Genomic DNA, 57,270 nt, shown 5'->3' on the forward strand with positions numbered 1-57,270 from the left:
GGCGTGCCCTCAGCGGTCTCCTGCCCATTTACCCGGTCCATCAGACCGCGGACATACTCTTCTGCAAAGGCAACCTCGTTCCAGTCGGGAAAGACAACCTCCCACACGTCGAAATGACCCGTGTCATCGCGCGACGCTTCAACGACCGCTACGGCCAGGTCTTCCCCGAACCTCAAGCGCTGCTTACCTCGAGCCCCGAAGTACCTGAACTCGACGGCAGAAAGATATCCAAGAGCTACGGAAACGCCATCACACTGTCGATGACCGCCGACGACACCGCAGCGGCAATCCGCAAGGCACCGACCGACTCACAACGCCGCATCACCTTCGACCCGATCAACCGCCCCGGGGTATCCGCACTGCTGACCACAGCAGCATTGTGCTCAGGTCGCGACGAGAATGACCTCGCCGACCAGATCGGCGACGCCGGCGCAGGCGCACTCAAAAAGCTCACCACCACGCTCGGGAACGACTTCCTCGCCCCTCACCGGCAACGCAGAAACGACCTCGCCCAAGACCCCCACCATGTCGCCGACGTCCTGCGCATCGGAAACCAGCGCGCGAACGAAATCGCCCAACAGACCCTCGAGGAAGTCCGAACCGCAATGGGCACCATCTACTGATCGACTCCTACCCATAGCGCACTCCAGTAGTTTGGACATTCACCGGGTTGCGACGATCCCTGGAATCCGCCATCGGGAGTGTCTGATCAACGGTGGATCCGACCTCGGTATCGGTTAATTACTGTTGAGGGTGATGCGTGCTTCGAAGGTGATAGCGAACGCGTTCAGCGCTGGCTTCCACCTCATCGCCCATCGCGCCTTACCTTTCCCAGTCGGGTCCAGAGCCCGAGTCGCCAGATACAAGCATTCGAGCGCCGCCTGCTCCGTCGGGAAGTGCCCACGAGCACGCACAGCACGCCGGTAACGAGCGTTGACGGACTCGATCGCATTGGTCGAGCAGATCACCCGCAGGATCTCTTTCGTCGTAATCCAAGAACGGAACGAACTCGGTCCAGGCGTTCTCCCACATCCGCACGATCGCTGGGTATCGCTCACCCCAAATTCCGCAGAATTCGATGAACCGTTCCTTCGCCGCGGACTCCGACGGAGCGGTGTAGACAGGTTTGAGATCACGGGCCATCTTGTCCCAGTACTGCCGTGCCGCGAACCGAAAGGTGTTGCGTATCAAATGAATGATGCAGGTCTGCACCACCGCGAGTTCCCAGACGGTGTTGATCGCATCCGGCAACCCTTTCAGGCCGTCGCACACCACGATGCACACGTCGGCGACCCCGCGGTTCTTGATTTCGGTGAGCACCGACAGCGAAGAACTTGGCGCCTTCGCCTCCGTCCCCGGCCCAAATCCCGAGGATGTCGCGTTCACCGTTCACGGTGACCCCGATCGCGACAAACATCGGCCGGTTGGTGACCTGACCGTCGCGGACTTTGACGTGCACCGCATCGATGAACATCACCGGATACACAAGATCGAGCGGCCGGTTCTGCCATTCGGTCATCTCGCCGACAACCTTGTCGGTGATGCGGGAGATGGTGTCCTTCGAGACCGTCGCACCATAGACGTCCTGAAAGTGCGCGGACACATCGCCGGTCGTCAACCCCTTTGCAGTAAGCGATAATACAATCTCGTCGATCCCCGTCAGGCGTCGTTGCCGCTTCTTGACGATCTGCGGCATGAACGAGGAATCGACATCCCGCGGGACATCGATCTCGACCGGCCCGATCTCGGTGAGCACGGTCTTCGATCGCGTGCCGTTGCGGGAACTGCCGCTACCTCGGCCGGCAGCATCGTGCCGTTCGTAGCCGAGGTGCTCGGTCATCTCCGCGTCTAGCGCGATTTCGAAAACGTTCTTGGTGAGCTGATTGAGCAGCCCGTTCGGGCTCATCAGCTCCACGCCCTGCTCCTTGGCTTGTGCCAAAAGTTGCTCGGCCAGCTGTTTCTGATCCTCCTCGTCCGCCATGGGATCCAGTTTTTCGGTCATGATCGATCCTTCCCACCAAGCTCAGCTCGGCGTGTCGAACCAAGACCGGATCAACCGTTTATCTGACAGTCCCCTCACTAGCGAGTAAGTCGTCAGAGCGATTCTTCGGGTTTGGGTGTGCGTTTTTGACCATCGCCATACCGGACAGCACGGAACGGGCTTCTGGGCGTGACTGACGTGGAGAAACTTAGCGAAAAGTTTCCAATTGGGTGTCCCGTCGGCGAACGTGGGTGTGAAGATCGGGTGTCGAGATGCAACACCGCCGGCAGAACACGGGATCCAGGTTGATCTTCTGGTGAAGGCGGGTGTGGATCGCGACCAGGCTTATGTCGATCATCGTGTCAGCGGCGGGCAGGCTCGTCGGCCAGGTTTGGATGATGCGATCAACGCGGCTCGGGCCGGCGACGTCCTTTGTGTGACGATGCCTCATTAACTGTCGCGCTCGGCGAAGGATCTGCATGAGCCGGTAGAACGGATCGCGGAGAAGGTGTATCGCTGTCAATTGACGGTCAGTTGTACGACCCGCGCGATCCGATGGGGAAGATGTTCATCGGCTTGCTGGGGATTGATGACGGAGTTTCGAGTCGGATCTGATTCGTGGCCGCACTCGTGACGCCCTGGCCGCCGCGACAGCTGCTGAGAAGAGAAAGGTGCGTCGGACAAGCTCACCGGCTGGAGAAAAAAGTCAGTCACGATCGGGTCTTTTCTTCCAGAGGCTCCCGGTCTGGAGCCTCACCGGTTGCCGCGGGTCGGGCTCCTTCGATGTGTGGGTCAGCTCGTTACGCCGCGTTAAGAATCTGAAAACTTGGTGAGCAAACCTTCCTTTCCCAGGTGAAGCGGCGGATTATCGAAGTGGCCGCGCATCTGGTTACCGCGCGGCATGTCGAGCGCGCCTGAAGGCACAACGGGCCGGGAGGTCACATGCTGCTACACCAATCGATAGGGTTGGAGCGCTTCAACGAACTACCGCGACAGAAGGCGGTTCACGCACTGTTCGAGTGCTGCTGCTCGCTGACGTGGGCCGGGTGGGTCAGCGAAGGACGTCCGTTTGCCGATCACGCGGAGATCCTCTCGCGAGCCGAGGACGCGATTCTCAACCTCTCGGACGAGGACGTCGAGCGCGCATTGCAGTGCCATCCACCCGTCGGCGTCCGCAAGAACAGCGTGCCGTCCCACCTCGAGCAATGCTCGATCTGGGTTCCGGACGACGCCGTCATGGCAACCATCTATCGCGCCGGCGAGGAGTACGAGCGCAACTTCGGCTTCCGGTATCTGTGGTGTTCGCACGGCCATGACGCCGACGACCTCCTCGAGAACATCAGCCAGCGCATGTCCAACGAACGGTCCGTCGAGCGCAAGGTCTGCATCGACGAGCTCGCCAAGATCACGCGGACGAGGATCGAGCGGATGCTGGGACCCGAAGACGGATATCCCGAGTACTGAAAAGAAAAGCGGGTGCGGCGCTTTCGCGCCGCACCCGCTTTCATGCTCTGAATCGATCAGAGGTCGAACTCGGCCGGAGAGATTCCGACTGCAAAACACATGTCGCGTACGACGCCGCGCTCGTGCTCGTCGAAGTTGCCGTCGGCGCCGCCGATGATGATGCCGATCTGGATGACCGCGCGAGCCTGATCCTGCTTCGACTTGAGCTTCGCGATGGTCGCGGTTGCCTCGACCTTGCCGAACTCGTAGTCCGAGGACAGCTTGCTGCAGTACCAGTCGAACTGCTCACGAAGCTCGTCCGGCGGGAAGACCGCGAGCGACTCGTTGCTCATGATCAACGCGGCGGTCTTCTGACGCTCCGACGGATCGATCGAACCGTCTGCGGCGGCGATCAACGCGCACATTGCCATGCTCGCGTTCTTGAATTCCTTGTTCTGGAACTGGCTGGTCTTTGTCTTGAGCTGGCCGTTCATCTCCTGAGCCTTAGCCTTCAACTGATCCCAGAATGCCATGAGTCTCCTCGAGTATTGCCGCCACACACCGCGCGTGGTCGTACCACCACTCTGCCTGTGCGCTCGGCAATTCGCCATCGGCCGCTAGGTGCGGTCGAACACTGCCAGGATTCGCGACTCGGAGATCGGGTCGAGCACGTCCGGAGTGAAGTGCCATTGCGTGCGGGTCCACGGGTCGTGAACCTCCGTCTGCCCTGCTGCCGAAAGATGTTGACACCCCTCGGACAGCGCGGCGACGGATTCTTCCGCGAAATTCGACTCGTCCTCTCCGACAATCAGTATCGACAAACCGATTGCCGGTCCGCGTTCGGCGAGGAACATGATGGTCTGTGCGTCTTCGGCGGAGTATCCGTGCGGGAAATCGCTCAGGATCAACAGGCGCAGGGAACTCGGGCCATCTGCGACGCCACTCATTCGCGCGAGTTCGCCCATGTCGACGGCCTCGGCCAGTGCCCGCAAGCGCGCCGAGATCTCGGTGTGAGCGGTGATGACCGGGCCCGCGAGCATCGGTGCCAGTCTGTCGGTCAGTGGCGTGAGCGAGCCGGTCAGATCTACGACGTCGAGTAGCGGCATCGGGCCGGCGGCCATGACGCGCACGGTGACGGCACTGATCAGACCGAGCGCTGCTTTGCTCGACGTACTGTCCACCCAGATGGGCCGACGCAACGGGAGCGGCACGCAGTACGGAACGGTGAGCGTGCCGCGGTCCGGAGCCGAAAGCTCGCCCAGACGCATTCCGTCGCTGACGGCCGTGATCTGAGCCGGATCAGTTGTACCCGCCCACGACACCGACTTCCATGACGCCATCGACCGTGGGAGCACGCCGTCGATCACGCCGAGTTCGTGTGCAAGCTGGGCGCTGTCACGGGCGTGGTTGTCCCGCGCGAGTGAGACGAGGTCGTCGTGACGCTTCTGTGCGGCGTCGCGCGCCGCCACTCCCGCTGCCGAGTTCCGCAACGACGGATCTGCGACGGCAGCGGTCAGATCTTCGTCCAACCGAGCAAGCGCGTACTCGCTGCTGGAGACGAAGGAAGCGGCAGATCGTGAGGCGTCCTCGAAGATCATCCACGCGCGCTCGAGACCTCGCCCTACCTCCAACGGCTCCACCGCGGAGTCCCACGCGGGTGCGGCTGTCGGAGCTTGTTGTGCCGGCTCGTCGTCCACCTCGACGCCGTGCACCGAGATCAGTTCCGCCAGACCACCCGCATAGCCCTGCCCGACGGCCCGGATCTTCCAGGCACCGGACTTTCGGTACAGCTCCCAGCAGATGACCGCTGTCTCGGTACCTGCGGTGGGGATCGCGAATTCGGCCAGGACCGAACCGGATTGATCGCTCAGGGTGGCGGAGAGCCCGGCCGTGCGAAAGGCTCCCGCGGCCGTCGCTGCCGGATCCACGCTGACGATGCACAACACTGCTGCGGCATCGGGGTGAAGTCGATCGAGTTCCACCCGGATGCCGCTCTGGTCGAGTTGCACTCCAGCGGTGGACGGTTGGTTGTAGAACACGAAGTCCGCGGACGTCAATGCCCGCAGGTTCGCGTCCGCTACCAGCGCCGACACGTCGAACGGCGTCTGGCTCTCGGCTCGAAACGTCACCACGGGCGCCTGCAGCGGCGCGTTCTGTCCGGGAACAAAAGTCATACCCACAGCAGCGAACTATGCCATGACCGGGCTCTCTCGGTCAGCCTTGCAGGTCCGCCACCACTAGATCGGCCACCGCGGTCATCCCGGCGTCCGTGAAGTGCAAGCGCTGCGCCGTCGACTCCGAGAACAGGCCTTCGAACCAACGCTGATCTGCACTCGCACACGCGTCGTGCCCGCCGGCGATGCTCGCCGCCGCAATGTCGACAGTGCGCACACCGTGGGCGTGGGCGACCTCGTCGAACTTCGTGTTGTAGCGAGCGAAGTAGTCCATGAACCAGGATGCGTCGGCGTCTGAGAACGGGATGTTCGGCCAGCATCCGCGAGAGGAGATCATGCCGCCCTCTCCGATCAGGTAGATGCGAGCGTTAGGCGCGCGCTGCGTGACCGCGGTCAGGATGCGATCCAATTCTCCGGCAGCCCGGTCGATTCCGGACTGGGCGACGGAATTCGCGAGCGGGTCGTACCGGCATCCACGATCAGTTCCCGGTCCCGGAGCGACGCACAGGGGGCCGAGGAAGATGCTGTTGGAGTCGTTGCCGCCGATCGAGATGGTGATCAGGTCGGTGTCCGGGTGAACAGCATCGAGCTGGACGGGCCAGTAGTTCGGAATCAGCTGTGGGGTGTCGATGATGTTCTCGGCGCGTGCCGCGCTGCAAGAGACATCAGCGAACTCGGTCACGTCGAGCGCCCGCGAGATCTTGCCCGCGAAGTTCTCGTACGAACGCGAGCAGGCGTCGGGGTACATCGGTTCCAGCCTTGGACCGGAGGCGCGGGAGTCACCGAGGGCGACGTACTTGATCCCGGTCTCGGAAAAACCTGCCGGCGGTGCCGACTGGGGCACCGAAGCCTGCGCAATTCCGGTGCTCACGAGCGCCAGTACAACGCCTGCAACGGCCGCCGCCCGACCGAGAAGTTTCCCTCGAGTGATCATCTACTGTGCCAAGTCCTCTCGCGCACGGCCGCTCGACTGACGGCTCGACATGCCGCATGAGGTTAACGCACGGAGGGGACAACGATGTCCGGTTCGGCGGACGGCGATCGAAACCACCTACCGCCGAACCGGATTCATCTCGACTATGCAGTCTCGACTCAAGCAGTGAGGAAACGGCCCAGCTGCGGCGCAGCTTCTCCTGCGTGTTTGGCCTGGATACCTTCACCGATGGCCTGCAGCTTCCATTCGCCGTTCGCGCGGTACACCTTTGCCATCACCATTCCGGTGAAAGCCATGCCGCCCTGGAGCGTGTATCGAGCGAGCTCGGAGTTGGTGGTGCTGTCCACGAGACGGCAGAAAGCGTTGGAGACCTGCTCGAACGTGTGTCCGCGGTACGAGGTCACCGTGAAGATCACGGTGGTCACGTGAGCCGGGACCCGCTGCAGATCGACGAGCATGACCTCGTCGTCGCCGTCTCCGTCGCCGGTGAGGTTGTCACCCATGTGACGGACCGAGCCGTCCTTGGACGTCAGCTGACCGTAGTAGCAGACGTCGACGAGGTTGCCGTCGGCGTACAGGAGTGCCGAAGCGTCGAGGTCGACGTCGGCGGTACGGCTTCCGAACAGACCGCTCTTCTTGATCGGATCCCAACCCAGACCCATCTGGATCATGGTGAGCGCGACGCCGCCCTCCTTGCGGAGCGTGACCTTCTGGCCCTTGGTCAGGCTGACGGGGCGCCCCTTGACCAGGCTCACCTCGGGCTGCTGCGCCGGCGGCTGGTTCTGCACGGGAGGCGCCGGGGGTGCCTGGTTGTACGTCGGCTGCTGGTTGTACGCAGGCTGCTGCGCCGGCGGGTAGGCCGGCGGCGTCGGTCCCTGGTTGTAGGCGGGCGGCTGGTTGTATGCGGGCGGGGCCGGCGGAACCGGCGGCGCGTTGTACGAAGGCTGCTGCTGCGGCGGCTGGTTGTACGCCGGCGGAGTAGGAGCGACGGACGAGGGCGGCGTGATCGGAGCCGGAGCCGCGACCGGAGTGGGCGGCGGCGGCGCGGGCGCATCGTCGACGGACACACCGTGATCGGTGACCAGCGCGGCAAATCCACCCGCGTACCCCTGGCCGACGGCGCGCACCTTCCACGCACCCTGGCGTCGGTACACCTCGAGCGCGATGACGATGGACTCGGTGGTGAGACCGTCGATCACGTACTCGTACAACACGTTCCCGGCCGCGTCGGAGACCCGAGCGGTGGGTGCAGCGCTGCGCCCGAAGTTCGACGAAGCGTCGTCGAGCGTGATGACGGCGCGAACCTGCTCGATATCGGCAGGGACGCCGGCGAGCGAGACTCGGAGTGAGGCAATGCCACCCGGGTTGGGCACCAATTGCACGCCGGGTCCGGTCGGCTGGTTGAAGAAGACGAAGTCGGCGTCGGAACGAACTTTTCCGTTGCTCGTCACGAGGAGTGCAGACAGGTCAGCGGCTGCAGCCAGCTGAACCGACACAACTACATCCGAGACGTCCAGCGGGCCGTTCTGCCCTTTGGCAAGCGATACAGACAACTAAATCCCCTTCATAGAGAGCGTGTATTACCCGAGCGCGGAAGAGAACCACCGCAATATCTCCGCGCTCGCTGCGATACCGGACCTTTCTGTCACAGTAACGGTCGGCCGTTGCCAATTCAGTTCTTCCAGCTCACCGTGCCTCGGCCGGATCGCGAAATCGGAGTATTCGAGCATGTCCGCATCCAATGCGCCGTCACCTGCCGAGATCACGACTGCGGATTGATCCAGATCACCCGACTCGACCAGTCTGCGGCGCACCTCTGCCAGTGCGCGTGACTTCGACACGGCGTCGGGCATCGTGTAGATCTTCCGGCCTTGACGCGAAACGTTCCAGCCCCGCGTCACGCACCAGTGATTCCATTCGGTTTCGAATTCACTCGGCATCACGGCCAGATCGACGACCAGGTACGGAAACAGGTCGTCGGCAACACGAATGGAACTGACCCAGCTCGAGTCGATCCGCGATTCCAGTTCCGCCTGAACCTGCGGCAACTCGGCGCCGGACTTGCTGGTCGAACGGTCGATCTCGTTTCGCCACTCGCGATCGGCTTCGCCGTCCACCAGGATGTTTCCGCCGTTGCTCGTGATCGCGTACTTCCACGGTCCGCCGGGAAGATCGATCCGCTGGAACTGCGCAATGGTCCTGGTGGTTGTCGGAATCACCGGAACCCGCGAGCTCAGCGCAATCAGCAGTTCGATCGATTCGACGCTCATGTGTGAGAGCGGACCGCCGTTGTAGTACTCGACGCACAACGGGCTCGGCGCCGAATCCAGGTCGGAGCCACTGGGATCGCCGCCGATCGCGGCCTGCGAATAGATCATCGTGCGGTCCAGATCCGTGGCGATCAGGACCTGGGACGCAGCGGTGTCCGCACGGCTCACGTGATGTCCTTGATCAGCCCGACACACGAGTAGGCGAGGTCGGGTACCACCTCGACCGGAACCCCGCGGGCCTGCGCCAACAACCGGATGTGTGCATGCTCCGGGGCGTCGAGTTCACGCACCAGAACCTTCCAGGGGAGCCGGCGCAGCAACACCCTGGTTGTTTCTCCGACACCTGGTTTGACGAAGTTGACCGTCGAGATCCCGTACTCGGCTTGCACCTTCTCCACCGACTCCCAGCCGGCCCAGGTCGGCGTCCGATCGGAATCGAGCACTGCAGCAAGAGAATCCGCTGCGTCGCCGCGAACGGAGTCGAACTCGGCCGAGACCACGTCGAGCAACCTGTTGGAGACGTCGACGTCGGCGAGGTCGGCGTAGAACTTGGCGCCGTGGAAATCGCCGGGCCCGATAAGGGTGTCGTTGAGGACTGTTCGTGAGACCAAGCCGGACACCGTCGAATTGAGGCATGCCGACGCGATCAGGAAGTCGTCGCGGGTTCCGTACGTTCGCACGCAGTGCCCGGGGTCGGCGAGAACAGCCAGATCGGAGTCGAACTTGGCTCCACCCGCCTCGTGGTACTCCGTCAACGCTGTGTCGAGTTCGCGGGCGATAGCGCCCTTACCTGTCCAGCCGTCGACGAAGACGACGTTCTCCGAGTCGTGATGGTGCGCAAGATAATCGAGTGCGACGGAATCGATACCCTTGCCGCGGACGATAGACACTGCATAGTGCGGCAACGTGAGCCCGCGGGTCTGCTGGGCCCAGCGCCGCATCAGAATCCCGATCGGTGTTCCGGCCCGGGCGAGTGAGACCAGCGTGATGTCACTCCCCCGCTCGGCCAAGACCAAGTCCATCACGGTCCCGACAGCGCGCGCCAACCGTGGAGCGCTCTCGGCGAGCACCGTCTCGAAAAGATCCCGGTATGCCTGATCGGGTTGGTACTCGATGGGAAGAGACTCGGCATAGTGCGCCTCACCCGATTGAATACGCTTCTCGCGCACGGATACATCCGCTTCGAGATCCACGTGCGAAAGATCCTTGAGCAGCCACTTCACTTCGCCCGGCGCGTACGAACCGAATTCGGGCCCGACCAATGGTTCGTTCATGACGAGCCTCCTGCTCTGGATTCTCGCAGCGCCGACGGATCGGCCCCGCGAACGGTGGCGACCAGGACGTCGGTGCCGGAGTTCCGTAACACCTCGATCACCCCGTCCATCGCCGTCAACCGATCGGTATCGGCGGGCTCGTCCACCACGAGCAAGGCAAGGGCGTCGACCGCCGCGTCAGGCCACTGCGCGTTGTAGACGTATCGAGGTTCGTTCTCGCCCAGTTCCGGTGCCGGAAAGGTGAACCCGCGACGCAGCGGGTATCCCGGCACGTCGACGACGTAGGCGGGTGAACGCGTCGTGGTCTGGTAACGAACTGCTCGCCCAGAGCTTTCCAAGCCCGCAGCGATGCGCAGTGGCAGGTACATCAACTCCTCGTGACCGATCACGATCACAGCACGCGACGCGTCGATCGACGATCCGAGAATGGACACCGCTGCCTCGACGGCGGACTCGAATGCCGCGGTGTCGCCATCGAGAAAACCGTGCCGGCCTCCGTCGGGGACTTGCGCAGGCCATGGCAGATCCATCCGAGACAGCGTGCCGCGGCGATCACCGATCGGGTTGAGATCCGGAGCATTCAGCGCCGTGACGCGCTCGGTCAGGCCGTCGGGCAGAACCGTCGAACCCGAAGCAAGAGAGACGTAATCGATCCGCACACCCAGTTCCGTGGCCGCGGCTTCGCTGGCGGCTCGGTGTTCCTCGGTTCTCATGTCCACCAGCGAGGCCACGACATAGCGGCTGCGCGGGCATTGCCCGTGCAGTGCCCGGATGGCATCGATCGCGGTGGCGCCGGTGGAGATCTCGTCGTCGACGAGGACCAGTGGCAGGTCGTTCTCGAACAGTTCGGCGGACGTCGGCTGCATCAGATGGCTCGTGGCGTGCGAGTGCCCCTCCTCGAATCCGGCGAGCGTCGCGGCACCTGGTACGTCGCGACGAGTCGAGTGCAGGTAGCAGTGAGCGCGCAGACGGGCCGCAACGCAATGACCCAAACCTGTTGCGGTTTCGGCAAACCCGAGCACGACGACGTCGACACCCTCACCGAGGGTTGTCCGCACCAGATCGCCGAGGTCGTCGGCAGCACCGATGACCACGGACGGCTCGGTGGGCACGTGCTTTCCCAGCACAGTGGACACCAGCAGGTGAGCGCGACGCGGATTCCGCCGAAGACCCGGGATCACCAGATCGGGCACCGAATGCCCGAGCGACGAATCACCGTGAACGAGGTCCAAGCCGAATTCTGCTGTAGCCCAGGGAACGTCCCGGGACTGGACAACCTCTGTCATCGATCGACCAACGCCGTCAGCAACTCGACGAACGTGATGCCCTTGTTGGTCACACCGAACACGTGAGCGCGGAGCGCAGTCTGATGGGCCCAATTGCGGTGCGGCTTCATCTCGTTCATCTTGTTCCGGTAGCCGGAGGCCTGCACTCCCCCGGCGTCGGCACCGAGAATGTCGAGGGCATCGTGGTACTCCTCGTGCGTGACCGCGGAGAGAGCATTGACCGCCGCGACGTGCGACGGGTGGATGACCGTCTTGCCCTGGATTCCATTGGCTCGGTCCAGCGCGATCTCACGGAGCAGGCCGTCGAGGTCGCGGCTGACGAGATGCTGACGGAACCGGACGGCGTCGTGTTCCTCGAACGGGGTGGCGCGCAGCATCGGCCGGAACATGCGTTCGTGATCGGCGAAGTACTCCCACACCGGCCCGGTGATGACAAAACCCGAACCGTCGGCGCGGCCGAGGTAGTTGACGATGTCGGCGATGACGTCGACCACCACGCGCACGTCGTAGATGGTCAGATCGCGGTCACGACGGATGCCGAAGGTGCTGCACATGTCGGTGGCGCCGATGCGGACGGCAAGGATGCGCTCGCGGTGTTGCGCGAGAATCCCACTGATGGTGCGCAATTCGAGATCACGTGTATCGCGGTGAACCAGCGCGGGTGATTCGAGTACCGGCATCGCGTAGAGATGCTTACCCAGCAGCTCGGATGCGTCCGCGACGGCGTCGAGAAACACGGGGCCGGACTCGCTGCCGAACTTCGGGATGACGAACCCGGTGAGCGCGGCGCGCCCCTCGGTCAACGACGCGGCGACCTTGTGGATGTCCGCGACTTCACGAACCCGCACGAACAGCAGCATGCCGACGGCGTCGGTGGACGCGATCTTGTCGAGAGCGTCAACCGCGTTCGCTCGCGCTGACTCCACCTCGTGATCCGCGACGGCGTCCTCGAGATCGAGCACCATCGAGCTGACGCCCTCGGACGCACGCTTGACCACGATGTCGGCCAACCCAGCTCGGGTGGCAGGAACGTAGAGAGTTGCACCCAGAGCAATCGCGAGCAGATCCCTCTCGTCGGAATCCGCGAACGATCGAGGCGCATGCAGGAACAGTTGCTCCCGCACGTCGTCCTCGAGATGTTGAAAGTGCTGCATTTCTCTTCTCTCTGTAACCGCAATCAAGTCCATGAAACGACCCCCTGTGACAACGCGTCGAGCAACTCCGATCCCCCGATCGGCCCGACCATTCAGTTTTTGCCGGCTCGCGCCCGCATCTTCTCGACAACTTCGGTGATGAACGTCGATACCGAGTCCAGCTGTAATACATACGACCAGTAGTCCGGATGAGTTCCCGACAGTGACGCACTCGCTCGCTCGATCCTTGCTAGTTGAGCATCGAGTACGGAGCCCCACTCCGCCACCAACCCTTGGTTAACAGCGAACATCTGGGCGTCTTTCAGCCGGAAACGAACCTCACGTTCCTTTTGACTCGGATCTGCCCGAACTGCACGCAGAGTAGCGAGACGGTCCGTCACGGCGTCGGCACACGCTTCGGCGTCGGCGAGGTGCACGCGGGCTTCGGCCATCAAAGCGAGTGCATGTTCGGGGTTTCCCGCAGCCAGCGACTGCTTCGCTTCCTTGAGATCGATGTCGGCCTGATCGATATGCGCTCGACTGCGACTGCTGTTGTCGACGAGGTCAGCGGAACTCGCGGCGTTGAACTCGCGCAGCAGTGCGGAGTACGCCGGGTCGAGGCGGTCCACTCGAGTGCGCACTGCCGACAACCTGGTCGAGACCGAGGAGATCGTCATCTCGGCACGGTGCTGGGTCGACGGGGCTTCTGCCAATGCTTCCTCGAGCGCCGATACCGCTTCGCGGACACTCTCGGCCCGCGTGCGGACTGCGTCGGCGCGACCGGATGAGCGCGCGTTGTCGAGCGCTGCAACCGCGTCGTCGAGGTGTTCGGAGGCCGTCACCACCGACGGGTACTCGCGATAGCGCTGATCGGTGGCAGCCAGTTTTTCCCGGACGGCGTTTGCCAGGGTTCGGGCCTGTTGGCCGAGGACGGGAATGGCGGACATCGTGACCGTCGCCTGCTCGAGGTGCGCACGATGCCCGTTGTAGAAGGCGTCGACGCCCTTTGCCGCCTCGACGAGTTCGGCTACCGACTTTTCGAACGCCGCCCGAGCACCGTTCGGGTTCTGGTGGAGTACCTGATCGTTGCCATAGCGCTCGGATGTGTCGAGGTAATCCGACGCAGCCTGGAAGCACCGATCCCGAACGGGTTCCCACGCAGCGCGCAGCCCTCGCTCGGGGTACAGCTCGGCGGAAGCGTCGACTGCTGCCGACGCGATGGTCTGCCGCTTGTCCATGTCGAGGAACGCCGAAACCATGGCCGTCTGCGCCTCCCGCGCACGACTGACCGACTCCCCCACTCTTGCCCCCCGATTGAAGCGCTCCGACCATCTTCCCACCACGATTGAATCCTACGGGTCCAGCACTTCGCTTCTCGGTTCGTAATTCTGCTGTTACGGCGAACACACCGGAACTGCGGTTAGGGTGGTGGAGGTAAACACACTCCCAAGACGACTTCGCGTCGTAGTGGGCCTTGTCTCTCCTCTTGAAAGGACCCCTGAATGGGCGTCAGCTTGACCAAAGGCGGCAATGTCTCTCTCACGAAGGAGGCCCCGAACCTGACTGCAGTGGTCGTCGGCCTGGGCTGGGACGCACGTTCCACCACCGGAGCTGCTTTCGACCTCGACGCCAGCGCAATCGGCGCAGGCTCGAACAAGAAGGTCCTCTCCGACCAGCACTTCATCTTCTTCAACAACCTCCGTTCGCCCGACGGCTCGATCGAGCACAAGGGTGACAACACGGACGGCGAAGGCGAAGGCGACGACGAGCAGATCGACGTGAACCTCGCAGCGGTTCCCGCCGAGGTCGAGAGCGTTGTCTTCCCCGTCTCGATCTACGACGCAGAAGCTCGCTCGCAGTCCTTCGGCCAGGTCCGCAACGCGTACATCCGCGTCGTCGACAAGTCGAACGGCAACGAGCTCGCTCGTTACGACCTCTCCGAGGACGCTTCCACCGAGACCGCCATGGTCTTCGGTGAGCTGTACCGCAACGGTGCAGAGTGGAAGTTCCGCGCAATCGGCCAGGGCTACGCGTCCGGCCTCGCGGGCATCGCGCGCGATTACGGCGTCAACGTCTGATCTTCGCTCTCGACGAGCTGACTCGGGGAAGGTTCCGCAGTAGTCTGTGGAACCCTCCCCGTTTTCACGTTCGGATGCGGTGAGAGACCGCTTGCAGTAACCACTCTGCATTGACCAACTAGAAAGGGCCACGCTCCGTGGTACTGCGAATATTCGGTTTATCCATCGCAATTTCGATCCTCGCGATGATCGTTGCGTTCATCTACGGCGGACCCGAGGCACTGTTCCTCGTCATCATCTTGTCGATTCTGGAAATCTCGCTTTCCTTCGACAACGCCGTCATCAACGCCACTGTTCTGCAAAGAATGAGTGAATTCTGGCAGAAGATCTTCCTCACCATCGGCGTCATCATCGCCGTCTTCGGTATGCGTCTGGTGTTCCCGCTCGTGATCGTCTGGGCTGCTTCCGGACTCGGTCCTGTAGCTGCACTCGACCTCGCGCTCAACCCGCCGCCGGACGGTGCAGCGTACTTCCCCGGCACGAACGAGCCGAGCTACGAAACCATCCTCACGGACGCTCACCCGCAGATCGCTGCCTTCGGTGGCATGTTCCTGCTGATGCTCTTCCTCGGTTTCATCTTCGAAGAGCGTGAGATCACCTGGCTGTCTTGGCTCGAGAAGCCCCTCGCTCGCATCGGCAAGCTCGATCAGCTCTCCGTCGTCGTGGCCGGCATCGTCCTGGTTCTCAGTGGTTCTTTCCTCGCTGCTGACGACAAGGTTTCCACCGTCATGATCTCCGGTGTTCTGGGCATGATCACCTACATCGCGGTCAACGGATTGGGTGAACTGTTCAACCTGCCGGAAGAAGGCGAAGAGGAAGAAACCGCCAAGTCCGGCGGCCCCACGCAGCTCGCGAAAGCGACCGGTAAGGCCGGCTTCTTCCTGTTCCTCTACCTCGAGGTCCTCGACGCGTCCTTCTCCTTCGACGGCGTCATCGGCGCATTCGCCATCACGGCAGACCCGATCATCATCGCCCTCGGCCTCGGCTTCGTCGGCGCGATGTTCGTCCGTTCCATCACGGTCTTCCTGGTCCGCAAGGGCACGCTCTCCGATTACGTCTACCTCGAGCACGGTGCGCACTGGGCCATCGGCGCTCTGGCCGTCATCTTGATGGTGTCCATCGGCGTTCACATCAACGAGATCATCACCGGCCTGGTCGGTGTCTTCTTGATCGGCGCTGCTTTCATCAGCAGCCTCATTCGCAACAAGCGAATCGCGAACGAAGATCCGAAGTTGGACGAGAACACTCCGGCAACTGTCTGACGTTCTTTCTCGAAACGCCCGCGACCAATTGGTTGCGGGCGTTTTGTTTGTTATGCCTGAATTGAAACTCTCTGCATTCTTAGCCGCGCGCCAATTGTTCAGCCGCGCGCCAAATTCAGCCTGCGGGTGAACAATTGCCCTGCGGGTGCGAAAAACCTATTCGTAAGGGAAACCATGAACGAGACAGTCATAGAGCGCGCAACGGACGAGGACGCCGCGGAAATCCTTGTTCTACAACGCTGTTGCTGGGTTTCGGAAGCAATCTCCAACAACAGCATGGACATACCCCCGCTCCACGAGGACCTACCCACGGTCCGAGCCTGGGTTAAGGAGTCGACTGTCTGGACCGCACGACGCGGCGGCCGGCTCGTCGGGGCCGTGCGAGGAACCGCGGACGGAACCGCATGGCAGATCGGTCGCCTCATGGTGGCGCCGGACTTGGCGGGCAACGGCCTCGGCCGACGCCTCTTGCAGCGCGTGGAACAGAACGCTCCGGAGCACTTCACCCGTTTCGAGCTGTTCACCGGAAGCAGGAGCCTGCGGAACATTCGCCTGTACACCCGAGCGGGCTACTCCCAATTGCCGCCGGACCCAAGCCACATCCCCGGAGTCGTCTACCTGTCCAAGCCGAACGCCATCAACTCCGACTGAACGGCGATACTGACTTCTGTGGTGAACATTCGCGTCGCAGCGCAGACAGACTTGCCGTTCTTACGTGAGCACGACTCGCACGTCGCTGCCGAGGAACTCGCGTCAGTGGTCCAACGCGGCCGGATACTCATCGCCGAGGACAACGGTAATCCAATCGGATGGCTGCGCTGGGGCTTGTTCTGGGACGAGATTCCGTTCATGAACATGCTGACCGTCCTGTCTTCGAACCGCGGCCAAGGCATCGGGCGCGCTTTGGTCACAGATTGGGAAAAACGCATGAGCCGCGCGGGACACTCGCAGGTCCTCACCTCCACACTCGCCGACGAATCAGCCCAGAACTTCTATCGCGCAATGGGATACACCGACGCGGGAGTTCTTTTACTCCCAGGCGAGTCCTCCGAAATCTTCCTACGTCGAGACCTCGATACGACGACCGATCTGACCGATCCCCACATTACCCACGAGTAATATATGGTGGTCGTCACACCACGATCTCAGGGTGGGGCGTGGCACACCAATGTGGAGGACGAGTATGTCGTCAAGGGTCTTATCTCGCGCAGTTGTCGGAGTACTCGCGCTTGCACTGACAGGCGTCGGCGCACCGGTAGCGCTCGCGCAGCCAGTCCTTGCCAAGTCCCCCGATGACGGTTTCTACAGCTACGACGGCGCGGCACCCCTCTCGTCGTACGCTCCAGGCGCGGTCCTCGAGACTCGCACCGTGCCGTACACCGTGCTCAACATCCCGACCCCGATACAGGCAGTCCAGGTTCTCTACCGATCAACCGACGCCCTGGGACAGCCGTCCGCCAACGTCACCTCGATCCTGCGCCCGGCCAACGCCCAACCGAACAAAGTTGTTTCGTACCAGTCCTTTTACGATTCGTTGAACCCCGACGACAGCCCGTCGCGAGCCATCGCGGGTAACACCCCGATCGGCGACTGGACTCCCAGCGGACGCAACTTCAACATCGGCGGTACCTTCACGAGCATCGAAGCCGCGCTGTTCGGGCCGCTCTTCGCATTGGGCTACACGATCGTCGTCCCGGACACCGAGGGCCCGGACGCCAACTTCGCTGCCGGACCCGAATACGGGATGATGACGCTCGACGCTCTGCGTGCGGCCAAAGATGTCCCGGAAACCGGAATCACCGACAACGCAGAGATCGCGCTCATGGGGTACTCCGGCGGAGCCATCGCCACCAACTGGGCTTCGATCCTCGCTCCCGCGTATGCACCGGAGATCAACGACAACTTGATCGGCGCCGCGCAGGGCGGCGTGCTGGTCAATCCGGCCAACAACCTTCGCTACGCAAGCGGAAGCATCGGGTGGGGCGGCGTGGTCGGCATGGCAGTCGTCGGCGTTGCGCGTTCGTACGACATCGATTTCGGGAAGTATCTCAGCGACCGTGGACGCGACGTCATGGCTCGACTCGAAGACGCGTCCATCGGCAATGTGCTGGCACAGTATCCCGGACTGACCTGGCAGGATCTGGTCAAACCCGAGTACGCCGATCCCAATACGGTTCCCGAGTACGTCGATGTCGTGAACAAGATCAACATGGGCACCGCGGCGACACCGACCATTCCGATGTTCATCGCGCAGGCGGCCAACGGCACCATCGAGGGCACCCAACCCGGCGGCCCCGGTGTCGGAGCGGGAGACGGCGTGATGATCACGGGCGACGTCCGCACCCTCGCACGCAAGTACTGCGACGCCGGCCTGGCGATTCAGTACGACCAGTACGACACCATCAGCCACTTCCTCGGCGCCATGCTCTGGCTGCCCGGTGCGCTCGCCTGGGTCGACGACCGCTTGAACGGCAAGCCTGCACCGTCCAACTGCGCGAACATTGCACCGGGAAACTCACTTGCGCCGCAAGAACATGCGCGCTGACTGACAGCGACCCCGAATCTACTTCGACGGCTCCACCTCCCAGCGAACGTGAGTCACCAACGGTTCCAGGCTAAGCCGGCTGACGGCGGATTCCAGGAGTCCGTCGTCACGCTCCGCGGCAGCCAGTTCGGCCACCACCCGCACGCGGTCGCTGTCCGGGATGTCGAAGGACTGCACTGACCGGAGCTGAAACTCGGGCCTCGAAATGGACTGCACGGTAAGACCTCTGATGTGAGCTTCGGCGTCGCCGTGACAGGTCACCTCGAAGGTGTAGTCCGCGGGCGGTTCTTCGCGTCCGGTTCGGGCAGGCTGGTGATCCATCATCCGACCCAACGGCCTCAACAGCGTGTTCGCCAACATGATTGCGCCGGCCCCGAACACCGCGACCCAGTACATTCCGCCGCCTGCCAGCGCACCGACGGCGGCCGTGGCCCACAAGGTTGCGGCGGTGTTCAGGCCGGTGACCGAGGCTCCCTGCTTCATGATCACCCCGGCACCGAGGAAGCCGATCCCCGAGACGATCTGCGCTGCGACGCGCGTCGGATCAGCGTCCGGCCCCTGAAACCCGTACGCGCCCATGATGACGAAGAGCGTCGCACCCAAGCTCACCAACGCGTTGGTTCGCAGACCCGCCATCCTTGCGCGCCATTGCCTTTCGATCCCGACGGCAGCGCCGAGAACGAGTCCGAGCGCTATCCGCACAAGGATGACGTGGATTTCCACGGTGAACTCCTAGAGCCAGGTCGCGAATCGACGGATGAACATTCCCTTGGCCACCTGCGTGACGACGCAGTAAGCCGCGAGAGTGAGGACCAGCCACGGGAAGTAGTTCCACGGCAGTGAAACCAACCCGAGGGAATGGCCCCAGGACGTGAACGGGAACACCAGCGCGAAGACGCAGGCGGCGCCCGTGCTGAGCAGTACCGGAAGCGAAGCACGCGACTGGATGAACGGGACCTTCCGGGTGCGGATCATGTGAACGATCAGCGTCTGCGAGATCAACGACTCGATGAACCAACCCGATTGGAACAGCGCTGCATGCTCGGGAGAGTTGGCAGCGAACACGAACCACATCAGCGCGAAGGTCGAGATGTCGAAGATCGAACTGATCGGGCCGATGAACACCATGAACCGGCGAAGGCTCTTGGTCTCCCACTTGCGGGGCTTCGCGAGGAAGTCGTCGTCGACGCGGTCCCACGGGATCGTGAGCATCGAGAGATCGTAGATCAGGTTCTGCAACAACAGAACTACGGGAATCATGGGGATGAACGGCAGCAAGGCACTGGCGACGAGCACCGAGAAGACGTTCCCGAAGTTCGACGACGCAGTCATCTTGATGTACTTCTGGATGTTTCCGAAGGTACGACGCCCTTCGATGACTCCTTGTTCGAGTACCCCGAGGTCCTTCTCCAGCAAGATGATGTCCGCGGATTCGCGGGCGATGTCCGCCGCTGTGTCGACGGAGATGCCGACGTCCGCCGACCGAAGTGCGGGTGCGTCGTTGACACCGTCACCAAGGAAACCAACCGTGTGGCCGACCCGGCGCAGCGATTCGACAATGCGTGCCTTCTGCATCGGATCCGTCTTCGCGAAGACGGTTGTCCGCTGCACCAACTCGTCGAGGGCGTCGTCGTTCAACGCTTCGATCTCGGCGCCGGAGACCACGGTCCCGACATCGATACCGACTTTGCCGCAGACGGTTTCGGCGACCAGTTCGCTGTCACCCGTCACTACCTTGACCGCGACTCCATGGCTCGCGAGGGCTTCGATCGCCCCGGCCGCAGATTCCTTCGGCGGGTCGAGGAACGCCAGCAGTCCAACCAGGGTCATGCCCTCTTCGTCGGCCGTCGAGTACTCGCGGCGCTGCTCTTCGACGACCGTCTTGGTTGCCACCGCAAGCACTCGCTTGCCCTGACCGTTCAGTTCCGCGACCAGACGGTCGACGCGGGCCAGCCATCCCGGTGTCAATTGGTGGGCCACCCCCTCCAGTTCCACCGATTCACAGACCGAAAGGAGCTCTTCCACTGCGCCTTTGGTGACGATCAGATCGGCGTCGCCGTGGTCGACCACCACGGAGAGTCGACGGCGCTTGAAGTCGAAGGGAATCTCGTCCACCAACCCGTGCCGACGCGAGATCTCCTCGATCACTTCGGGACCGGCGGCCTCGATCACCGCGTCGTCGAGAAGACTGCGCAATCCGGTCTGATTCACGGAATTGACTGCCGCTAGCCGCAATACCTCCTCGGACTTACGTCCGGCAGTATCGAGATGCTCACCGAGAACGATGCGGTCCTCGGTGAGAGTTCCGGTCTTGTCCGTGCACAGAACGTCCATGGCTCCGAAGTTCTGAATCGCGTTGATCTGCTTGACGATCACCTTCTTGCGCGACATGTGGAGCGCACCCTTGGCCAGGTTCGCAGTCACGATGAGCGGCAACATTTCGGGGGTCAACCCCACCGCGGTGGCGACGCCGAAGAGTAGTGCTTGGCTCCAGTCCTTGGTCAGTCCGTTGATGATGAAAACCGCGGGAACCATGATCAGCATGAACTTGATCAGCAGGTAGCTGACACTGCGCACCCCGACGTCGAAGCTGGTTTCGGGTCGCTTGGACGCCAATTGTGCTGTCATGGCGCCGAAGTAAGTCCGCTTGCCGGTGTGCACCGCGACGGCGGTGCCGCTGCCCGACACGACGGAAGTACCCATGAACCCGATGTTCTCGGCCTCGAGCAGCCGATCGACGTCGATCCCCGTCGACGGTTCCGCCGACTTCTCGGCCGGCATCGACTCACCGCTGAGCATTGACTGATTGACCTGTAGATCCTTGGCCCGGATGATGCGGACATCGGCCGGGATCATGTCGCCTGCGGCAAGCTGGACTACATCACCTGGCAGTAGCTGCTCGATCGGAATCTCAGCCGTGACCACGGTGTTGTTGATCTTGCGGGTGGCCGCGACAGTTGTCGTGACCATGGCCTTGAGTGCCTCGGCAGCCCGAGTCGAACGGTATTCCTGCCAGAACCTCAGGGACACACTGACAAAGATCATCAGCCCGAGGGTGATGATGCCCTCGTAGGAGGGACCGTCGTCCGGGTCTGCCCACACCACGTCGGTCCCGACCATGATCAGGGCGAGGAACACCAGGATCAAGATGAACGGATTCTTGAAAGCTTGCGCGAACTGCACGATCGCCGGTGCCGGGCGGTCGTGGCGGACATCGTTGCGCCCGTATCGCCGACGAAGATCGTCGATCTGATCGTCACGAAGGCCGTTGGCCGTCGTAGTCAGATCTGCGAGAACGGTGCGCGTGTCCGAGGCCGAGTAGTCGACCAATTCCTGTGCGCTTTCTTTTGCCAGGACCGTTGAAGGTGTTTGTTGTGCACTGTTTCTCGTGGGCCGTGGCCGCAATGCGAGAACGGAAAATGACATGACGAATCTCCTCGACTGCCAGCGTGCACGGGACAGTGCCAGTGCATGAGGGCAGCAGAATGCGCTGAACGACAACGGAAGTCGTCAGCGGACGCGACAAAGCCGCGCAGATGAAACCGAGGGTGCGAAGGTCAGAGACTGACGAGCAAAATGCCGGGGTGAGCACCGTCGGTAAGAACAGAAGGATGGGTCGAATATCGACTCGGCGGGTCGTCCACGATGGTCACCTCCTGAAAGTTCGGGGCGTCCGTTGACGCCACACAAAGTACATGCGCACAGCACACGCCAGGAGAACCGAATATCGACGTACTCTCGCCTTCGCCGGAAGAAACCGGCATCAAGCTGCGAAAACACCTCCACGTCCGAGTTTTGGCACTGCACGACGTGTCCCGATCAAGACCGGGAAGCCACTTTGGATCACCCCTTAAGCCGGGGAGATCTGTCCTAACCTTGGGCGTCTCTCGACGTCGTGAGATCAGTGGCCTGTGTTCGTGCAGAAGCCTCACCTAACGAGGTACTGCACCCAGAGGGTAGTTCTCAAATCTGTTGCCTGTCAACCGAGCAACTCAGACGGCGGGCAATCCTGCCCGTGCGACGGCGCCGGCGAAGAGTGCCGTCACGGCGGCACCCATCACGCTCTGATCAACTTCTTCCGGATCCACCGAGTGCTCGAGAACGAGCCCGGATATCAAGGCCATCAACGAGATTGCAGTGGTCCGCACATCGAAGGAATCGTCCACTCCCCATTCGCGGGCACGTTCACCGATCAACTCCACGAGTTGACTGCGCAAGTGGCGACGCTCACGTAAGTACGCCTGAGCGATCTGCGGATCACGTCCGGCGAGCACTCCGAATTCGAGGACGAGCAGTGACCACCCAGGGTCGTCGACCATCCACGTTGCAATGGCCTCGCCACCTTTGCCCGCCGCGTCGGCCGGGTTCATCCCGGCGATCTCGGCAAGCACACGGCCGGCCAGTTCGAGAGACCGTTGCGCGAACAGTTCGGCGAACAGATCCTGTTTCGACTCGAAGTTGGAGTAGACAGCCCCCTTGGTGAAGCCCGCTCGGCGAGCAACTTCAGTGAGACGTGCAGCACTGAATCCGCGCTCCGCAAACTCTTCCGCCGCAGCGTCGAGCAGTCTTTGCCGCACCACGTCACGTCCGGGGCGGGTTACCGGCGTCCAGTCCGGTTGACGAGATTCAGTCACGATACCTAGAGTATTCAATACCTCGGGTATTGACAAGCTCTTTACTTTCGACAAGATCAGGACTCTTTCGTGACCACTACGCATCCGGCACACGCCGCACCAGACAACAGCTCCACCCACGACGAACACCACCACGACAATCTGCTGGTGAAATACGGCGCACCCAAGGTGATGGCCGCGCTGTTCGTCGGCGTGCTCCTGCTGCAGATGGGCTTCATCCTCAGCTACGTCGCCGCCTTCCATCAGCCGACTCCGCGAGACATCGAAATCGCGGTCATCGCCGATCAGGGCACACCGGACGGCATGGATCAGCAGATCGCCGACAAACTCAACGCCATCGACGGCAGCCCGCTCGACGCTCAGGTGGTCGACAGCACGGCGACCGCTCGCCGCATGATCAACGACCGCGAGATCCAGGGCGCGTTTGTCATCAATCCGGCCGGACCGGACACCCTGATCACCGCGAGCGCGGGCGGCAGCTCCATCGCGACATCACTCGAAGCGGTGTTCACGAAGGTCGAGGCGACGCAGGACCGACAGTTCGTCGTCCGCGACGAGATCCCCGTCGGAGCGCACGACAACCGCGGCCTCTCCGGCTTCTACCTCTCGGTCGGCTGGGTCGTCGGCGGCTATCTCCTTGCGGCAGCCATCGGACTGTTCATCGGTGCGCCGAAGACCCTCCGCCAGGCAAGCGCACACACGGGCGTGATCGCGATCTACTCGATCATCTCGGGAGCCCTCGGCGCACTCATCACCTCACACGTGCTCGGAACTTTCGCGGGCCACTGGTTCCCGCTCTGGATCCTGGGAACAGCCGTGGTGTTCGGCACCGCCATGTTCACACTCGGATTGCGCGCTGCCATCGGCGTTCTGGCAGTCCCGCTGGCTATCGCCGTCTTCGTGATTCTCGGCAATCCCAGTGCGGGAGGCGCATTCGGCTCCAACGTGATTCCCTCGTTCTATGCCGCCATCGGCCGATGGATCACACCTGGCGCCGGCACCGAAGGCGTGCGGAGCATCGTCTACTTCAACAACGTCGGCGTCGGCCAGCCTGCTCTGACGCTTTTCCTGTACGCGCTGATCGGTGCGGTCATGCTGTTCGGCTTCACGATCCGCCGTAACCGAAAGTCCACCGACACGACGCCGACTCCAGCTGTGGCGAACGCCGACTAGTCCTAGTCTGAACTCATGACGAGCCTCCTCCACCCCAACGCCTCGCACGTCGCCGAAACACTGATCTCACGGGGTCACCACGGCGTCATCGTCACGCAGCCCGAAGCCACGCACACCGCGGCCGAGGCAGCGGCGGCCGTCGGGGTGGAGGTAGGCGCGATCACCAAGTCGCTCGTGTTCCTTCTCGACGACGATCCGGTCCTGCTGCTGGTCTCCGGCGCACATCAGGTCAACCTGAAAGCCACCGGCGAACGCCTCGAAGGCAAGCTCACGCGGGCGCCGCTGGAAATGGCGAAGTCGGCAACGGGCCAGCCGATCGGTGGGGTCGCTCCGCTCGGGCATCCCACCAACCTGCCCACCTACATCGATACCGCCCTCGAGCAGTACCCCGAATTGTGGGCTGCTGCCGGGCACCCGAACACGGTCTTTCGCACGACCTACTCCGAACTCCTCCGAATCACGGCCGGCCTCGCCGTCGACATGGACTGACGCACTTCAGCCAACCCGGTCCGACCCCACTCAGACGTGCGTCCACCTATAGTTGGACGCACCATGTGCACTGCAACCAGGACCCCGGCCGGTAACCACTGGCGTCGACGACACGTAGATCTGTGCCGCACCGACGCATGTCTGTGTATGCCGAGCGCAGTCACCTCGACCACACCGCACACCTCGAGTTCCAGCCGGAGAGTTCCCGTTGTCTGACAAGCCGAATGCCGTTTCCAGCCACACCACCCCCGACGTCCCCGAAGTAGCAGCGACGCCCGAGTTGTCCACCGGCATCTGCGCCGGCGACTACCGTGCAGCGCTTCGCCGCCACCCCGCCGGTGTCACCGTCGTGACCCTCGATTCGGGTACCGGCCCGGTGGGTTTCACCGCCACCTCGTTCTCGTCCGTCTCCCTCGAGCCGCCGCTCGTCTCGTTCAACATCGCGGAGACGTCGTCGAGCATCAATGCACTCAAGGCCGCCGAGTCTTTGGTTATCCACCTTCTCGGCGAACATCAGCAGCATCTGGCCCAGCGCTTTGCGCGTAGCGCCGATCAGCGTTTTGCAGACGAGTCGCTGTGGGCAGTGCTCGACACCGGGGAGCCGGTTCTGCACGGCACCCCCAGCTGGATGCGCGTCAAGGTCGACCAGTTGATCCCTGTCGGCGACCACACGCTGGTCATCGGACTCGTCACGCGGGTTCACGCCGAAGAGGACGACGAATCCGCTGCCGCACCGCTGCTCTACCACGAGGGCAAGTACTACCGCCCCACTCCGTTAGGTCAATAGACAACTGTGCGCCTTTATTAACCGCCCGCGGTTAATAAAGGCGCACAGCAAGTTACAGCGCTACGTACTTGGTATCGAGATACTCGTCGATACCCTCGGTTCCGCCTTCACGGCCGAAGCCCGATTCCTTCACGCCACCGAACGGCGCCGCAGCATCGGAGATCGCGCCGCGATTGACGCCGACCATGCCGGTGTCCAGCTTGGCCGAGACGCGCATCGCCCGGTCGATGTCGCGGGTGTAGAAGTACGCCACGAGGCCGTACTCGGTGTTGTTCGCAGCCGCGATCGCTTCGTCTTCGGTGTCGAAACCGACCACTGCCGCAACGGGTCCGAAGATCTCTTCCTTCAGCAGGCGCGCATCGGCGGGCACCTGATCCAGAACGGTTGGGGTGAAGAAGAAGCCGGCTCCTTCGGGCGCCGATCCACCGGTGCGAACGCGAGCGCCCTTGGACACGGCGTCGTCGACGAGTCCGGTGACGGTTGCGAGCTGCTTGGTGTTGATCAGCGGGCCGATGTTGGTGCCCTCGGCGTCACCGGCGCCCACCTTCAAGGCCGCAACCTTGGCGGTGAACTTGTCGGTGAACTCCTCGCGCACCGAGTTGGCGACGTAGATGCGGTTGGCCGCGGTGCAGGCCTCGCCGCCGTTACGCATCTTCGCGAGCATTGCGCCGTCGACAGCTGCGTCGATGTCGGCGTCGTCGAAGACGATGAACGGCGCATTGCCACCGAGTTCCATCGACGTGCGGAGCAGCTTGTCAGCGGCATTGCGCACCAACAGCTTTCCGACGCCCGTGGAGCCGGTGAAGGTGACCTTGCGCAGACGCGCATCTTCCATCAGCGGTCCACTGATGGAGGCCGCGTCGGACGTCGGGAGGATCGAGAGCACACCGTCGGGCAGACCGGCATCGGCGAACACCTGACCGAGGAGCTGCATGGTCAGCGGCGTGTCCTCGGCGGGCTTGACGATGATGGTGCAACCGGCAGCCAGCGCCGGTCCGATCTTGCGTGTGCCCATGGCGAGCGGGAAGTTCCACGGGGTGATCGCAAGGACCGGTCCGACGGCTTCCTTGGTGACCAGGATGCGACCGTTGCCGGCCGGAGCCTGCGTGAAACGTCCGCCGATGCGTACTGCTTCCTCGCTGAACCAGCGCAGGAATTCGCCGCCGTAGTTGACCTCACCGCGGCTCTCTGCCAACGACTTACCCATTTCCAGGGTCATCATCAGCGCGAAGTCCTCGGCGCGGGCGTGCAGCAATTCGAAGGCGGTGCGCAGGATCTCGCCGCGTACACGTGCCGGCGTGGCCGCCCAGTCTTCCTGCGCCGCAGCGGCGAGGTCGAGCGCACGGATACCGTCGGCAGCGGTGGCGTCGGCTACCTGGGCGAGTTCCTCACCCGTTGCCGGGTTGTAGACCGCAAAGGTCTTCTCGGCCGGGACGAGCTTGCCGCCGAGCCAGAGACCCTTGGGTACCGAGTCGAGAAGATCCGAGACGTTGGACATGTCAGTTCCCCTGTGCTGCAGTGCGGATAGCGGTCTCGAGGACGGTCAACGCGTCGTCGAGCAGCTCTTCGGAGATGACCAGCGGCGGGAGCAGACGGATGACGTTGCCGTAGGTACCGCAGGTGAGGATCACGACGCCGGCAGCGAGGCATTCGGCGGCGATCTTCTTGGTGATATCGGCGTCCGGCTCCTGCCCACCGGGCTTGACCAGCTCGATGGCGAGCATGGCGCCGCGACCGCGAACGTCACCGATGACGTCGAGTTCCTTTGCCAGTGCGTTCATTCGGCCGACGACGGTCGACTCGATGGTGCGTGCGCGGCCACAGAGGTCGAGCTCGCGCATCTGGTCGATGGACGCCAATGCAGCGGCGCAGGCGACGGGGTTACCGCCGTAGGTGCCACCGAGGCCGCCGGGGTGGACGGCGTCGATGAGCTCGGCGCGGCCCGTGACAGCGGCGAGCGGCATGCCGCCTGCGATGCCCTTGGCGAGAGTGACCAGGTCGGGGACGATGCCCTCGTGATCGCTGGCGAACCAGGCGCCGGTACGAGCGAAGCCTGCCTGAACCTCGTCGGCGATGAAGACGACGCCGTTCTCCTTGGCCCACGCGACGAGCGTCGGGAGGAATCCTTCTGCGGGAACGATGAATCCGCCCTCGCCCTGAATGGGCTCGATGAGGATGGCGGCCGTGTTGGCAGCACCGACCTGCTTCTCGATCATCGTGATGGCGCGCTGTGCGGCCTGCTCACCCGTGATCTTGGAGCCGTCGACGTTGAGGCCCTCGCGGTACGGGTAGGACATCGGGACGCGGTAGACCTCGGGGGCGAACGGACCGAAGCCGCTCTTGTACGGCATGGACTTCGATGTCAGTGCCATCGTGAGGTTGGTGCGGCCGTGGTACGCGTGGTCGAAGACGACGACTGCGTCGCGACCGGTTGCGTGACGGGCGATCTTGACGGCGTTCTCGACGGCTTCTGCGCCGGAGTTGAACAGCACGGAACGCTTCTCGTGGTCACCGGGGGTGAGCTCGGCGAGACGCTCGGCGACCTCGACGTAGCCCTCGTACGGAGCGACCATGAAACAGGTGTGGGTGAAGTGCGCGACCTGATCCTGAACTGCGGACACGACGGCCGGGTTGGAAGCACCGACGCTGGTCACCGCGATACCGGCACCGAGGTCGATCAGCGAGTTGCCGTCGACGTCGACGATGACTCCGCCGTCTGCGTCGGCGACGTAGACCGGGAGGGTGGATGCGACGCCGGCGCCGACGACCTTCTTACGGCGTTCGGCGAGCGCAGCCGAGCGCGGGCCCGGGAACTCCGTGACGATGCGACGCTCCTGCGGAAGCCGGTATTCGATTGCACTCATGTGACCACCCTCTCGGTTGTGTATTGCATTCGAGTATGCGACGCGCGAAGCATCGCAAGCACTGCCGAAATGGATACCCGAAGCTCCAGGGCTACTCCATATCGGCAACGACAGCTAGCCTTGATCAGGTGACGGTTCCGATCTCGTGGCTCTTGCGCCAGAAACACCTCTCGCTGGCTCTGCTCACCGACCGAGCAGCTGCCACCCACCCCGTCACGTTTGCACAGGCCACAGAGCTGACGGACCCCACCCCGTGGCTTTCCGGCGGCGAATTGGTGCTCACCACCGGGCTGGCACTGGTGGGCGCGGACGCCACCGACTACAGCGAGTACATCGACCGTCTGGCCGCCGCAGAAGTATCGGCTCTGGGTTTCGGGACCGGCCTTTCCCACGAGAGTGTGCCCGCAGACCTGATTGCCGCCGCCCGCAGTCGCGGGCTCCCCCTGCTGGAAGTGCCGTTCACGACCCCGTTCGCGGCGGTCACGCGCGCGGTGATGACCCGTCTGAGCCAGCAGGAATACGAATCGGTACTCCGCGCGGCAGAAGTACAGACACGCATCACCCGCGTTGCGCTGCCCGGTGGCGTGTCGGCGATCGTGCGTGAACTGGCCACGGCCACAAAAACTTCGGTGGCGTTTGTCGGTGATCGGATCACCGCGGTGCATCCGGCAAACCAGAAGTCGTTGATCACCGAGGTTCGCGCGGTCGCGGCCACCACCCGCGATCCCAACGCTCCGGCGTCGATCTCGCAGAGCACACCCGAACGGACGCTGACACTGTCCCCCGTCGGCGTCACCGACAGTTGGCACGGCTACCTCGCCATGGCGGGCGCCGGGCCCCTGAGCAATATCGACAGAGTGTTGCTCGGGCATGCGGTCTCGCTGCTCACTCTCGAACTCGAGAAACCGGTTCGACTACGGGCCGAGCGAACTCGACTCAACGCCATGGCTTTCGGGCTCTTACTCGACGGCCGAATCCCCGAGGACGGTGTGCCGTCGTACTTGGACGAAGCGAGCGACACGCACGGCAATGTCCGTGTCGTCCACGTTCGCGGATCCGGACTCGGCCCTGTTCTTCGCGAACTCGACAACGCTCTCGCGCGAGCAGGCCGGCCGTTGTTCGCGCAATCCGAGGACGGTTCGCTGACCGTCCTCCTTCGCGGAACCGACACAATCGACACTGCCAAAACACTACTGGCGCAGCTCTCCCCCACCGAGGCGAAGACGGTGCGGGCCGGAATCAGCACCCCTCACCGTCTTCTGGACGCACCGCGCGCTCTCGTCCAGGCCCGCGCCGCGGCCAATCTCACGACGGCCACTGCCCGCATTCTCGAGTTCGACGCTCTGAGTGGCTCGACGATTCTGGCATCCGAGCCTGCCCGTGAGGCACTGATCGCAATGGCAGCGGACACCATCCCGGTGCTGACCGAACACGACCAGGCACACGGGAGCGCACTGGTCGCGTCTTTGCGCGCCTATCTCGAGGCAAACGGTCAATGGGAGTCGGCGGCAGCCGAACTCGGTGTTCATCGGCACACCCTCCGAGGTCGCATCGCACGCATCGAGGAACTGCTGCAATGCGACCTCGGACAGGCCAGGGTCAGAGCCGAACTGCTGCTATCGCTACTCGCCTGGGAGGGTCGCTGAACGCTCCGCGGCGTGTACCGAAGCGAAACTGGACGCACCGCGAACGAGTAGTTCGAGTTCGGCGTCGACCGTGCAGAGACGGGCGGTGTCCAGCGCTCCACTGCGGCTCACGCTCGACATCAAGGCCGTGAACCGGCGCACCGCTTGCGGATTGGCGGCGGTCCACAACTCGACGACCTCCGGAATACCTTCACCGAGCGCTCCGGACACGAGGTCTGCGAAACGCGCCGTCAACCTGGCGTGGACGGCAGCGCTGCCCATGACCTCCCAATGCGAGGCGCCGACGGCAACGTCGACGCCCCCGAGAACGTCGCCCAGATCGAGGGTGTCGGAGAGTTCCCGGTAGATCGCAGCCGCGGCCTGAACCGTCGTATTCTCCTGCAACGCAATGTCAGCCAGGGCGAGCGCCCCGAAAGACGCCTCGATGCGGTCGCTGGCCGACAGCCCTTCGGTGAGAGCCCGCACCGGCGCGGCCCATCGATCGATGTCGGCTCGCGGGTTCACGGTGAACCGGCCGGCTGCTCCCGGACGACGCAACACCCAGCTCATCTCGGATTCCAACAACTGCTGCAAGCGATCGAGAGCCTGCAACTGCTCGGTGGCGCGCAGCTCAGAGTTCAAGATCTCGCGCCGAAGGTCCTCGGTGCCGAGCACTTCGCTGACCACTGCGTAGGCCAGAGCCGCTTCCGGACTGTGGACTCCGAGGTGTTCCTCCAGCCGGAACAGCACGCCGGGTCCGACGCGGTTGACCAGTTCGTCGACCACCGAGGTGATGATGATGTCGCGGCCCAACCGATGTGCGCGGACTGCGTCCGGTGCTGCCTCGACGACGGAGAGCGGGAAGTACTGCGGGAGACGATCGGCGAAGATCTGATTGTCCGGGACGGTCGACGCCCCCAATTCCGCCGTCAGCACGTTCTTCGACTGCGCCACCAGCACAGCAAGTTCCGGACGGAGTAGGCCCTGCCCGGCTCGCGCCCTGACCGCCAGCGCCTTGGCGTCCGGCAATGATTCTTCGAGGCGCTTCATCGCGCCCGCCGAGACCAGGTTCTCGATCAACCGTTCGTGCTGATCGAGCAGGGCGGGAGCGCGGTGCTCGGCCAGGCTGATCGCGAGGGTCTGATCTTCACTGGCCTCGAGTACCGATGCGGCTACCTCGTCCTGGGCCGCCGCGAGTAGTTCATTGCGCGAGGTCGCGTCCAACTCTGCGAGTGCGATCTTGATGTTGACCTCACGGTCCGAGGTAGCCACGCCGGCCGCGTTGTCGATGAAGTCGGCGTTGATTCGTCCTCCGCCAGCGGCATATTCGATGCGGGCACGCTGGGTGAAACCCAGGTTGCCGCCCTCACCCACCACGGTTGCACGCAACTCGTCAGCGCTGACGCGAACTGCGTCGTTGGACGGATCGGCCGCGTCGACGTTGCTTTCGGTCGACGCCTTCACGTAGGTACCGACGCCGCCATTCCACAACAGGTCCACCGGAGCGCACAGGATCGCTCGGATCAGTTCCTGCGGAGTCAGCTTCTCCTCGGTGATACCGAGAACCTGACGCGCTTCGAGCGGAAGACGGATCGACTTCGCGCTACGTGGCCAGACGCCACCGCCAGGCGACATCACGGTGCGGTCGAAGTCGTCCCAGGACGAGCGCGGCACGGTGAAGAGACGAGCGCGTTCGGCAAACGTCGTCTCGGTGTCGGGGTTCGGGTCGATGAAGATGTGGCGGTGATCGAATGCCGCGACCAAACGAATCTTGTGCGAGAGCAACATTCCGTTACCGAACACATCGCCGGACATGTCACCGATGCCCGCGACGGTGAACGGATCGGTGTCGACGTCGAGGTCACGCTCGGCGAAGTGGCGTCGAACCGCTACCCAGGCGCCGCGAGCGGTGATGCCCATCGCCTTGTGGTCGTAGCCGGCTGAACCGCCGGAAGCAAAAGCGTCGCCGAGCCAGAAACCACGTTCGACGGCGATGCCGTTCGCGACGTCGGAGAACCGTGCGGTCCCCTTGTCCGCCGCCACGACGAGGTAGGAGTCTTCACCGTCGTACTCGATTACTTCGGCCGGGTGCACCGCTGCGCCGTCGACGATGTTGTCCACCACGTCCAGCAAGCCGCGGATGAAGGTGCTGTACGACTCCTGCACCTGCGCCGGGGTCGGCGACGACGTGCCCCGAACCACGAACGCACCCTTGGCTCCCGAGGGAACGATCGGCGAGTTCTTCACGCTCTGGGTCTTCATCAGACTCAGAGCCTCGGTGCGGAAGTCCTCGTATCGATCCGACCAACGCAGGCCACCACGGGCGACGGAGGAGCTACGCAAATGCACGCCTTCGACATTGGGTGCGCTGACGTAGATCTCGCGGAAAGGAACTGTCTTCTGCGGGGTGGAGAGCAACTGCGAGTCGATCTTGAACGACGCGTACGGCAGCGGCTCGCCGGCCTCACCGCGCAGGTACCAGTTGGTGCGCAGAGTCGCCTGCAAGAATGAACGCACACCGCGCAAGACGCGATCCTCGTCGAGAGTGTCTGCACCGTCGACTGATTCGTCGATGGCCGCCGCCGCGGTGGCCACGGCCGTCTCACGCGAACCTGCTACTGCGGGATCGAAACGCGCGGTGAAGAGTTCGATTGCCTGCCGTACGAAGAGCGGCTTCGCTGCCAACACTCCGACGATGTAGCTCTCGGACAACCCGATACGAGCCTGAGCGAGGAAACGGCACGCAGCGCGCAGCAACTCTGCGTCGCGCCACGTGATGTCTGCTCGTCCGATCAGACTGGAGAATGCGTCCATCCGGGTCTGTCCGGCGATGACGGCTTCGAAGGCGTCCGCCATCTTCTCGAGCGCACTGCCGTCGAAGGTGCTCGGCTCGAAGGTGAAGTAGTGTGCCGAACCCAGAACGGTCGGAAGCGGGCGGTGCGTCGAAACTCGGAGTCCGAGGGACTCGAAGTTCTCGCACAGATCGGAGAGGGAGGGCTCTCCGGACGGCCACAGCACCACACAGGTCAGATCGTCACTGTTCAGGGCACCGCTGTTCAAGTCGTCGCTGTTCAAGTCGTCGCTGTTCAAGTCGTCGCCCTGACGGAAGACGAGTCGCTGGCCCGCTGCTGCCAATTCGGCGACCAGTTCGAGCGCCGGGTCACCGGATCGATCACCGCCCGCGGGTCTCGATTCTGCAGCTGCGGTCTTGGTCGCCGATGATGTGCTCGCCATTGAACACCCTCCTGGAAATTATTGGATCCGAACACTTTCCAGTGTTGCGTGGATCACCGGAAAGAGGTCGTGCCCGATAGGAGTACCAACCCCCAGCGGGCACGACATTTCGGCAGTTGCGGTGAGCTCAGTCGCCCAACCTGATCGGAGCGAGCTCCTCGAACACGTCGCCGGGTCCGGGATTCTCGGTAGGCGCAGCGCCGCCGAGATGGTTGACGACGCCCCATACCGCGTTGATCGCGGTCTGGATCGCGCCCTCGGCCCAGCCGGCAGTCCACGACACGTCGTCTCCGGCGAGGAAGATTCCCCGATGACGCGGTTCGAGATCATTCTGCACGAAGTGAGAGAACAGGCGTTCCTGGTACCGGTAGTGCCCCGGAAGGTTCGCCTTGAATGCACCCATGAAGTCGCGCTCGGTTTCCCACGACAGCGTCACCGGGCTCGAGATGATGTGGCTGCGGAAGTCCACGCCTGGGTAGACCTCTTCGAGCGAACGCAGCATGATGTTCATGCGCTCGGTGGCGTCGAGCGCCAGCAGCTTCAGCGAATCGTCCGACCAGGTGTACGACAAGCAGATCAGGCCTGGCTTGCCCTCGCCTTGATCGAGCAGGTAGGTGCCGCGACTCATACGGTCGGTCAGTGTCATCGACACCGAATCACGGCCGGTCACGGGGTCCTTGTCCTTCCAGAACGGGCGGTCGACGAGAACGAACACCTTGGTCGAACCCATGTAGTGAGTTCGCTCGATCGCAGTCCAGTGGTCGATCGGGAACAGATCGTCGTCACACCTGATGTTGTTCAGCAGCATCCAACTCTGCACTGTCACAACGGCACTCGCATACGTGCGAATGAAACCTTCGGAGTCCGTCACCGTGATGTTGCCGGGCTCGGTACGCCGGAGTTCGGTGACGCGGGGACGCGTCTCGCCGTCGTTGAGCGAAGCGACCGTCGTACCGGCAGGCCAATGCGCCATGTGATCCGGGGCGCGGTTCCACAACCGCATCGGCAGCTGCTGCGATCCACCGACGATGCCGCGGTGGTCGTCGTCGGCGGCCGTGATGACCACACGAAGGATTTCGAGGATCGAGTTGGGGTAGTCGGTATCCCAACCACCCGTACCGAATCCGACCTGCCCGAACACTTCCCGCATATGGAAGGACTTGAAGTGCTTCGACGCGGCGAGGAATCCGTAGAACGTCTGGTCGTCGTAGCGCACCACGAGGTCGTTCCAGATCCGCTTGATCTCTGCGGTGTCGCGGTCACGAATGGCCTGCTGCAACGGAATCAGATCGGCATGCTCTTCGAGAGTGCGCTGCCAGGCCTGCGCCACCTCGGTGTAGATCGGAGGCAGATCCTCGAGAGTGTGCGCGTAGTGGCTCTCACCCTTGAGATCGATGACCGTGCTCGGCGTGACCTCGGCAAGGGGATTGGGGAACTCTTCGGTCTGCAGACCCAGTTCGTTCAGGTAGTGGAACAACGTCGTCGACGACGGTGGGAAACGCATTGCGCCCATCTCGGCGACAACCCCGGGGTGCCCGTCGAACTCGACCGACCGCATCCGGCCACCGATCTGATCAGCTTCGTAGACAATCGGTTTGAGACCGACCTTGAGCAACTCGTAGGCCGCGATCATGCCGGAGAGTCCACCACCGATCACGGCAACTTCTGTACCCAGTGCCAGATCGGGCACCGAGCCGAGTCCCGCCGGACTGGAAACATAGTCGTCGTACGGGAACGGAAAATCCGGCCCGAACATCGTGAGGGGCGGCTGCTTGCCGGGTTCCGAGGAACTGTCCGGAGCTACTGGGATGGTCATCTACGGTTCTCCTTGGAGACAGTCGTGACAGAAAGGTCTGGATACAGATCGAGGCGTCGATCGTCGAGATGCGTGTTGAGGGTGCGCGATTGCGAGACGGTGGCGGCGGCGATATCCGCGAAGAGCAATTCCTGGCCGCCCTCTGCCCGCGCCAACTCGGCACCGTCGGGTGCGATGGCGCACGAGAGACCGCAGTAGGTCAGCTCGGTTTCGGCGCCACAGCGATTGACGTAGGTGACAAACATCTGACTCTCGTATGCGCGGGCCGGAACCACTTGCTGCGCAATGTGTTCGTACGGAGTCATCAACCCCGTCGGCACGATGAGCCATTCGGTACCGGCGTCGGCATGGGCCCGAACCGCTTCCGGAAATTCCACGTCGTAGCAGATCAACAATCCGCAGCGGATGCCCTCGAAGTCGAACCCGACCACCAGGGTCTCACCTGGCCGGAAATGTTCGCGGTCGAGCGTGCCGAACAGGTGTGTCTTGCGGTAGTGCGCAAGCGAAGTGCCATCGCGGTCCACCACCTGCACGCTGTTGTAGACGTCTCCCCCGTCGAGTTCGGGGTAGCCGTAGACGACGGCGATGCCTGCACTTCGAGCAATCTCGGCGACGGAATCGAAGATAGGGCCGTCGGCCGGTTCCGCGCGCAGCGACACCAGTTCGCCGATGTCGTAGCCGGTTGCGGACATCTCCGGCGTCAGCAGGATCTTCGCACCGGATGCCGCAGCCTCGCGGGCAGCGGTGTCGATTGCAGCGAGGTTGAACTCCACCGACGCAAAGGTGTCCGGGGTGGTGAGCGGACCTTGGAACAGGCCAACTCGAACTGAATCGACATGCATGGTGCGCTCCTTCAGGAGTTCCGTGACGCCAATTTTCGACGGTGTGTGTGACGGGGACAACTACCAGCGTGACGGGTGCCGCCAATCATGTCAACTCTTGTTTCCTAAGAATCAACATTCACAGATTCGGGTCTCACGAAGGCGACGCGCGTGGCCCTTCCGGCAATGCCGGATTCAAGACCCACAGAACCTTCGCCAGAACCGAGCCTTCGGCCTGAAAACTATGGTTGTGCGTCGGCGTGAACGTGAAGGAATCGCCCGCCGCAAGCACGACGTCCTCGGCATCGACGGCCTCACCGTTCGGATCCGTCCGACCGCCCTCGAACGAGACCCGCAAGCCGCCCTCCAGCACGTGCACGAAGTTCACGTCGATCGGCAGACTGTAGAACTCCTGACCACTTCCGCCGCCTGGTTCCAGCTCGCCGAGCAGCACCTGAATTCGACGCTCGTTGGTAGGCGTGAGCAGGTACTCCGTCATCTTTTCGCCGCCGAAGCTGATTTGCGGCATGGCGTCGGCGCGGACTACTTCACCGGCGGACGCATTCTCGAACAGGGATCCGACGGGGATCTCGAGCACCGCGCACACCTTGATCAGGGTCGCCACCGACGCGTTGACGTGATCGCGCTCGAGTTTCGAGAGATACCCCTTCGTCACACCACAGGCCTCGGCCAGGTCGTCGAGGGTCAACCGCTTCGATTGACGTGCCGCCTTGAGCCTCGCCCCGATGCGCGGTCCGACCGGCTCGACCGCTTCCTTCGCCTTGGCCACTGAACCCACTCCTTCACGACCGCCGTGTCCCTTTCAGGAAACAGGGGTTGACAACCGAGCCTCTTGAAGAAACCATACTTGCTCAGAGAGCTACATCACTGAAGGGCGCCCGGTGTGCGCCGAATCGAGAGCAGGGACCTCTGCACATGGCTACCAACAACCCCGGATCGTTCATCGGACCCGTCGACGCCACGCGCGTCCCCCGCTACGCCGAGCCGACCACTTTTGCGCGTCTGCCGCGCCTGGACGAGGTCTCGCGCGCCGACGTGACAATCCTCGGCATCCCCTTCGATTCGGGTGTCAGCTACCGACCCGGCGCTCGGTTCGGTCCGGGGCACATCCGCGCTGCGTCGAAGCTGCTGCGTCCGTACAACCCCGCGCTCAAGGTCTCCCCCTTCGCCAACCAGCAGGTAGCCGATTTCGGCGACATCGGAGTCAACCCCTTCGACATTCAGGAAGCTCTCACGACGGTTCAGTCCGCCGTCACCGACCTGCGCGCCGACGGTTCCTCTGTGCTCACGCTCGGCGGCGACCACACCATCGCACTTCCGATCCTGCGTTCACTGGCCCGCGATCACGGCCCGATCGCCGTCCTGCACTTCGACGCTCACCTCGACACCTGGGACACCTACTTCGGTCAGCCTTTCACCCACGGCACCCCCTTCCGCCGCGCCAGCGAAGAAGGCCTGATCGACATGGAGCGTTCGCAGCACATCGGCATCCGTGGACCGCTCTACAGCGAGAAAGACCTCGAAGACGACCGCGTCCTCGGCTTCCAGGTGATCCGCAGTGACGACTACGAGGTCGACGGCGTCGCCAGCATCGTCGAGCGCATGCGTAAGCGCCTCGACGGTGGCCCGGTGTACGTCTCCGTCGACATCGACGTGCTCGATCCCGCCCACGCTCCGGGTACCGGAACACCCGAAGCGGGCGGCATGACCTCTCGCGAATTGTTGAACACACTGCGCGGGTTGGTGGGACTCAACGTGGTCGGCGCCGACATCGTCGAGGTAGCGCCGGCGTACGACCACGCCGAGATCACCGGTATCGCAGCGGCTCACGTCGCTTACGAGTTGCTGTCGGTGCTCGCACTCAATCGCTGAAGCAGCACAACGGTATCCGTCGTGTGATGCATCTCGGGGTTCGCGGGAAGATCACGTTCCCGCGACTCCGAGACCAACACCTTCCAACCATCGGTGAACAGCGACTCCACGTATTCGGGTGTATGGAGCATGGCCCGATGATGCTCGGTCGGCGACTCGTGTGGCGAGTGGCCCACGATCAGCAAATGCCCGCCGGGCGCGACCAGATCTCCGAGAGCACGGAACAATTCCCCGCGCGCGGGTTCGAGCATGTGGAAGAACTGCGCGGACACCAGATCGAACGAGCGCCCCTGCGGATCCCACTTCGTCAGGTCGGCTTCCAGCCATTCGATGTCGACGCCCTCGCCCTCGACGTGAGCCTGGGCGCGGCTGAGCGCAACCGACGATATGTCGGTGCCGGTGACCTTCCACCCGCGACGTGCCAACCACAAAGCGTCGGCGCCTTCGCCGCAACCGACGTCGAGTGCAGTGCCCGGTTCGAGGTCGGAGGCTTCGGCAATCAACTGTGGGTTGGGATTTCCGCTCCAGCGCGCGGGACGTTCCTCGTACAGCGAGTTCCAGAACTGTGCGTCCGCCTTGGCGTACGGATTCTCGGTGGTTTCAGAGTTTTCGTGGTGATTGTGGTGTTCGTGGCTCATGCACCCAGGATGAACGACCTTCCACAACTCACGCAACCATCTTTGCCGAAACAGCAACTTCTCCATTTCGACGCTCTGCTAACGTCACGCTTCGTGGCAGGTGGATTTCCCGTGTTTCGTCTCTACTGCAACTCAGAGGGCTCACACGTTTTGTGTTGTGCGCATTTCCCCGAGTTCAGCGGTTCGAACGCGGACGAAGAGTTCACCACTCAGCAGAGTTTCGACCGCGCAGTCGAGAAGATGCTGCGCGAGGCGTCCTTCGAACCGACAACCCTGACGTTGGTGGGCGAGCAACAGGGATATCCAGTCGGAGACCACCTGTTCGATGCGACGGTTCCGCGAACCGGCAGAGTCTCCTTTGCCTTTCAAGAAGCCGGACCGCCGTGGATCGTTCTCGGCCTCGATGTTTCTTCTGAAAAATTCTGGTCCGAGATCGACGAAGACGAAGATCTCCTCGCCCTCGGCCCGATCTCTCCGTTGACGTCGGTCCCTGCCGTTGTACTCACTGCGGCCGGGTGGCCACGGCAAAATGACCTCGACTCACCGTGACCTGAACTGGTTCATCACCCCGGTTCTCGTGAGATCGAACAAAAATCGGCATGATTTTCGTGAAGATCGACCGAGATGCCCGTCACGTCCTACGCCAAGATTTAGCGGTCACACTCGACCGCGCCCTCTCGAACTTCGCTCGGGCCCTGGCTCCTTCACGGAGGCACAATGAAACACCGCTCTTATCCGGCACTTGCAACGGCCGCGGGGCTCGCACTCGTGTTGTCGGCTTGCAGCTCGGGAGGCACGTCCTCGGGCTCCGACGGCGGTGAACCTCTGACAGACGGAACCTTCCGTTATGCGTTGCAAGCCGATCCGGGTGCACTCAACCCGATCATGTCCGGCTCCGCGGCAACCGCTGACATCTCGAGGCTGGCCTACGACTCCCTGGTCTACCAGGATCCGGACACCAGTGAATTCAAACCGTGGTTGGCAGAGAAATGGGAAGAGACGCCGACCTCCGCATCCTTCACCATCCGCGAGGGAGTGACCTGTACCGACGGGTCGACGCTGAACGCGCAGACCGTCGCGAACAACATCAACTTCGTGGCCGATCCGGCCAACGGTTCACAACAACGCGGCACTACGGTCCCCGTAGGCGCTTCGGCCACTGCCGATCCCGCGACCCGCACCATCACGGTCACCACTCCGGCGCCGAGCCCCTTCCTCCTCCTCACGGTCAGTCGCCTCCCGATCATGTGCGACGCCGGACTCGCGGACCCGACCGCCTCGAACAAGAAGTCTCTCGGTTCCGGGATGTTCGAAGTCACCGAAGTCGCCGCCAACGACCACTACACGTTCGAGCGTCGTGACGGCTACAACTGGGGCCCCGACGACACCACCTCCGACACACCAGGTGTCCCCAAGACCGTCATCGCTGTCATGGCACCCAATGTCAGCACCGCCGCAAACCAGCTTCTCTCCGGCGAACTCAACGCATCTCCGATCGCCGGTCCGGACAAGGACCGGATCGAAGCCGCCAATTTCGCCTCGATCAATCGCCCGATGCCGTCCGGTCAGATGTACTTCAACCAGATCGCGAACAATCCCACCAGCGATCCCGCCGTTCGCAAAGCACTCATCCAGGGAGTCAATCTCGACGATCTGGCAGAAGTTATCACTGCCGGCCAGGGCACCCGCGCAACAAGTCTCGTCGGTGTAGAGCCCCGCGCCTGCGTGTACGACTCCGTCACCGGCAACATTCCGGACTACGACGTCAGCGCAGCGAAGGCAACCTTGGACGCGGCCGGCTGGACCGCCGGGTCGGACGGAAAACGAAGCAAAGACGGAAACCCGTTGACACTCCGCCTCTTCTACGCAGGAGGCGAAGAGGCTCGCAGCGCAGCAGCCGAACTCGCTCAATCTGCATGGTCGGATCTCGGCGCAAACGTCGAGGTAACGGGAGCCGACCAGACCAAAGTTGTCGACGTCATGCTCAGCGGTAAAGACAACAATCAGTGGGACATCGCATGGATCCAGATCAACAATTCGATTCCCAGCGGGTTCACCCCGTTCTTCACCGGACCTGCTCCGGCAGCCGGTAAGAATTTCTCTTCGATCAACAACCCCGCCTACGAAGCAGCGGTGGCCAAGGCTTCCGGGTTGACCGGCGACGCAGCGTGCGCAGAGTGGGCAGACGCCGAGTCGCAGATCACCAAGACGGTGTCCGCGGTGCCGTTCGCGAATACGAACATGAGCTTCTACTTCAACAAGGCCGGGCTCGCATTCGGTAAGTCCTTCATCGGGTCTGCACTGCGTCTCTACCAGTAGTCCGATCGATCGAAACCCCTGTGGCAACGAGATATGTCAGATCAGTGCGATCTGACGTATCTCGTTGCCACACCTATCGTCTCGTTGTCCAGCTCGACGTAGGTCAGCTGAGGAATCGTGGACGCAAGTTCCGTGAAAGACCACTTCGCAACGTTCTCGAATGACGGACGGAAATCGAAAATCTCCGGCCAGACACCGCTCGCCAATCGCTCGGCGCACCGATCGACGGACTCGTCCAGAGCGTCCGTGTCGACAAACCATCCACGTTCGCCGAGTTGGTCGTCCTCGAACGAGAACCCGACTCGCATCGTCACGCGAAATCCCTCGGCAGGCATCAGCGGCGGCAAATTCTTTGCGTCCCGCACGGGTGCCGGAAGCCCTTGCCTCACAGCGAATGTACGACGGATCTCGATGCTGAACATGACGACCACGGTATCAATGTTCGTCGAGCACAGTTCTACGAGCGAACGAGCCTCGCAATCGCGTCGGTCGCTTCCTTCACCTTTGCCTCCGCCTCGGGACCACCGTCAACGGCAGCTTTGACGACGCAGTGGCTGATGTGGTCCTCGAGCAGCCCCATGGCCACCGCGTGGAGAGCCTTGGTCATCGCCGAAACCTGCGTGAGAATGTCGATGCAGTACTTGTCCTCGTCGACCATGCGCTGCAGGCCGCGGGCTTGACCCTCGATGCGACGCAGGCGCCCTAGGTAGTCGTCCTTGGCGGTGATGTAGCCGTGGGAATCACCCGTGCAGCACACATCGCCGGTCGTATCATTGCCCGGGGCACTGCTTGGAGCGTTGCCCACTTCTGTCGCTTCCGACATTCGATGTCCTCCTGTTCGTCAACGCGTGACTTCGCAACAATTCTCGTTACCGGGGCGATGTGCGGTTACTCTTCGACTTCCGTTGTCTTGCAGAGCAATCACTGCGCACATCGCCACGCATTTCGCTACTGCACGAACAGATGGGTGCATGGTGATCGCCCATGCCCGTTTTCCCGTTGCTGCGAAACTCATTCGGTCTCAGTGCCCGTGGTGCGAGTGGCTCGAGTGTTCGGCCCCAGGCGTGGTCGCATTGTCGGCAGTCAGAGTGAATTCCGCCGTACGCACCACTTCGCCATGTTTGAAGTCCAGGAACAACCGGTAGTCCTCAGCGCTCGGCATGTTGGCGTAGAAGGTGATTGCCGGTCCAGCCGGCGTGACACCGTCACCCGGATGACCATCCGGATGCACATGGAGATAGGCGAGGTCGGAGGCACGCAACGCGACCAGATGCCCGTACGCGGCAAGGTAGGGCTGCAAGTCTGTGACCGGGATTCCGTCACGACTGACCGAGAGCGTGAGCTTCGATGTCTGGCCGGCATGGGCCGCGCCTTCGAGAGAGACGGTATAGCCGTCGACCGTCGTGACGGCAGCAGCGGCGGGCAACGGCCGAGGATCATAGGACCCGGCGACGCGTACATCCGCACTCAGCGTCATTCCGTCACCCCCGTCCGGGGTGAAGTCAGCGAAGACTCGGTAGTCTCCCGCGTGATCGAAATCGACTGACACACGCCAGTTTCCGTTCTCGTCCAATTCGGGATGCACGTGTTGGAATCCGGTCAGGTCCAGACCGACCACGATCAGATGCAACTGCTTGTCGTGGGTGTCGGTGTACCTGGTCAACGGAGTTCCAACCGAATCCAGGATCCGGAACTGCAAGGGGACATGGCTGCCGACGGCCGCCTCCGACGTTGCCAATTCCAGTGTGTAGCCGTTGCCGCTGAACATCTTGCCCTCCAAAGTTTGGGTCGGCAGCACTTCCGTTGCCGTCTGCGTCGGGTTCGACACTCCTTGAATTCGAACCTGTTGCAATTTGTACCATACCCCCCTAGGGTATGCAACGAACTACTCGAACACCCTGAATTCGCTCGAAGGAGATCCGATGCGCATCTACGCAGAGCGCCGGCCGAATGAGTTCCAAGAACAGCATTTCCCCGCGCACCTCAACGAAGCGCTGCGCCGATGTCGCCCAGGCCCGCTTTCGACACCCCCTGACCACACGAGCATCATCTATACCCCGTACAGGTAAGGAACTCAGAATGTCCACACAACCGAAATCCACCCGTAAGTGGTGGGCGTTGGCGTTGATCGCCGCCGCTCAGTTCATGGTCATCATGGACACCTCGATCATCGGTGTCGCTCTCCCCCAGATGCAGAGCGATCTCGGCTTTTCCCAGGAAGGCCTGACCTGGGTCTTCAATGCGTACGTCATCGCATTCGGTGGGCTACTCCTCCTCGGCGGCCGCCTGTCCGACCTGTTCGGCGCCCGCAGAGTGTTCTCCGCTGGTTGGCTGATCCTGCTGATCGGTTCCGTTGTCGCCGGTGCCGCCGGTAACGTTGCCGTCGAACTTGCGGGCCGCGCCGTTCAGGGTGCCGGTGCCGCACTCATCGCACCATCGGCGCTCACCTTGCTGATGATGCTGTTCGGCAGCACGCAGAAAGAGATGACCAAGGCGCTGTCCATCTACGGCGCTGCCGCCCCGGCAGGCGGTACGGCCGGAGTGTTCCTCGGCGGCGTCATCACCGAATACACCAGCTGGCCTTGGGTGTTTTACCTCAACATTCCCATCGCCGTCATCGCGCTGATCGCTACTCCCCTCCTGATGCCGAACGCACCGGCACGTACCGGGTCGATCGACTTCCTCGGCGCACTCGCTGTCACCGCAGGTCTTGCTGTCGGAGTCTTCGGCATCGTCAGAGCACCTGATGTCGGATGGGGATCCGGGCAGACGTGGCTGGCGCTCGCCGTTTCGGCCGCTCTGTTGGGTGCATTCGTGTTGATCCAGTCCAAGCGTCGGGAACCTCTGGTGCGTCTGGGAATCTTCAAGGCGCCCAACCTCGGTGCCGCGAACATCGCTCAGCTCGTCCTCGGCGCTGCCTGGATACCGATGTGGTTCTTCCTGAACCTGTACCTGCAGCAAGTGCTCGGATACAGCGCCTTCCCGGCCGGTGCGGCGCTGCTGCCGATGACGATCTTCGTCATGCTCGGCATGGTCGTCGTGGCACCACGGGCCATGGCACGCTTCGGTGCAAAAGCGATGATCGTGACCGGATTGCTGGTACTGGGAATCGGTTTGGGTTGGATGTCGTTGATCCGGCCCACCGGCAACTTCTGGGTCGACGTACTGCCGGCGTCGCTCGTGGCTGCGGCAGGTATGACGCTGGCGTTCATTCCCTCACTCGGTACGGCGATTTCGGCTGCACGCCCGGAAGAGGGCGGATTGGCCTCCGGCATCGTCAACGTCAGCTACCAGGTCGGCTCGGCTGTCGGCCTCGCGGTGATGACCGCGATCGCAGCAGTGTTCGGCGCTGATCAACTCGGTGACCTGACGGAGTTGACGAACGGTTTCTCCGCCGTGTTCCTCGGAGCAGCCGCCATCGCAGTGGTTGGCGCAGCAATCACCGCGGTCGTGATGCGGTCGACCAAGGTCGACGATCCTCGAACCGTTCAATCCACCGTCAATTCTTGACCAACTCCGGTGGTGGGTTCGGCCGGCTGTCACCAGCCGAACCCACCACCGGCGGAACCACTTAGGACTCGTTATGCCGCGCCTTGCATCTCTCACGCCCACCACCGCTGTCGGTGCATCTAAAGACCTTCTCGCCGAACTCGTCAACCGTCATGGACAGGTCGGTGACATGGTCGCGGCGATGGCTCATTCGCCCGCCGTACTGGGTGGCTATCTGCAACTCAGCCGGGCAATGAAGCGAGCGAAACTGAGCCGCAAGATCACCGAGCGAATCTCGATCGCCGTGCAGGTCCAGCAAGGTTGCGCTGTTTGCCTCGAAGCCCACGTTGCCGCCGCGCACGCCAACGGCGTCGAGGCGGACGAGATCGAGCGTGCCCGCGCGGGCACGTCCGCCGATCCTGCCATCGCGGCAATGATCGACCTCGGACTTCGCGTCTATCGGGAGCCTGCCTCGATTTCAGACGAACACATCGCGGGCCTTCGAGCGCACGGCTACGGTGATCGCGAGATCGCCGACGTCGTCGGAATCGTCGCCCTCAATGTCCTGACCGGAGCTTTCAATCTTGTCGCGGGAGTGAAACCAGATGAACCGGACCGCTAGGACCGCACCGGAACGGAACAGCATGCGTCTGTTCTTGATTCGCGACTATCGCCTGCTCTTCAGCGCCCAGATCATCGCGCTGTTCGGCACCGGATTGGCGACGGTTGCGCTGGGTCTACTCGCCTACGAACTCGCTGGGCCGAGCGCCGGAGCTGTGCTGGCCACCGCGCTGACGATCAAGATGTCCCTGTACGTCGTGATCGCTCCACTCGCGGCGGCGTACGTCGACCGGTTGCCGAGACGGGCTTTCCTCGTTGCCCTCGACGCCCTTCGTGCAGCGGTCGTGATCGCATTGCCCTTCGTCAGCGAGATCTGGCACATCTACGTGCTGGTAGGCGTTCTCCAAGCTGCGTCGGCAGCGTTCACTCCCACGTTCCAAGCGGTCATTCCTGACATCGTGACCGACGAGGCCGATTTCACCCGCGCACTGTCGGCATCGCAGGTCGCTTACACTATGGAAAGCCTGCTCAGCCCTGTTCTTGCCGCAGTCGCACTGTCCTTCATGACATTCAACCTGTTGTTCGTCGCCACCTCCGTGGGCTTTGCGGTCTCGGCACTGCTCGTGCTGGCCACCCGAATCCCCAACGCTCGCCGGAGTACTCACCGCAAGGCGTGGGATCGGATCGCGTCGGGGGTGCGAATCTTCGTGACCACACCGCGACTGCGCGGCATCATGGCACTCAATCTCGTGGTGGCAGCAGCCGGTTCGATCGTCGTGGTCAACACCGTCAACTACGTCCGCGACGAGCTCGGTGGAACCCAATCCGACGTGGCGTGGATGCTTGCCGCGTCAGGCACCGGCACGTTGGTGACCGCGCTGCTTCTTCCACGCGTTCTCGACAGAACCGCTGAACGCACTGTGATGACAGCGGGTTCCGTTGTCCTGGTCGTCAGTGCCAGCGCGGCAGCAGCCCTCGCCGTGGCCGGTGTATTCACGTGGATGCTCACTGCCGCAGTGTGGGCACTCGTCGGCGCCGGGATGGCCATGATCGTCACGCCGACCGGAAAAGTACTTCGGCGCTCCGTCGACCCCGCAGGTATACCGGAGGTATTCGCAGCCCAGTTCTCCCTGTCGCACCTTGCCTGGCTTGTCACCTATCCGATCGCCGGATGGGTTGGTTCGAGCGCGGGATTTGCGGTCACCTGGAGCATCCTTGCAGCGCTTGCCGCAGTGGGAGCCGTTGCAGGATTTGCACTTTGGCCTCGGGAGACAGTTGCTGAATTGCCCGGACAAGCGACGTACGAAACCACGCGAGGCGAATGCACCTTGGCGGCCACCCAGTGCGCGTGCGCTCGCACCGTCTGATGTCGACGGTCTGCCCGAACCCCGATTGGGCCTCAACGAAAGTGGTGGTGCAGCCATCGCCTGCACCACCACTTTTCGCTCAGCTCACGTCAGCGTACTTCCGCGGATTTGCGTCGAATCGAGGACCACAACCCTTGCAGCAAAACCAGTACCGATTACCTTCGTAGTCACGGAACAGGCCTTCCGCTTCGGCACGCGCCTTTTCGATCACACTGCCGGGCATGACCCGACATTCGACGAGTTCACTACTGCCAGAGTTGAGTAGGTCTTTCCCACCGGTCGGCATCGCCGTACCGACAGTGCCTACAGCGCCATTGGCGTCGGCCTTCGGGGTATTTCCACAGCCACAACTACTCATTGGGATTCCTGTTCTTTTGCTGGACGGATGTGGCCCGGAAAGCGAGCCCGACACAACCACCAATATACCCCCTATAGGTATATTGGAGATAACTTGAAGGTCTGCGCGTACAGCACCTCGACACATAAACCATTGCAGGAGAACGAATAATGCGTCCCCAGTCTCGGATCACCTACAGCATCATGACACAAGAAGAATTATACCTACTGGGGGTATAGGGTAGGTCTGGCATCGGCCATCCATGTCCGCGAGGTCGTCGACGAAGAGGCGCAATGAAGAACTGGAAAGCAATCGGCAGCAGCCGATTCGCCGTAGTTGGAGCTTTGCTGTTGGTCGGCGCGCTCTGGGGAAGCTCGTTCCCCCTCGTTGCTGTGGCAGCACCAACACTCGGCGCCGTCGGCACGACGCACGGCCGCTTCATTGTTGCAGCGTTGGTTCTCGCACTGATAACGGCTTCCAGCAGATCGACCTGGCGCGCGGTCGGTCACCGGTTTTCTGCATTCCTACTGCTGGCAGCCCTCAACGTCGCTGGGCCCCTGACGCTTGTCGCAACTGCGATCGTCGGCCTCAACTCGTCGACGGCGTCGATCCTGAATGCCACGACGCCGATGTTCACCGTATTCGTCGCCGCTTTCTGGCTTCGACAAAAGATCACCTGGCGAAAACTCTCGGGGGTCGCGATCGGCATCGTCGGCGTCTCGGTGCTCGTCGGTGGAATTCCGTCAGCGATCGACAGTCACGCAATGCTGGCCATTGGCGCATCTTTGACCGCGGCGCTGCTGTACGCAGTCGGAGGTGTCTACGCACGAAAGTCGTTCCAGGACACTCCACCGATGACACTGGCCCTCGGACAACAACTTGCCGCGGTTGCCCTATTGATGCCCGTGTCCGCCGTCGCTCCCCCACCGGGGCCCATAACCGTCGGTCCACTCATCGCCGTGGCAGCCCTGGGGCTGGGGGCTACCGCCGGTGGCTACCTGGTCTACTTCTGGATAATTCGTCAGGCGGGTCCAGTCGCGGCATCGGCCGTCACTCTTCTCGTTCCGATTTCGGCATCAGCCATCGGAGTGCTGTGGTTGAACGAGCCTGTTACCTTCGCGCTCGTTGGCGGTCTTGTCATCATTCTTGCCGGAGTGGGCTTGCTCCTGGATCTTCCGCCGACGCGAGATCCATTGCGCAGGGTTGCCCCGGGGCGGGCGGCTAGCGCGGACAAACGGCCGGTCAGCGGCTGATCGGAGCCGTCCAAAGTCCGACCAGCGCGTCGACGAGGTCGGTCGTGAAGTCCTCCCATGACGTGACCGCTTCCGGCCCCTCTTCGGCAAGCGTGCGCTCACGTTCGGCGAACATGTGCACGATCGCATTGCGTCCGATGTCCGCGCGGGCGCGTCGAACACTCATCGGCATGTCGGCCAGACAGTCAGAGAGTCCCCGAAGCGTCTCCTGCAGGGTGGGCGAGGCCAATACCTCGTCGTAGACGATTTTCCGCAGGACCGGGTCGGTGAGAATCTGTGCACTGAACCGCGCGTACCAAGTCGGGCCACCCATTTCGGCGTAGTGATCGGTCGACGCCCGAACCAGACACGAAATCCAGTCACGAACGTTTGTGGACCCTTCGATCTCACACAGCAGTTCGCCACGCTTCTTCTCGACCTGCTGGGAATGCTTGTTCACGATCGCGCGGACCAGATCGGTCTTGGTCCCGAAGTGGTATCCGACGGCTGCATTGTTGCCCTGACCTGCCGCTTCACTCACCTGGCGGTTCGAAACCGCGAAGACTCCGTGCTCGGCGAACAGCTGCTCGGCGACGGCGAGAATGCGGTCTCGGGTTGCAGCAGAGCGCGCGGAATTTGCGGCGCCGCCGACGTCGGCCGACGCGTCCTCAGTCCTCGTAGTCATGGACACCATCATCCTCGACCATCCGAAGCTGCTCGGCACCGGAGATATTCGTCACGATCGGAGGCGCACCCTTCCGTTAAGTCAGTCACTTGATTTAACTTTAGTTCAATCAACTGACTTAAACCATTATTCGTTCTTCCTCCGATGGAGTTACCGCAATGTCGTCAACCACTTCTCCACCACCGACAACGCCGCCACAGACAACGAAGTCGCCAGCCACCACCGCAGTGGTGGCTGTTCTGGCGTTTTCCGGCATCGTCGTCTCGCTCATGCAGACGCTGGTCATCCCGATCATCCCGCATCTGCCCGAGTACCTGAACGCGCCGGCGTCCGATACCGCGTGGGCTGTGACCGCCACGCTGCTCGCCGCCGCCGTCGCCGTCCCGACCATGGGCCGCTTGGGCGACATGTTCGGCAAACGCCGTCTACTCCTGATCAGCATGGCGCTGTTGGTAACCGGTTCGGTGGTCGGAGCACTCAGTTCGAGCGTTATCCCCCTCGTTGCCGGCCGAATCCTGCAGGGTCTTGCTGCCGGCGTCATCCCGCTCGGTATCAGTGTGATGCGCGATGTACTTCCGCCCAAGAAGCTCGCCGGCGCTGTTGCGATGATGAGCGCTTCGCTGGGAGTCGGTGGCGCTCTGGGGCTTCCGATCGCGGCTTTGATCGCCGAGTACGCCGACTGGCACGTCCTGTTCTGGGCGTCAGCCGTGCTCGGCGCGCTTGCGGCCGTTCTTGTTGTCGTCCTGGTCCCCGAATCGGCGGTTCGCACAGGAGGCACGTTCGATTTCGGCGGAGCAATCTCACTCTCAGCCGCCCTCATCGCTCTGCTACTCGCAATTTCCAAGGGTGGCGACTGGGGTTGGACGAGCACGCTCACGCTTTCCCTGTTCGGCGCCGCGATCCTGATATTCGGATTCTGGGCATGGTGGGAACTACGCACCCCCAAGCCGCTGGTGGATCTACGCGTATCCATCCGCCGCCAGGTGCTCTTCACCAACCTCGCATCCATCGTGTTCGGATTCGCGATGTTCGCCGCCAGCATGGTCTTTCCCCAGGTAGTCCAGTTGCCTGAAATCACTGGTTACGGCCTCGGCGGTTCGATGCTCACCGCAGGTCTGGTCATGGCTCCCTCCGGCATCATCATGATGCTGATCTCTCCGCTGTCCTCACGCATCACCAATTCGCACGGCCCCAAAGTGACGCTCATGCTCGGCGCCATTGTGGTCGCAATCGGTTACGGCATCGGCATTTTCGCCATGCACTCGATTTGGGAACTGATCGTGATCGCAGTGATCATCGGCGCCGGTACCGGTATGGCTTACGGCGCAATGCCCGCTCTCATCATGGGGGCTGTTCCTCCGTCCGAGACCGGTGCAGCCAACAGCTTCAACACTCTGATGCGCTCCCTCGGTACATCATTCGCCAGCGCCATCGCGGGTGTCGTCATCGCCCAGATGACCATGTCCGTCGGTGGGGCAACGCTGCCGTCGGAGAACGCTTTCCGCGTCGTCATGGCCCTCGCTGCCGGATCCGCCGTCATCGCACTCGTCCTGGCCGGTTTCCTCCCTCGGTTCAACGGCTCGAACTCCCGCAAGGAGATTGGTAGCCAGCACACCGATACGTCCCCGACCACGTCGAAGGAATCCGTCCCGACGCACTGAGCAAGTGCGCAACACACACAGCACGGCCCCGGCGGAGTCCAACTCCGCCGGGGCCGACGCGTTTCACACATTTTGCGGTTGATACACCTGCAGACGACCGTTTCGTGACATGCTCCGTTGAGATGGGTGCTCGTTCGATACTCGGGGAAAGGATGCCGCGATCGCCGCTCCTCGTGCTGACGTCGCCCTTGCCGTCGCCGCTGCTGCCGTCCTGGGCATAGGCGTCGGTGTTCTTCTTGCCGATGTCGTCGCCGGCCTGGCTGCAGGTGCCGGTGCTGCAGTGGTATTTCGGTTTGCACTTCGGATGATCAATACCCGAAAGTGAGCGTTTGCCGAGGGTCCTACTTCAGGACACGGATCGCCGAGCCCGGAAGGATTCCGCTCGACGGCGGGTAGATCGACGTTGCGCCGTTGAAGAACATGTGAGCGGGAGTCGTGGATACCGGCAGCAGGTCGATGTCGTTGAACAACGCGCGCTCACTTTCCTCCCAGACCTTGCAGGACTCGTCACCGGGAAGAAGCGAAGCCTCAGTGGACAATTCGATGTACGTCTTGTTGTCGAGGGAAGCGAAGTTCACTCCTTCAGGTTTGGGCGGGCCGGTGAAGTACTTGGCAAAGATGCTCGGCGTATCACTCCCCAGCGTCAAACCGATGGAAACGTCCCACGACGACAGGTCGGTGGTGCTGAATGTGTTGGCAATGACGAAACTGTAGTCGCCGCCGGTCAGTTTCACCTTCGCGCCCAGTCCTTCCCACTGTGTTGCTACGTATTCCGCGGCGGCAGAGTTTGTATCGCGTGAGTTGTTGAAAATTACGTTGAGGGCAAGCGGTCGACCGTCCTTCGTCAGGAGGCCGTCGGGACCCGCCTTCCAACCTGCGTCGGACAGCGTTTTCTTTGCTGCATCGACGTCGAAATCGGGGATCGTCCCTTCGACACTGTTGTAGTCGCAGGCAAGGGGTTCCGAAACCGCGAGGGCGCGTGCACGGGTTCCTTTACCGCCGGTGGTGATCTCGGTGTAGTCGTCCAGGTCTACTGCCTGCACAAGGGCCTGCCGTACAGCACGGTCTGCCGTGGGTAGGGCCGCGAAATGATTGAAGATGAACTCGCCGGACAACGTGGTGTAGGTCTTCGAATCCAGACCCGCTGCCAAGACTCGTTCCTCGTCCGAACCTGTCACCGCCGCGGCATTCACTCCACCGGTGAGAACAAGATTCGCCGTCGTACTCGGATCGGTGACAATCTTGATCGTCACTGTCTTCGGCACCCCGAGAGTGTCGGAAGTGGTCTCACCGTTCGGACTCCAGGTGTAACCGTCGCGGCGTTCCATCGTGATGTGATCGTTGGGAACAACTTCGGTGACCTTGAACAGACCCGTTCCGTTACTACTCGAACGGATACTGGCCGGGTCTTCGAGCGTCGCAGCGCACGGAAGCCGCATCGATCCTATTCGGGAGAGCAAGAAGGGTGCCGGTTCGGCTGTCGTGACCGTCAGTTCGTCACCGTCCGCGGACGCGACCGTCGACGACGGCACGGTGGATCCTCGTAGCGGTGAAGCGTTTTCAGGGTCCATGACCCAGTTGATGTCATCGGCTGCGGTCTGCGCGGTGAAGGAAGTGCCGTCGGCACAAGTGACGCCCTTCTTGAGCACGAACTTCAGCGTGTTTCCTTCTTCACGCCAACTCTCCGCCAGATACGGACGCACCGTGCGGGTTTGCGCATCGATGTCGATCAACGAATCGTACGAGTACGCGTTCACGATCTGAGTCGACGTAAGGTTGGTGATCAGAGGGTGCAGATTTCCGGGATCGGCGTTGATGACAGTCGTGAAACTGCCGTCCTTTGCATACTCACCGACCGAACCTTCGGGGCCGGATGCGCCGCCACACCCGGCCAGAGTGAATACGCCAACGCTGATAACTGCTGTCGCGGAGACAGAACGGGCTTTCATACGAGCCGCCATCTACTAGGAGTTGCCATGGCGACAATCGTGCGGGACTGACGTGGTCTGTATCTCGTTGAAGTTCCCCATACAGTCGGCCGTACTCTGTTCGATTGTCACTATCGACCGGGCAATCGCAGACGCTAAGTACGACGCCATCGTTGACGACTAAGTACGACGCTGCCGTTGACGGTGATTCGCGACGTTGATTCGGTTGCCGCACAACGCCGGCATGCAGTAGCGGCGTCGCCCTCCCCGGCTCGTATCGACAAACACCCCGTTGCACGTCGGCGATGCGCATGGGCGGAATCGTTCGTACCCCAATGTGCGCAGAGTCCCCAGCAACGAGAAGCCGATCAACAACGCAAGCTCACCCGTGAGATCGATTCTTCTGTCCGGTACCGCATTCCATCGATAGTCGTACTGGGCATCAGGCACGAGTCGAACGTGATGCGGGACAGTCTGCAGGAGTTGATCAGTGCGATCAACGAGCTCATCAGAAGTCGGAGCATCGAGAATCGAACGAATCTCCTCTCTGAGTGCCTGCACGTCGGCAAGTTCACCGCTGGTAAGCCGACGCCCGTTGCGGAGCGCATCCGGCGAGAGTCCATGTTCATCCAGTAGATCGTGAAGCGCCTGGGGGTCAGCCAACGCGTCACCTGCCTCCACCCAGACCCGGGGCGAGGTGTTGACCAGGTCGGTCGCGAACGACGCACCGACGACGTAATCGTCTAAAACTACTTGCATCCCTTACCGCCCTGCCTTACCGTAATTGAATAACCCAACTTTACACCTTACGGAGGCAGCGGGATGGAACATTGCGCAGACCACAGACTGCCCGAGATACTCCGAGACACTCATCACCGATTGCGCCGCGCCGGCACCGTGGCATCGGAGACGCCTGTCGTCGCTGCCGATCTCTACTGGTCGATCGGCGCGCTCGCCCAGTGCCTGACCGCGATGGACGAGGTCATTTCACAACTTGGAATCAATGCCCGAAAGCAGTTGCGAGCTGGAAAGTTCGACGTCCAGAGCGGACCGTTCGAAGGAGAGCCCGACGCCGCCTTACTCACCGCAGTTCTTGCGCTCGCCAGAGCATCGAGTAGTTGCGAACCGGTTCAGGCGGCAATCGGCAACGCTCAGATCGCGGTGAGCGATCTCGTCGTCGCGAGGACTACCAGCGCCTGACACTCGGGCGGGCCACCCGCCCCAGTAGAGACTGTATGGTTGGTTTTCGGCATCCGCCGAGAGCGTCGAACAGCAGGGACCGGGTTTTCACTGTGAGTACAGGGACATCAACGATCTACGAGGACAGGACCGTCCGAATCGACGATCAGGGCGTCACGATCCGCCACTATTACTTCCCGTTTGTCAGCAAGTTCGTTCCGTACTCACAGATCGAATCCGTCGACCTCGGAGTCATGTCATGGCTGAGTGGACGCTTACGAATTTGGGGAACAACAGATTTCAGCTCGTGGTACAGCCTGGATCTTTCACGCCCGTGGAAGGAGACCGCGGTGGTACTCACCCTCGCCGGCCGCGGAGCGCCTTCATTCAGCCCCAAGGACGGAGATCGCGTCGAGACCGAAATCCGCAGTCGCATCGGATCGCACGCCGCGAACTGACTAGCGAAACTCGGATTCGACGGTAACGATGTCACTCCAGTCGGTTCGACCGAACAACCGCGCCAGTGCAGTGAACAGAACGTCCGGGTCGATGACGCTCTCGGCTGAGTGCACACCGACCGGATCCCGAATCGTTCCGTCGGCCAGCCGGGACACCACCTGAGCAAGGCCGAGCGCCAAGGGGATTCCGGTTGCACCGGCCATGTCCGACAGTAACGCCGATACCGGTGAATCGTCAGCGATCCGTGCCACGACGCGCATCTCTCGACCTTCGCGCACCCCGGTCGCCGAGGCGAAAAACAACGGCAAGGATCCATGACCGGCACGCGTGAGCATTCGAGGCGCAGCACGGATCATCCGCCGGAGCGAGGGCTTGCCCAATTCTTCAGCAGCCGAGTCGAGATCAATTCTCCCCTTGTCGATATCTGAGCGGAGAACGTCGAGAAACGCCACGGTTTCCGGTGTGATCACCATCAGATTTGCCGAATGCCCTGCAGGATTGATGGTCCGATGAAACATCACCGGCTCCGGATGCCCGACCACGTAAGCGTTCCCCCGACGTCCGCCGGGCAGTTCGAGTGCGATGGAACGCAACGGTTCTTCGTTGACGATTCGCCCCGCACGAACCACTGGAACCGTGCCGCTGATCTGCTGCATCCAGTGAACGGCCGCTGCACTCAATGTGTCCACCGACTCGTCCTCGCCCTCGACATCAACCGGCCAGGCTGTATACAGATCGTCGACCACGTCCAATCGCGAGACTGCCATCGCGGCCAGGAGGTTACTCATCCCGGGACTTGCGCCCATGCCGACTACCGCACAGATTCCGGCTCCCCTCGCGGCACAGTCCAATTCCAGCATGTCGACGGCCGGCTCCCAGTCGTCGCAGATGTCGAGATAGTGAGTCCCGGTCTCGATCGCTGCCTGGAGAATGCCGACGCCGAAACGGAAGAACGGTCCGACCGTATTGACGACCACGTCTGCGCCGTCAAGCAATTCACGTAGCGTGCGACCGTCCGTGACGTCGATGCTGCGCGCCTCGACTTCCGCTGACGCCTGCGCCAGTTCAACTGAAAGACGCTTCGCAGCATCGATATCGCGATCCGCGACTACTACCTTGCCGATTCCCGGCAATGTTGCGGCCAGACGAACTGCTGCCGAGCCCATGGCACCGGCACCACCCAGTGCGACAACCGTGATTCCGTCAGCCATGAATTCCCTCCAAAAATGCAGTCTGATCCGCTAGATAGCCGGGAGCGAAGATCGAACGGGGAGCAAGAACGGCCACCAGAGCCGACATCAATTCCGAGTCTTCGAGGTCCTTCTCCACAATCGAGTGAGTGGCGTCGGGGTACTTCTTGACCACCAGTTGCCCTGGCGAGTCGAGTAATTCGCGGTACACCCTTTCGGTATCAGCCACGTCGACGTTGACGTCTTGTCCGCCGATGATCAAGAGCACCGGAACCTTCACGGTTTCGAGATCGGCTCGCGCATCCGAGAGGTAGTTCTTTCGGATGAAGTTCCACCGGTCTTCGGTGAGACCGTCGGCCTCGCCGGAGGCCACGAGATCGTCGAACGATGCATCACGGGCCAACTGATCCAAGTTCTTCGCACGATCGACCCGCGCTTTCTCGAACTCGTCGGCCGACGCATTTCTCTCGGAAAGTTCGGCTAGGGTATTGAATTCGCCTTGTTGGAGCCAGTTGATCGCGGGACCCACGGCAATGACGAACGCTACGTCCGGGTCGAGGTTCACCACCTTGGGCATCACCCACCCTGCCTGGCTTGCACCCCACAGACCGATACGAGACGGATCGATATCCGAACGTCCCCGCGCCCACTCGATTGCCGCTTCCGTTTCTGCCGCGCGATCGTCCATGCTCTGGTCGAGCCAATTGCCCGGTGCCCCATTCACCCCCGGCTTGTCCCAGGAGAGTGACGCGTACCCCGCCTTTGCGAACGCCTCCCACACCGGTCGATAGAACGTCTCATGTGTTGCATCGACCGGGCCGTCTCCGTGGACGAAAACCACGAGCCCGAAGGGACCGTCACCGTGTTCGGGCAGTGCAAGGACTCCCTGGAGCGGCACCGATCCCCCGGTGATCGTCACTTTTTCCTCACGGATGTCATAGGTGTTCTGGTACAGCGTCCAGCCCACCAGAGTCGCGATCAGAACAACGACCACCGCCAGGGAAGTAACCATCCACCTGCGTAAACGAGGCTTACTTTTGCCCTCGCTCATCGATTCCGCTGCCATCTTCCCGCCCTAACGTACGAATTTGAAACGATCGTATTGCATTCGATAGTACAGTTGTGGGCGAAGATGTCGAGAAGCGAGGAAAGGACATGGCGATGACCGACAGGGACGTCGATGTACCCACGAGGATCTTGATCGAGGGACTACTGCGCACGGACGGAACTGTCGACGGACGCACCCTTTATGCCACCGCCGACGCCCTCGACAAAACTGATCAACAGGTTCGGCTGTGCATCAAGCGGTTGGTCACCGAGGGGAAGTTCACTCAGGAAGGTCGCGGGCGGCAGGCCACGCTACGAGCAACGCCGAAAGCCCTGCGCGAGATGGAACCCGACGTCGAATTCGTTCGGCTGGCCTATCAACAAGACCGCGACACTGTGACACCGTGGGACGGGTATTGGCACCTGGCCGGATTCGCAATTCCGGAGTCGTCACGGAAAGCGCGAGATGCGCTGCGCACCAGGGTCGTTTACCTCGGCGGCGCGCTCGTCCAGGGCGGTCTGTACGTCTCGCCGCACGCCTGGGAACCGTATATTCGCGATGCGGCCGCCGAACTCGACGTCGAACAGCACCTGTCTTCTCTCACCACTCGCGATTTGAAAGTGGGCATGCTCGAAGACCCCGTGGAAATTGCCGCGCAGTTGTGGCCACTGGACCAGATCGCTGACGGATACGAACGGCTACTCGACGTAGCGACCGCACGCCTGCGCAAACTGCAGAACAGTCCGGGTACCGATGCTGTCACGATGACCATCGAACTCGCGGCGGAATTCACGCGAGCCATGGAACCGGATCCGCTGTTGCCACCGGAACTACTGCCCACCAACTGGATCGGCACGAGGGCTCGGTCGATCACTGCGCAATGCTGGACGCTTCTGGCACAGGTGGACGGTGCCGACGAATTACCGTCGCTGTTCCACCTGTACGCAGATGCAATCGGTGACGATCAGGACGCAAGCGTGCGCTGACGGGGCGGCAGTCCGAAACGCCCGAGAACCTCGTCGACTGCGGTGGACGGTGTGACAAGTCCGCGATCCTGAAGCCACGGAATGGTGCTGTCCACCAGATGCTCGAGCGTGCGAGGCAATGCGAGAGGCAGCAACGTAACGCCGTCGGCGACCTCGGCAGCTCGGACATCGGCGATCAAACTGCCGAGACCGGAAGGCGTTCCGACGTAGTGAAGCGAAACGGGAACCCGCGGCGCCGTCAACGCGCTGTCCAACTGTGCAAGCTCTTTACGGGCGGAGCGAGCTTCCGGCGCGATCAGAATCTCGAGATCGACCAGTACTGCGACGCTGTCGGGATCGCGTCCTTCTTCGGCGACAGCAGCGCGTATCCGTGCACGTTCGAGCTGTGCCTCACGCAGGTCCGCAGCGCGAATCCGAACCACATTGGTAGGGAATGAAGCTAAATCGAGAGCCTTTTCGCCCTCGGTGAGGTCCA

The 57,270-nt window shown here is 62.3% G+C and carries 52 protein-coding genes, 1 pseudogene and 1 riboswitch (1 of these 54 only partly in view); of the genes and pseudogenes, 23 read left to right on the top strand and 30 right to left on the bottom strand.

Annotation, left to right across the window (positions count from 1 at the left end; genetic code table 11):
• Positions 1-26 precede the first annotated feature (26 nt).
• Positions 27-623 carry a tryptophan--tRNA ligase gene (locus tag H351_RS00010; RefSeq protein WP_276328051.1) on the top strand — a complete coding sequence of 199 codons (597 nt, stop codon included), beginning with the start codon at positions 27-29 and terminating at the stop codon, positions 621-623.
• 114 nt (positions 624-737) lie between these two features.
• Here the strand turns inward: H351_RS00010 and H351_RS00015 are convergent.
• Positions 738-1,981 (bottom strand): annotated as a pseudogene (locus H351_RS00015) (IS256 family transposase).
• A gap of 328 nt (positions 1,982-2,309) precedes the next feature.
• On the opposite strand from H351_RS00015, the gene H351_RS32445 reads away from it, so the two are divergent.
• Together H351_RS32445 and H351_RS00025 are read left to right on the top strand one after the other, a co-directional pair.
• Positions 2,310-2,435: a recombinase family protein gene (locus H351_RS32445; RefSeq protein ID WP_244891507.1), complete on the top strand. Its 126-nt coding sequence runs from the start codon at positions 2,310-2,312 to the stop codon at positions 2,433-2,435.
• Between the two features lie 488 nt (positions 2,436-2,923).
• A complete protein-coding gene (locus H351_RS00025) occupies positions 2,924-3,445 on the top strand; it encodes a 2-oxo-4-hydroxy-4-carboxy-5-ureidoimidazoline decarboxylase (RefSeq protein WP_029254395.1) in 522 nt (173 codons plus the stop codon).
• A gap of 56 nt (positions 3,446-3,501) precedes the next feature.
• Here the strand turns inward: H351_RS00025 and H351_RS00030 are convergent, their stop codons facing one another.
• From H351_RS00030 to H351_RS00070, 9 genes are all read right to left on the bottom strand, one after another.
• Positions 3,502-3,957, bottom strand: a complete 456-nt coding sequence (locus H351_RS00030; RefSeq protein WP_003941110.1) for a tellurite resistance TerB family protein — start codon at positions 3,955-3,957, stop codon at positions 3,502-3,504.
• Positions 3,958-4,041: 84 nt separating this feature from the next.
• Positions 4,042-5,598 (bottom strand): TerD family protein, encoded by a 1,557-nt coding sequence (locus H351_RS00035; RefSeq protein WP_051636446.1) that lies wholly within the window; start codon positions 5,596-5,598, stop codon positions 4,042-4,044.
• 40 nt (positions 5,599-5,638) lie between these two features.
• Positions 5,639-6,532: an SGNH/GDSL hydrolase family protein gene (locus tag H351_RS00040; RefSeq protein ID WP_029254393.1), complete on the bottom strand. Its 894-nt coding sequence runs from the start codon at positions 6,530-6,532 to the stop codon at positions 5,639-5,641.
• Positions 6,533-6,690: 158 nt separating this feature from the next.
• A complete protein-coding gene (locus H351_RS00045) occupies positions 6,691-8,085 on the bottom strand; it encodes a TerD family protein (protein ID WP_019746739.1) in 1,395 nt (464 codons plus the stop codon).
• A 27-nt stretch (positions 8,086-8,112) separates the two neighbouring features.
• Positions 8,113-8,970, bottom strand: coding sequence for a hypothetical protein (locus tag H351_RS00050; RefSeq protein WP_029254392.1), 858 nt, complete (start codon positions 8,968-8,970; stop codon positions 8,113-8,115).
• A complete protein-coding gene (locus H351_RS00055; protein ID WP_020906052.1) occupies positions 8,967-10,076 on the bottom strand; it encodes a cysteine protease StiP family protein in 1,110 nt (369 codons plus the stop codon). The genes H351_RS00050 and H351_RS00055 overlap by 4 nt, the downstream gene beginning before the upstream one ends.
• Positions 10,073-11,362, bottom strand: a complete 1,290-nt coding sequence (locus H351_RS00060; protein ID WP_029254391.1) for a phosphoribosyltransferase family protein — start codon at positions 11,360-11,362, stop codon at positions 10,073-10,075. The genes H351_RS00055 and H351_RS00060 overlap by 4 nt, the downstream gene beginning before the upstream one ends.
• Positions 11,359-12,516: an HpcH/HpaI aldolase/citrate lyase family protein gene (locus H351_RS00065; protein WP_021342746.1), complete on the bottom strand. Its 1,158-nt coding sequence runs from the start codon at positions 12,514-12,516 to the stop codon at positions 11,359-11,361. Before H351_RS00065 ends, H351_RS00060 begins: the two co-directional genes overlap by 4 nt.
• A 92-nt stretch (positions 12,517-12,608) precedes the next feature.
• Positions 12,609-13,754: a hypothetical protein gene (locus H351_RS00070; protein ID WP_007727045.1), complete on the bottom strand. Its 1,146-nt coding sequence runs from the start codon at positions 13,752-13,754 to the stop codon at positions 12,609-12,611.
• Between the two features lie 243 nt (positions 13,755-13,997).
• Between H351_RS00070 and H351_RS00075 the strand changes: the two genes are divergently transcribed.
• The 5 genes from H351_RS00075 to H351_RS00095 all read left to right on the top strand — a co-directional run bounded on the left by H351_RS00075 (position 13,998) and on the right by H351_RS00095 (position 18,380).
• Positions 13,998-14,573, top strand: coding sequence for a TerD family protein (locus H351_RS00075; RefSeq protein ID WP_003941199.1), 576 nt, complete (start codon positions 13,998-14,000; stop codon positions 14,571-14,573).
• Between the two features lie 137 nt (positions 14,574-14,710).
• On the top strand, positions 14,711-15,835 hold the full coding sequence (locus H351_RS00080) for a DUF475 domain-containing protein (protein ID WP_029254390.1): 1,125 nt from the start codon (positions 14,711-14,713) through the stop codon (positions 15,833-15,835).
• Positions 15,836-16,009: 174 nt separating this feature from the next.
• Complete coding sequence (locus H351_RS00085; protein WP_029254389.1) at positions 16,010-16,486, top strand: GNAT family N-acetyltransferase; 477 nt, start codon at positions 16,010-16,012, stop codon at positions 16,484-16,486.
• Positions 16,487-16,504: 18 nt separating this feature from the next.
• Positions 16,505-16,954: a GNAT family N-acetyltransferase gene (locus H351_RS00090; protein WP_007727049.1), complete on the top strand. Its 450-nt coding sequence runs from the start codon at positions 16,505-16,507 to the stop codon at positions 16,952-16,954.
• A 64-nt stretch (positions 16,955-17,018) separates the two neighbouring features.
• Positions 17,019-18,380: a lipase family protein gene (locus tag H351_RS00095; protein WP_029254388.1), complete on the top strand. Its 1,362-nt coding sequence runs from the start codon at positions 17,019-17,021 to the stop codon at positions 18,378-18,380.
• A gap of 18 nt (positions 18,381-18,398) precedes the next feature.
• Here the strand turns inward: H351_RS00095 and H351_RS00100 are convergent, their stop codons facing one another.
• From H351_RS00100 to H351_RS00110, 3 genes are all read right to left on the bottom strand, one after another.
• On the bottom strand, positions 18,399-19,103 hold the full coding sequence (locus H351_RS00100; RefSeq protein WP_003941187.1) for an MgtC/SapB family protein: 705 nt from the start codon (positions 19,101-19,103) through the stop codon (positions 18,399-18,401).
• Positions 19,104-19,112: 9 nt separating this feature from the next.
• A complete protein-coding gene (gene mgtA / locus H351_RS00105; protein ID WP_029254387.1) occupies positions 19,113-21,806 on the bottom strand; it encodes a magnesium-translocating P-type ATPase in 2,694 nt (897 codons plus the stop codon).
• A 347-nt stretch (positions 21,807-22,153) separates the two neighbouring features.
• Positions 22,154-22,327: riboswitch (M-box (ykoK) riboswitch) on the bottom strand.
• Between the two features lie 45 nt (positions 22,328-22,372).
• The gene (locus H351_RS00110; RefSeq protein ID WP_029254386.1) at positions 22,373-22,957 is read right to left on the bottom strand and encodes a TetR/AcrR family transcriptional regulator; all 585 of its coding nucleotides are present in this window, start codon (positions 22,955-22,957) and stop codon (positions 22,373-22,375) included.
• Positions 22,958-23,083: 126 nt separating this feature from the next.
• Between H351_RS00110 and H351_RS00115 the strand changes: the two genes are divergently transcribed.
• The 3 genes from H351_RS00115 (at position 23,084) to dszD (ending at position 25,463) form a co-directional block, all read left to right on the top strand.
• Positions 23,084-24,187: a membrane protein gene (locus tag H351_RS00115; RefSeq protein ID WP_003941129.1), complete on the top strand. Its 1,104-nt coding sequence runs from the start codon at positions 23,084-23,086 to the stop codon at positions 24,185-24,187.
• A gap of 15 nt (positions 24,188-24,202) precedes the next feature.
• Positions 24,203-24,676 carry a YbaK/EbsC family protein gene (locus tag H351_RS00120; protein WP_019746727.1) on the top strand — a complete coding sequence of 158 codons (474 nt, stop codon included), beginning with the start codon at positions 24,203-24,205 and terminating at the stop codon, positions 24,674-24,676.
• Positions 24,677-24,884: 208 nt separating this feature from the next.
• Positions 24,885-25,463 carry an NADH:FMN oxidoreductase DszD gene (dszD, locus tag H351_RS00125; protein WP_003941189.1) on the top strand — a complete coding sequence of 193 codons (579 nt, stop codon included), beginning with the start codon at positions 24,885-24,887 and terminating at the stop codon, positions 25,461-25,463.
• A gap of 52 nt (positions 25,464-25,515) precedes the next feature.
• Here dszD and H351_RS00130 read toward each other — a convergent pair whose 3' ends face one another.
• Both H351_RS00130 and gabT read right to left on the bottom strand, forming a co-directional pair.
• The gene (locus tag H351_RS00130) at positions 25,516-26,961 is read right to left on the bottom strand and encodes an NAD-dependent succinate-semialdehyde dehydrogenase (protein WP_020968315.1); all 1,446 of its coding nucleotides are present in this window, start codon (positions 26,959-26,961) and stop codon (positions 25,516-25,518) included.
• A gap of 1 nt (position 26,962) precedes the next feature.
• A complete protein-coding gene (gene gabT / locus H351_RS00135) occupies positions 26,963-28,327 on the bottom strand; it encodes a 4-aminobutyrate--2-oxoglutarate transaminase (protein WP_007727077.1) in 1,365 nt (454 codons plus the stop codon).
• Positions 28,328-28,455: 128 nt separating this feature from the next.
• Here gabT and H351_RS00140 point away from each other — a divergent pair, with 128 nt between their 5' ends.
• The gene (locus H351_RS00140) at positions 28,456-29,973 is read left to right on the top strand and encodes a PucR family transcriptional regulator (RefSeq protein ID WP_037119171.1); all 1,518 of its coding nucleotides are present in this window, start codon (positions 28,456-28,458) and stop codon (positions 29,971-29,973) included.
• Here H351_RS00140 and H351_RS00145 read toward each other — a convergent pair.
• The 4 genes from H351_RS00145 to H351_RS00160 all read right to left on the bottom strand — a co-directional run bounded on the left by H351_RS00145 (position 29,950) and on the right by H351_RS00160 (position 36,613).
• The gene (locus H351_RS00145) at positions 29,950-33,186 is read right to left on the bottom strand and encodes an NAD-glutamate dehydrogenase domain-containing protein (RefSeq protein WP_029254384.1); all 3,237 of its coding nucleotides are present in this window, start codon (positions 33,184-33,186) and stop codon (positions 29,950-29,952) included. The two genes, H351_RS00140 and H351_RS00145, sit on opposite strands and share 24 nt — an antisense overlap.
• A gap of 127 nt (positions 33,187-33,313) precedes the next feature.
• Positions 33,314-35,002 (bottom strand): flavin monoamine oxidase family protein, encoded by a 1,689-nt coding sequence (locus H351_RS00150; RefSeq protein ID WP_029254383.1) that lies wholly within the window; start codon positions 35,000-35,002, stop codon positions 33,314-33,316.
• Positions 34,999-35,844, bottom strand: coding sequence for a carbon-nitrogen hydrolase family protein (locus H351_RS00155; protein ID WP_029254382.1), 846 nt, complete (start codon positions 35,842-35,844; stop codon positions 34,999-35,001). The genes H351_RS00150 and H351_RS00155 overlap by 4 nt, the downstream gene beginning before the upstream one ends.
• Before the next feature lie 133 nt (positions 35,845-35,977).
• Positions 35,978-36,613, bottom strand: coding sequence for a helix-turn-helix domain-containing protein (locus H351_RS00160; RefSeq protein WP_020968310.1), 636 nt, complete (start codon positions 36,611-36,613; stop codon positions 35,978-35,980).
• A 146-nt stretch (positions 36,614-36,759) separates the two neighbouring features.
• Here H351_RS00160 and speB point away from each other — a divergent pair, with 146 nt between their 5' ends.
• Positions 36,760-37,716: an agmatinase gene (speB, locus tag H351_RS00165; RefSeq protein WP_003941134.1), complete on the top strand. Its 957-nt coding sequence runs from the start codon at positions 36,760-36,762 to the stop codon at positions 37,714-37,716.
• On the opposite strand, the gene H351_RS00170 is transcribed toward speB, so the two are convergent.
• Positions 37,680-38,354 (bottom strand): class I SAM-dependent methyltransferase, encoded by a 675-nt coding sequence (locus tag H351_RS00170; protein WP_020968309.1) that lies wholly within the window; start codon positions 38,352-38,354, stop codon positions 37,680-37,682. The two genes, speB and H351_RS00170, sit on opposite strands and share 37 nt — an antisense overlap.
• Before the next feature lie 111 nt (positions 38,355-38,465).
• On the opposite strand from H351_RS00170, the gene H351_RS00175 reads away from it, so the two are divergent.
• Together H351_RS00175 and H351_RS00180 are read left to right on the top strand one after the other, a co-directional pair.
• Positions 38,466-38,903: a hypothetical protein gene (locus tag H351_RS00175; protein ID WP_029254381.1), complete on the top strand. Its 438-nt coding sequence runs from the start codon at positions 38,466-38,468 to the stop codon at positions 38,901-38,903.
• Between the two features lie 168 nt (positions 38,904-39,071).
• Positions 39,072-40,673, top strand: a complete 1,602-nt coding sequence (locus H351_RS00180) for an ABC transporter substrate-binding protein (RefSeq protein ID WP_029254380.1) — start codon at positions 39,072-39,074, stop codon at positions 40,671-40,673.
• A 41-nt stretch (positions 40,674-40,714) separates the two neighbouring features.
• Here H351_RS00180 and H351_RS00185 read toward each other — a convergent pair whose 3' ends face one another.
• From H351_RS00185 to H351_RS00195, 3 genes are all read right to left on the bottom strand, one after another.
• Complete coding sequence (locus tag H351_RS00185; RefSeq protein ID WP_029254379.1) at positions 40,715-41,095, bottom strand: 6-carboxytetrahydropterin synthase; 381 nt, start codon at positions 41,093-41,095, stop codon at positions 40,715-40,717.
• 35 nt (positions 41,096-41,130) lie between these two features.
• Positions 41,131-41,496, bottom strand: a complete 366-nt coding sequence (locus H351_RS00190; protein ID WP_020968305.1) for a metal-sensitive transcriptional regulator — start codon at positions 41,494-41,496, stop codon at positions 41,131-41,133.
• 198 nt (positions 41,497-41,694) lie between these two features.
• Complete coding sequence (locus H351_RS00195) at positions 41,695-42,501, bottom strand: hypothetical protein (RefSeq protein WP_024487558.1); 807 nt, start codon at positions 42,499-42,501, stop codon at positions 41,695-41,697.
• Between the two features lie 251 nt (positions 42,502-42,752).
• Here H351_RS00195 and H351_RS00200 point away from each other — a divergent pair, with 251 nt between their 5' ends.
• From H351_RS00200 to H351_RS00210, 3 genes are all read left to right on the top strand, one after another.
• The gene (locus H351_RS00200) at positions 42,753-44,183 is read left to right on the top strand and encodes an MFS transporter (protein WP_020968303.1); all 1,431 of its coding nucleotides are present in this window, start codon (positions 42,753-42,755) and stop codon (positions 44,181-44,183) included.
• A 73-nt stretch (positions 44,184-44,256) separates the two neighbouring features.
• On the top strand, positions 44,257-44,784 hold the full coding sequence (locus tag H351_RS00205) for a carboxymuconolactone decarboxylase family protein (protein WP_029254378.1): 528 nt from the start codon (positions 44,257-44,259) through the stop codon (positions 44,782-44,784).
• Positions 44,768-46,090 carry an MFS transporter gene (locus H351_RS00210; RefSeq protein ID WP_029254377.1) on the top strand — a complete coding sequence of 441 codons (1,323 nt, stop codon included), beginning with the start codon at positions 44,768-44,770 and terminating at the stop codon, positions 46,088-46,090. The genes H351_RS00205 and H351_RS00210 overlap by 17 nt, the downstream gene beginning before the upstream one ends.
• A 79-nt stretch (positions 46,091-46,169) precedes the next feature.
• On the opposite strand, the gene H351_RS00215 is transcribed toward H351_RS00210, so the two are convergent.
• Positions 46,170-46,574 carry a YHS domain-containing protein gene (locus tag H351_RS00215; protein WP_306305301.1) on the bottom strand — a complete coding sequence of 135 codons (405 nt, stop codon included), beginning with the start codon at positions 46,572-46,574 and terminating at the stop codon, positions 46,170-46,172.
• Between the two features lie 146 nt (positions 46,575-46,720).
• On the opposite strand from H351_RS00215, the gene H351_RS00220 reads away from it, so the two are divergent.
• Complete coding sequence (locus tag H351_RS00220) at positions 46,721-47,680, top strand: DMT family transporter (protein WP_029254376.1); 960 nt, start codon at positions 46,721-46,723, stop codon at positions 47,678-47,680.
• On the opposite strand, the gene H351_RS00225 is transcribed toward H351_RS00220, so the two are convergent.
• A complete protein-coding gene (locus tag H351_RS00225; RefSeq protein ID WP_029254375.1) occupies positions 47,670-48,344 on the bottom strand; it encodes a TetR/AcrR family transcriptional regulator in 675 nt (224 codons plus the stop codon). The genes H351_RS00220 and H351_RS00225 overlap by 11 nt on opposite strands.
• Positions 48,345-48,502: 158 nt before the next feature.
• Here H351_RS00225 and H351_RS00230 point away from each other — a divergent pair, with 158 nt between their 5' ends.
• Positions 48,503-50,005, top strand: coding sequence for an MFS transporter (locus H351_RS00230; RefSeq protein WP_019746694.1), 1,503 nt, complete (start codon positions 48,503-48,505; stop codon positions 50,003-50,005).
• Positions 50,006-50,346: 341 nt separating this feature from the next.
• On the opposite strand, the gene H351_RS00235 is transcribed toward H351_RS00230, so the two are convergent.
• Both H351_RS00235 and H351_RS00240 read right to left on the bottom strand, forming a co-directional pair.
• Positions 50,347-51,954, bottom strand: a complete 1,608-nt coding sequence (locus H351_RS00235; protein WP_029254374.1) for an ABC transporter substrate-binding protein — start codon at positions 51,952-51,954, stop codon at positions 50,347-50,349.
• 159 nt (positions 51,955-52,113) lie between these two features.
• Positions 52,114-52,692: a CGNR zinc finger domain-containing protein gene (locus tag H351_RS00240; RefSeq protein WP_029254373.1), complete on the bottom strand. Its 579-nt coding sequence runs from the start codon at positions 52,690-52,692 to the stop codon at positions 52,114-52,116.
• Positions 52,693-52,755: 63 nt separating this feature from the next.
• Here H351_RS00240 and H351_RS00245 point away from each other — a divergent pair, with 63 nt between their 5' ends.
• Both H351_RS00245 and H351_RS00250 read left to right on the top strand, forming a co-directional pair.
• Complete coding sequence (locus tag H351_RS00245) at positions 52,756-53,133, top strand: hypothetical protein (protein WP_003941183.1); 378 nt, start codon at positions 52,756-52,758, stop codon at positions 53,131-53,133.
• 92 nt (positions 53,134-53,225) lie between these two features.
• The gene (locus H351_RS00250; protein WP_029254372.1) at positions 53,226-53,570 is read left to right on the top strand and encodes a PH domain-containing protein; all 345 of its coding nucleotides are present in this window, start codon (positions 53,226-53,228) and stop codon (positions 53,568-53,570) included.
• Here H351_RS00250 and H351_RS00255 read toward each other — a convergent pair whose 3' ends face one another.
• Complete coding sequence (locus H351_RS00255; RefSeq protein WP_037119167.1) at positions 53,571-54,782, bottom strand: saccharopine dehydrogenase family protein; 1,212 nt, start codon at positions 54,780-54,782, stop codon at positions 53,571-53,573. It abuts the gene before it with no gap.
• Positions 54,775-55,773 (bottom strand): alpha/beta hydrolase family protein, encoded by a 999-nt coding sequence (locus H351_RS00260; protein WP_029254370.1) that lies wholly within the window; start codon positions 55,771-55,773, stop codon positions 54,775-54,777. Before H351_RS00260 ends, H351_RS00255 begins: the two co-directional genes overlap by 8 nt.
• 143 nt (positions 55,774-55,916) lie before the next feature.
• On the opposite strand from H351_RS00260, the gene H351_RS00265 reads away from it, so the two are divergent.
• On the top strand, positions 55,917-56,795 hold the full coding sequence (locus H351_RS00265; RefSeq protein WP_029254369.1) for a DNA-binding transcriptional regulator: 879 nt from the start codon (positions 55,917-55,919) through the stop codon (positions 56,793-56,795).
• On the opposite strand, the gene H351_RS00270 is transcribed toward H351_RS00265, so the two are convergent.
• On the bottom strand, positions 56,774-57,270 hold the 3' portion of the coding sequence (locus H351_RS00270) for an LLM class oxidoreductase (protein WP_021342717.1). 118 nt of this gene lie beyond the right edge of the window; only the last 497 of its 615 coding nucleotides appear in the window; its start codon lies off the right edge, out of view; its stop codon occupies positions 56,774-56,776. The two genes, H351_RS00265 and H351_RS00270, sit on opposite strands and share 22 nt — an antisense overlap.

Source organism: Rhodococcus erythropolis R138, assembly GCF_000696675.2.
In the GTDB taxonomy this organism is placed as follows: domain Bacteria; phylum Actinomycetota; class Actinomycetes; order Mycobacteriales; family Mycobacteriaceae; genus Rhodococcus_F; species Rhodococcus_F erythropolis.

What these genes read in the sequence shown, in the direction of transcription:
- H351_RS00025 (WP_029254395.1), top strand. Translation starts at nt 2,924, where the DNA reads ATGCTGCTACACCAATCGATAGGGTTGGAGCGCTTCAACGAACTACCG.
- H351_RS00030 (WP_003941110.1), bottom strand. Translation starts at nt 3,957, where the DNA reads ATGGCATTCTGGGATCAGTTGAAGGCTAAGGCTCAGGAGATGAACGGC.
- H351_RS00035 (WP_051636446.1), bottom strand. Translation starts at nt 5,598, where the DNA reads ATGACTTTTGTTCCCGGACAGAACGCGCCGCTGCAGGCGCCCGTGGTG.
- H351_RS00040 (WP_029254393.1), bottom strand. Translation starts at nt 6,532, where the DNA reads ATGATCACTCGAGGGAAACTTCTCGGTCGGGCGGCGGCCGTTGCAGGC.
- H351_RS00055 (WP_020906052.1), bottom strand. Translation starts at nt 10,076, where the DNA reads ATGAACGAACCATTGGTCGGGCCCGAATTCGGTTCGTACGCGCCGGGC.
- H351_RS00060 (WP_029254391.1), bottom strand. Translation starts at nt 11,362, where the DNA reads ATGACAGAGGTTGTCCAGTCCCGGGACGTTCCCTGGGCTACAGCAGAA.
- H351_RS00065 (WP_021342746.1), bottom strand. Translation starts at nt 12,516, where the DNA reads ATGCAGCACTTTCAACATCTCGAGGACGACGTGCGGGAGCAACTGTTC.
- H351_RS00070 (WP_007727045.1), bottom strand. Translation starts at nt 13,754, where the DNA reads ATGGTTTCGGCGTTCCTCGACATGGACAAGCGGCAGACCATCGCGTCG.
- H351_RS00075 (WP_003941199.1), top strand. Translation starts at nt 13,998, where the DNA reads ATGGGCGTCAGCTTGACCAAAGGCGGCAATGTCTCTCTCACGAAGGAG.
- H351_RS00085 (WP_029254389.1), top strand. Translation starts at nt 16,010, where the DNA reads ATGAACGAGACAGTCATAGAGCGCGCAACGGACGAGGACGCCGCGGAA.
- H351_RS00095 (WP_029254388.1), top strand. Translation starts at nt 17,019, where the DNA reads ATGTCGTCAAGGGTCTTATCTCGCGCAGTTGTCGGAGTACTCGCGCTT.
- mgtA (WP_029254387.1), bottom strand. Translation starts at nt 21,806, where the DNA reads ATGTCATTTTCCGTTCTCGCATTGCGGCCACGGCCCACGAGAAACAGT.
- H351_RS00120 (WP_019746727.1), top strand. Translation starts at nt 24,203, where the DNA reads ATGACGAGCCTCCTCCACCCCAACGCCTCGCACGTCGCCGAAACACTG.
- H351_RS00130 (WP_020968315.1), bottom strand. Translation starts at nt 26,961, where the DNA reads ATGTCCAACGTCTCGGATCTTCTCGACTCGGTACCCAAGGGTCTCTGG.
- gabT (WP_007727077.1), bottom strand. Translation starts at nt 28,327, where the DNA reads ATGAGTGCAATCGAATACCGGCTTCCGCAGGAGCGTCGCATCGTCACG.
- H351_RS00145 (WP_029254384.1), bottom strand. Translation starts at nt 33,186, where the DNA reads ATGGCGAGCACATCATCGGCGACCAAGACCGCAGCTGCAGAATCGAGA.
- H351_RS00150 (WP_029254383.1), bottom strand. Translation starts at nt 35,002, where the DNA reads ATGACCATCCCAGTAGCTCCGGACAGTTCCTCGGAACCCGGCAAGCAG.
- H351_RS00155 (WP_029254382.1), bottom strand. Translation starts at nt 35,844, where the DNA reads ATGCATGTCGATTCAGTTCGAGTTGGCCTGTTCCAAGGTCCGCTCACC.
- speB (WP_003941134.1), top strand. Translation starts at nt 36,760, where the DNA reads ATGGCTACCAACAACCCCGGATCGTTCATCGGACCCGTCGACGCCACG.
- H351_RS00170 (WP_020968309.1), bottom strand. Translation starts at nt 38,354, where the DNA reads ATGAGCCACGAACACCACAATCACCACGAAAACTCTGAAACCACCGAG.
- H351_RS00180 (WP_029254380.1), top strand. Translation starts at nt 39,072, where the DNA reads ATGAAACACCGCTCTTATCCGGCACTTGCAACGGCCGCGGGGCTCGCA.
- H351_RS00185 (WP_029254379.1), bottom strand. Translation starts at nt 41,095, where the DNA reads ATGTTCAGCATCGAGATCCGTCGTACATTCGCTGTGAGGCAAGGGCTT.
- H351_RS00190 (WP_020968305.1), bottom strand. Translation starts at nt 41,496, where the DNA reads ATGTCGGAAGCGACAGAAGTGGGCAACGCTCCAAGCAGTGCCCCGGGC.
- H351_RS00200 (WP_020968303.1), top strand. Translation starts at nt 42,753, where the DNA reads ATGTCCACACAACCGAAATCCACCCGTAAGTGGTGGGCGTTGGCGTTG.
- H351_RS00205 (WP_029254378.1), top strand. Translation starts at nt 44,257, where the DNA reads ATGCCGCGCCTTGCATCTCTCACGCCCACCACCGCTGTCGGTGCATCT.
- H351_RS00210 (WP_029254377.1), top strand. Translation starts at nt 44,768, where the DNA reads ATGAACCGGACCGCTAGGACCGCACCGGAACGGAACAGCATGCGTCTG.
- H351_RS00215 (WP_306305301.1), bottom strand. Translation starts at nt 46,574, where the DNA reads ATGTGTCGAGGTGCTGTACGCGCAGACCTTCAAGTTATCTCCAATATA.
- H351_RS00220 (WP_029254376.1), top strand. Translation starts at nt 46,721, where the DNA reads ATGAAGAACTGGAAAGCAATCGGCAGCAGCCGATTCGCCGTAGTTGGA.
- H351_RS00225 (WP_029254375.1), bottom strand. Translation starts at nt 48,344, where the DNA reads ATGACTACGAGGACTGAGGACGCGTCGGCCGACGTCGGCGGCGCCGCA.
- H351_RS00230 (WP_019746694.1), top strand. Translation starts at nt 48,503, where the DNA reads ATGTCGTCAACCACTTCTCCACCACCGACAACGCCGCCACAGACAACG.
- H351_RS00235 (WP_029254374.1), bottom strand. Translation starts at nt 51,954, where the DNA reads ATGAAAGCCCGTTCTGTCTCCGCGACAGCAGTTATCAGCGTTGGCGTA.
- H351_RS00240 (WP_029254373.1), bottom strand. Translation starts at nt 52,692, where the DNA reads ATGCAAGTAGTTTTAGACGATTACGTCGTCGGTGCGTCGTTCGCGACC.
- H351_RS00245 (WP_003941183.1), top strand. Translation starts at nt 52,756, where the DNA reads ATGGAACATTGCGCAGACCACAGACTGCCCGAGATACTCCGAGACACT.
- H351_RS00255 (WP_037119167.1), bottom strand. Translation starts at nt 54,782, where the DNA reads ATGGCTGACGGAATCACGGTTGTCGCACTGGGTGGTGCCGGTGCCATG.
- H351_RS00260 (WP_029254370.1), bottom strand. Translation starts at nt 55,773, where the DNA reads ATGGTTACTTCCCTGGCGGTGGTCGTTGTTCTGATCGCGACTCTGGTG.
- H351_RS00265 (WP_029254369.1), top strand. Translation starts at nt 55,917, where the DNA reads ATGGCGATGACCGACAGGGACGTCGATGTACCCACGAGGATCTTGATC.